General features: G+C 66.5%; 47 protein-coding genes (2 of these 47 only partly in view). 21 read left to right on the forward strand and 26 right to left on the reverse strand.

The window, feature by feature from the left end; all coding sequences use genetic code 11:
• A protein-coding gene (locus ACIP90_RS12135) for a potassium channel family protein (protein ID WP_400579557.1) crosses the window boundary here: on the forward strand, window positions 1-175 show its 3' end. 575 nt of this gene lie to the left of the window's left edge; only the last 175 of its 750 coding nucleotides appear in the window; its start codon lies off the left edge, out of view; it ends in the stop codon at window positions 173-175.
• On the opposite strand, the gene ACIP90_RS12140 is transcribed toward ACIP90_RS12135, so the two are convergent.
• The 4 genes from ACIP90_RS12140 to dut form a co-directional block, all read right to left on the reverse strand.
• Complete coding sequence (locus ACIP90_RS12140) at window positions 136-900, reverse strand: DUF3159 domain-containing protein (protein WP_400579558.1); 765 nt, start codon at window positions 898-900, stop codon at window positions 136-138. The two genes, ACIP90_RS12135 and ACIP90_RS12140, sit on opposite strands and share 40 nt — an antisense overlap.
• Window positions 897-1,247, reverse strand: a complete 351-nt coding sequence (locus ACIP90_RS12145) for a hypothetical protein (RefSeq protein ID WP_400579559.1) — start codon at window positions 1,245-1,247, stop codon at window positions 897-899. Before ACIP90_RS12145 ends, ACIP90_RS12140 begins: the two co-directional genes overlap by 4 nt.
• Window positions 1,240-1,971 (reverse strand): DUF3710 domain-containing protein, encoded by a 732-nt coding sequence (locus ACIP90_RS12150; protein WP_400579560.1) that lies wholly within the window; start codon window positions 1,969-1,971, stop codon window positions 1,240-1,242. The genes ACIP90_RS12145 and ACIP90_RS12150 overlap by 8 nt, the downstream gene beginning before the upstream one ends.
• Before the next feature lie 114 nt (window positions 1,972-2,085).
• The gene (gene dut, locus ACIP90_RS12155; protein ID WP_400579615.1) at window positions 2,086-2,589 is read right to left on the reverse strand and encodes a dUTP diphosphatase; all 504 of its coding nucleotides are present in this window, start codon (window positions 2,587-2,589) and stop codon (window positions 2,086-2,088) included.
• A 179-nt stretch (window positions 2,590-2,768) separates the two neighbouring features.
• Between dut and ACIP90_RS12160 the strand changes: the two genes are divergently transcribed.
• Window positions 2,769-3,275: a DUF3093 domain-containing protein gene (locus tag ACIP90_RS12160; protein ID WP_400579561.1), complete on the forward strand. Its 507-nt coding sequence runs from the start codon at window positions 2,769-2,771 to the stop codon at window positions 3,273-3,275.
• Here ACIP90_RS12160 and ACIP90_RS12165 read toward each other — a convergent pair.
• The gene (locus ACIP90_RS12165; RefSeq protein ID WP_205653185.1) at window positions 3,272-3,571 is read right to left on the reverse strand and encodes a DUF4193 domain-containing protein; all 300 of its coding nucleotides are present in this window, start codon (window positions 3,569-3,571) and stop codon (window positions 3,272-3,274) included. The genes ACIP90_RS12160 and ACIP90_RS12165 overlap by 4 nt on opposite strands.
• Window positions 3,572-3,851: 280 nt before the next feature.
• Here ACIP90_RS12165 and sepH point away from each other — a divergent pair, with 280 nt between their 5' ends.
• Complete coding sequence (sepH, locus tag ACIP90_RS12170; RefSeq protein ID WP_400579562.1) at window positions 3,852-5,348, forward strand: septation protein SepH; 1,497 nt, start codon at window positions 3,852-3,854, stop codon at window positions 5,346-5,348.
• A 29-nt stretch (window positions 5,349-5,377) separates the two neighbouring features.
• Here the strand turns inward: sepH and ACIP90_RS12175 are convergent, their stop codons facing one another.
• Genes ACIP90_RS12175 through ACIP90_RS12190 form a run of 4 tightly spaced genes read right to left on the reverse strand, consistent with a single transcriptional unit; the run spans window position 5,378 to window position 10,855 of the window.
• On the reverse strand, window positions 5,378-6,127 hold the full coding sequence (locus ACIP90_RS12175; protein ID WP_400579563.1) for a thymidine kinase: 750 nt from the start codon (window positions 6,125-6,127) through the stop codon (window positions 5,378-5,380).
• Window positions 6,120-7,376 carry an alkaline phosphatase family protein gene (locus tag ACIP90_RS12180; RefSeq protein ID WP_400579616.1) on the reverse strand — a complete coding sequence of 419 codons (1,257 nt, stop codon included), beginning with the start codon at window positions 7,374-7,376 and terminating at the stop codon, window positions 6,120-6,122. The genes ACIP90_RS12175 and ACIP90_RS12180 overlap by 8 nt, the downstream gene beginning before the upstream one ends.
• A 1-nt stretch (window position 7,377) precedes the next feature.
• Complete coding sequence (locus ACIP90_RS12185; protein ID WP_400579564.1) at window positions 7,378-8,121, reverse strand: DUF5998 family protein; 744 nt, start codon at window positions 8,119-8,121, stop codon at window positions 7,378-7,380.
• A 43-nt stretch (window positions 8,122-8,164) separates the two neighbouring features.
• Window positions 8,165-10,855 (reverse strand): GNAT family N-acetyltransferase, encoded by a 2,691-nt coding sequence (locus tag ACIP90_RS12190; RefSeq protein ID WP_400579565.1) that lies wholly within the window; start codon window positions 10,853-10,855, stop codon window positions 8,165-8,167.
• A gap of 55 nt (window positions 10,856-10,910) precedes the next feature.
• Here ACIP90_RS12190 and ACIP90_RS12195 point away from each other — a divergent pair, with 55 nt between their 5' ends.
• Both ACIP90_RS12195 and ACIP90_RS12200 read left to right on the forward strand, forming a co-directional pair.
• Window positions 10,911-13,433, forward strand: a complete 2,523-nt coding sequence (locus ACIP90_RS12195) for a DNA topoisomerase (ATP-hydrolyzing) subunit A (RefSeq protein ID WP_400579566.1) — start codon at window positions 10,911-10,913, stop codon at window positions 13,431-13,433.
• A 9-nt stretch (window positions 13,434-13,442) separates the two neighbouring features.
• Window positions 13,443-13,961: a DinB family protein gene (locus tag ACIP90_RS12200; RefSeq protein ID WP_400579567.1), complete on the forward strand. Its 519-nt coding sequence runs from the start codon at window positions 13,443-13,445 to the stop codon at window positions 13,959-13,961.
• A 20-nt stretch (window positions 13,962-13,981) separates the two neighbouring features.
• Here ACIP90_RS12200 and ACIP90_RS12205 read toward each other — a convergent pair whose 3' ends face one another.
• The 4 genes from ACIP90_RS12205 to ACIP90_RS12220 are packed head-to-tail and all read right to left on the reverse strand — an operon-like array spanning window position 13,982 to window position 21,237.
• On the reverse strand, window positions 13,982-15,016 hold the full coding sequence (locus ACIP90_RS12205; protein WP_400579568.1) for a GNAT family N-acetyltransferase: 1,035 nt from the start codon (window positions 15,014-15,016) through the stop codon (window positions 13,982-13,984).
• A gap of 9 nt (window positions 15,017-15,025) precedes the next feature.
• Window positions 15,026-18,562 carry a thiol reductant ABC exporter subunit CydD gene (cydD, locus tag ACIP90_RS12210; RefSeq protein ID WP_400579569.1) on the reverse strand — a complete coding sequence of 1,179 codons (3,537 nt, stop codon included), beginning with the start codon at window positions 18,560-18,562 and terminating at the stop codon, window positions 15,026-15,028.
• A gap of 6 nt (window positions 18,563-18,568) precedes the next feature.
• Window positions 18,569-19,618 carry a cytochrome d ubiquinol oxidase subunit II gene (gene cydB, locus ACIP90_RS12215; RefSeq protein ID WP_400579570.1) on the reverse strand — a complete coding sequence of 350 codons (1,050 nt, stop codon included), beginning with the start codon at window positions 19,616-19,618 and terminating at the stop codon, window positions 18,569-18,571.
• 17 nt (window positions 19,619-19,635) lie between these two features.
• Window positions 19,636-21,237 carry a cytochrome ubiquinol oxidase subunit I gene (locus ACIP90_RS12220; RefSeq protein ID WP_400579571.1) on the reverse strand — a complete coding sequence of 534 codons (1,602 nt, stop codon included), beginning with the start codon at window positions 21,235-21,237 and terminating at the stop codon, window positions 19,636-19,638.
• A 273-nt stretch (window positions 21,238-21,510) separates the two neighbouring features.
• Here ACIP90_RS12220 and ACIP90_RS12225 point away from each other — a divergent pair, with 273 nt between their 5' ends.
• On the forward strand, window positions 21,511-21,897 hold the full coding sequence (locus ACIP90_RS12225; RefSeq protein WP_400579572.1) for a BlaI/MecI/CopY family transcriptional regulator: 387 nt from the start codon (window positions 21,511-21,513) through the stop codon (window positions 21,895-21,897).
• A gap of 6 nt (window positions 21,898-21,903) precedes the next feature.
• Window positions 21,904-22,890, forward strand: coding sequence for a M56 family metallopeptidase (locus ACIP90_RS12230; protein ID WP_400579573.1), 987 nt, complete (start codon window positions 21,904-21,906; stop codon window positions 22,888-22,890).
• A gap of 70 nt (window positions 22,891-22,960) precedes the next feature.
• On the opposite strand, the gene ACIP90_RS12235 is transcribed toward ACIP90_RS12230, so the two are convergent.
• Window positions 22,961-25,069 carry a type IIA DNA topoisomerase subunit B gene (locus ACIP90_RS12235; RefSeq protein WP_400579574.1) on the reverse strand — a complete coding sequence of 703 codons (2,109 nt, stop codon included), beginning with the start codon at window positions 25,067-25,069 and terminating at the stop codon, window positions 22,961-22,963.
• A gap of 222 nt (window positions 25,070-25,291) precedes the next feature.
• Between ACIP90_RS12235 and ACIP90_RS12240 the strand changes: the two genes are divergently transcribed.
• Window positions 25,292-25,513: a hypothetical protein gene (locus ACIP90_RS12240; RefSeq protein ID WP_400579575.1), complete on the forward strand. Its 222-nt coding sequence runs from the start codon at window positions 25,292-25,294 to the stop codon at window positions 25,511-25,513.
• Window positions 25,514-25,737: 224 nt separating this feature from the next.
• Here the strand turns inward: ACIP90_RS12240 and ACIP90_RS12245 are convergent, their stop codons facing one another.
• The 4 genes from ACIP90_RS12245 to ACIP90_RS12260 all read right to left on the reverse strand — a co-directional run bounded on the left by ACIP90_RS12245 (window position 25,738) and on the right by ACIP90_RS12260 (window position 31,194).
• Complete coding sequence (locus tag ACIP90_RS12245; protein ID WP_400579576.1) at window positions 25,738-27,057, reverse strand: RNA polymerase sigma factor; 1,320 nt, start codon at window positions 27,055-27,057, stop codon at window positions 25,738-25,740.
• 275 nt (window positions 27,058-27,332) lie between these two features.
• Window positions 27,333-28,727 carry a DUF4192 domain-containing protein gene (locus tag ACIP90_RS12250; protein WP_400579577.1) on the reverse strand — a complete coding sequence of 465 codons (1,395 nt, stop codon included), beginning with the start codon at window positions 28,725-28,727 and terminating at the stop codon, window positions 27,333-27,335.
• 126 nt (window positions 28,728-28,853) lie between these two features.
• The gene (locus tag ACIP90_RS12255; protein ID WP_400579578.1) at window positions 28,854-30,194 is read right to left on the reverse strand and encodes a nitrate/nitrite transporter; all 1,341 of its coding nucleotides are present in this window, start codon (window positions 30,192-30,194) and stop codon (window positions 28,854-28,856) included.
• A gap of 61 nt (window positions 30,195-30,255) precedes the next feature.
• Window positions 30,256-31,194 (reverse strand): proteasome assembly chaperone family protein, encoded by a 939-nt coding sequence (locus tag ACIP90_RS12260; protein ID WP_400579579.1) that lies wholly within the window; start codon window positions 31,192-31,194, stop codon window positions 30,256-30,258.
• 257 nt (window positions 31,195-31,451) lie between these two features.
• Between ACIP90_RS12260 and ACIP90_RS12265 the strand changes: the two genes are divergently transcribed.
• From ACIP90_RS12265 to ACIP90_RS12285, 5 genes are all read left to right on the forward strand, one after another.
• Complete coding sequence (locus ACIP90_RS12265; RefSeq protein ID WP_400579580.1) at window positions 31,452-32,975, forward strand: leucyl aminopeptidase; 1,524 nt, start codon at window positions 31,452-31,454, stop codon at window positions 32,973-32,975.
• Between the two features lie 266 nt (window positions 32,976-33,241).
• A complete protein-coding gene (lpdA, locus tag ACIP90_RS12270; protein WP_400579581.1) occupies window positions 33,242-34,624 on the forward strand; it encodes a dihydrolipoyl dehydrogenase in 1,383 nt (460 codons plus the stop codon).
• A gap of 114 nt (window positions 34,625-34,738) precedes the next feature.
• Window positions 34,739-36,499 (forward strand): 2-oxoglutarate dehydrogenase, E2 component, dihydrolipoamide succinyltransferase, encoded by a 1,761-nt coding sequence (gene sucB / locus ACIP90_RS12275; protein ID WP_400579582.1) that lies wholly within the window; start codon window positions 34,739-34,741, stop codon window positions 36,497-36,499.
• Window positions 36,500-36,654: 155 nt separating this feature from the next.
• Window positions 36,655-37,005 (forward strand): hypothetical protein, encoded by a 351-nt coding sequence (locus tag ACIP90_RS12280; RefSeq protein ID WP_400579583.1) that lies wholly within the window; start codon window positions 36,655-36,657, stop codon window positions 37,003-37,005.
• Window positions 37,006-37,267: 262 nt separating this feature from the next.
• Window positions 37,268-37,699 carry an OsmC family protein gene (locus tag ACIP90_RS12285; protein ID WP_400579584.1) on the forward strand — a complete coding sequence of 144 codons (432 nt, stop codon included), beginning with the start codon at window positions 37,268-37,270 and terminating at the stop codon, window positions 37,697-37,699.
• A gap of 131 nt (window positions 37,700-37,830) precedes the next feature.
• Here the strand turns inward: ACIP90_RS12285 and ACIP90_RS12290 are convergent, their stop codons facing one another.
• Window positions 37,831-41,355, reverse strand: coding sequence for a S41 family peptidase (locus ACIP90_RS12290; RefSeq protein ID WP_400579585.1), 3,525 nt, complete (start codon window positions 41,353-41,355; stop codon window positions 37,831-37,833).
• A gap of 74 nt (window positions 41,356-41,429) precedes the next feature.
• Between ACIP90_RS12290 and ACIP90_RS12295 the strand changes: the two genes are divergently transcribed.
• Window positions 41,430-42,323, forward strand: coding sequence for a TIGR01777 family oxidoreductase (locus ACIP90_RS12295; protein WP_400579586.1), 894 nt, complete (start codon window positions 41,430-41,432; stop codon window positions 42,321-42,323).
• A gap of 83 nt (window positions 42,324-42,406) precedes the next feature.
• Here ACIP90_RS12295 and ACIP90_RS12300 read toward each other — a convergent pair whose 3' ends face one another.
• The gene (locus ACIP90_RS12300) at window positions 42,407-44,158 is read right to left on the reverse strand and encodes a serine/threonine protein kinase (protein WP_400579587.1); all 1,752 of its coding nucleotides are present in this window, start codon (window positions 44,156-44,158) and stop codon (window positions 42,407-42,409) included.
• A 143-nt stretch (window positions 44,159-44,301) separates the two neighbouring features.
• Here ACIP90_RS12300 and lipB point away from each other — a divergent pair, with 143 nt between their 5' ends.
• The 4 genes from lipB (at window position 44,302) to ACIP90_RS12320 (ending at window position 47,326) form a co-directional block, all read left to right on the forward strand.
• Complete coding sequence (gene lipB, locus ACIP90_RS12305) at window positions 44,302-44,970, forward strand: lipoyl(octanoyl) transferase LipB (protein WP_400579588.1); 669 nt, start codon at window positions 44,302-44,304, stop codon at window positions 44,968-44,970.
• Window positions 44,967-45,974, forward strand: coding sequence for a lipoyl synthase (lipA, locus tag ACIP90_RS12310; RefSeq protein WP_400579589.1), 1,008 nt, complete (start codon window positions 44,967-44,969; stop codon window positions 45,972-45,974). Before lipB ends, lipA begins: the two co-directional genes overlap by 4 nt.
• 87 nt (window positions 45,975-46,061) lie before the next feature.
• Window positions 46,062-46,811, forward strand: a complete 750-nt coding sequence (locus tag ACIP90_RS12315) for a DUF4191 domain-containing protein (protein WP_400579590.1) — start codon at window positions 46,062-46,064, stop codon at window positions 46,809-46,811.
• A 128-nt stretch (window positions 46,812-46,939) separates the two neighbouring features.
• Entirely contained in the window at window positions 46,940-47,326 is a 387-nt protein-coding gene (locus ACIP90_RS12320; RefSeq protein WP_400579591.1) for a DUF3817 domain-containing protein, read from the forward strand.
• Window positions 47,327-47,358: 32 nt separating this feature from the next.
• Here ACIP90_RS12320 and ACIP90_RS12325 read toward each other — a convergent pair whose 3' ends face one another.
• On the reverse strand, window positions 47,359-47,796 hold the full coding sequence (locus tag ACIP90_RS12325; RefSeq protein ID WP_400579592.1) for an RDD family protein: 438 nt from the start codon (window positions 47,794-47,796) through the stop codon (window positions 47,359-47,361).
• Between the two features lie 290 nt (window positions 47,797-48,086).
• Between ACIP90_RS12325 and glnA the strand changes: the two genes are divergently transcribed.
• Window positions 48,087-49,511 (forward strand): type I glutamate--ammonia ligase, encoded by a 1,425-nt coding sequence (gene glnA / locus ACIP90_RS12330; protein WP_400579593.1) that lies wholly within the window; start codon window positions 48,087-48,089, stop codon window positions 49,509-49,511.
• Window positions 49,512-49,965: 454 nt separating this feature from the next.
• Here the strand turns inward: glnA and ACIP90_RS12335 are convergent, their stop codons facing one another.
• The 4 genes from ACIP90_RS12335 to ACIP90_RS12350 are packed head-to-tail and all read right to left on the reverse strand — an operon-like array spanning window position 49,966 to window position 55,375.
• The gene (locus ACIP90_RS12335; protein WP_400579594.1) at window positions 49,966-50,487 is read right to left on the reverse strand and encodes a GNAT family N-acetyltransferase; all 522 of its coding nucleotides are present in this window, start codon (window positions 50,485-50,487) and stop codon (window positions 49,966-49,968) included.
• Window positions 50,488-50,524: 37 nt separating this feature from the next.
• Window positions 50,525-50,953, reverse strand: coding sequence for a VOC family protein (locus tag ACIP90_RS12340; protein ID WP_400579595.1), 429 nt, complete (start codon window positions 50,951-50,953; stop codon window positions 50,525-50,527).
• 60 nt (window positions 50,954-51,013) lie between these two features.
• Window positions 51,014-54,025 (reverse strand): bifunctional [glutamine synthetase] adenylyltransferase/[glutamine synthetase]-adenylyl-L-tyrosine phosphorylase, encoded by a 3,012-nt coding sequence (locus tag ACIP90_RS12345; protein ID WP_400579596.1) that lies wholly within the window; start codon window positions 54,023-54,025, stop codon window positions 51,014-51,016.
• Window positions 54,026-54,034: 9 nt separating this feature from the next.
• The gene (locus tag ACIP90_RS12350) at window positions 54,035-55,375 is read right to left on the reverse strand and encodes a glutamine synthetase family protein (protein WP_400579597.1); all 1,341 of its coding nucleotides are present in this window, start codon (window positions 55,373-55,375) and stop codon (window positions 54,035-54,037) included.
• A 286-nt stretch (window positions 55,376-55,661) separates the two neighbouring features.
• Between ACIP90_RS12350 and panB the strand changes: the two genes are divergently transcribed.
• Window positions 55,662-56,570 carry a 3-methyl-2-oxobutanoate hydroxymethyltransferase gene (gene panB, locus ACIP90_RS12355; RefSeq protein WP_400579598.1) on the forward strand — a complete coding sequence of 303 codons (909 nt, stop codon included), beginning with the start codon at window positions 55,662-55,664 and terminating at the stop codon, window positions 56,568-56,570.
• Window positions 56,571-56,589: 19 nt separating this feature from the next.
• Here the strand turns inward: panB and ACIP90_RS12360 are convergent, their stop codons facing one another.
• Window positions 56,590-56,754: an SPOR domain-containing protein gene (locus tag ACIP90_RS12360; protein WP_400579599.1), complete on the reverse strand. Its 165-nt coding sequence runs from the start codon at window positions 56,752-56,754 to the stop codon at window positions 56,590-56,592.
• A gap of 126 nt (window positions 56,755-56,880) precedes the next feature.
• Here ACIP90_RS12360 and map point away from each other — a divergent pair, with 126 nt between their 5' ends.
• Window positions 56,881-57,671, forward strand: partial view of a type I methionyl aminopeptidase gene (gene map, locus ACIP90_RS12365; RefSeq protein ID WP_400579600.1) — the 5' portion only. Its footprint extends 88 nt past the window's final position; 791 of the gene's 879 nt are visible here — the first part of the coding sequence; its start codon is at window positions 56,881-56,883; the stop codon falls past the right edge of the window.

The following is a 57,671-nucleotide window of genomic DNA, read 5'->3' on the forward strand; positions in this document are numbered from 1 at the left end:
CGTCATCGACGGCGGCGACGAGCTGTTCTTCGTCACAACGATTGCTGCCGAGGAGCAATTGCGTGAGCTGCTGTCGCCTGGATCGGGTGAAAGCCAGGAGCAACCGCCCGGACCGGATGAAATCCAGGCTGCGGCTCAGGCCGAATCGCTGGAGGGTGACGGCTTCGAAGGCTGAGCCCCCGGCGCTGCCGCCGGCCGTGTGACCAGCCATGCCAGCCACACGCCCAAGATGTACAGCGGCGCGCCCATGATGAGGCGGGTGGTTGCCAGCGCGGCCAGGCCGTCCGGCCCCATGAGGTACAGGGGTACCTGCACCACCAGGCGAAGGGCGAGCACGCCCACGATAATCCAGGTGCCCAGCTGGTAGGCGCGTACCCGTCCCGGGTGTTGCCGCCAGTCCAGGCCCTCGTTGCGGATGAAGCCGAACAGCAGCCCGGCAATGGGCCAGCGGACGGCGATTGAGGTAACCATCGCCACAATGTAGGCCGCGTTGGTCAGGAACCCGGGAAGGTAGAAGTCCTCCGCCTTGCCTGTGGTGTTGGCGAGCCAGGCGGAAATGCCGACGCCGACCACCCCGGCAAGGGCCTGTGTCAGGGGACGGCGCTGCACGAGGCGCACCACGGTAAACACGGCGGCAGCGGTCAGCGCCGCAATGAGCGACGGCGTCAGGCTAGCCGTGACGGTGAAGGATATGAGGAAGACCAGTCCGGGGAGGATGCTCTCCGCGATCCCCTGGTAGCCGCCGGCGCTCTTGAGGACGTCGATGCGGCCGTCATCGGTGCGGTGCAGCCCTGCCTTGGATGCATAGCCTTCGGCCAGGCCCGCAAGGCCAGGAGCGTCCGGAGCCGGCAGGGGTTCCGGCCTTTCCGCTCCCGGTTCGGGCTTTTCTGGCAATGTCATGGGTTCTCCTGGCGGGACAATATTTCGTAGCGGGGGTTGAACATGGTGGGCAAACCGTCGCGCACGGCCAGCATGCCGTCCAGCCTGACCTCGGTCCCGGGGTCGATGCCGGGTACGCGGCGGCGCCCCAGCCAGACGACCCGAAGACGGCCGCGCTGTGCCGCCGGGGCGGGCGTTGCCCGCGCCGGCCGGTCGTGATCCACAACGGTGGCCGTGAAAGCCGCCACTTCGGTGGCGGGCACGTAGGTCACCGATTCGATGAAGCCATGGCACAGGACACGCCCCCGCTCCGGCAACCGGCTGATGGGTACGGGCCCGCCCTGCATACTGCGGCCGGCATCAACCAATCTGGGTGATCTCCGGACCGCGTTCAGGCTGTTCGAATTCCGGACCTGCTTCCTGCCCTGCGGGAGGCACCGATCCGGCGGCGTCCTTGGGCAGGCGCAGCTGCAGGAGGTCCCGGGGCGGCATGGGGTTGTCGCCGCGGATAACCACGATCTTGCGGAAAAGCTCCTCGAGGCCGACGGCGGCCTCCCGGTTCAGTGCCGCTTCGCCTCCGAACACGCCACGGAGGAACCAGCGTGGACCGTCGATGCCGATGAAGCGGGCTACACGGTACCCCTGGCTGCCGTCGCTGGCGCTCGCCGGCAGTTTAGCCACGAGCTCGGTGCCGAAGTCGCCCTGGATTTCTTCGACCTGGCCGCCTTGGCTGCCCACCGACTGGCCAATCTGTTCACGGATCTCGTCCCAAAGGCCCTCTGACCGCGGGGCGGCGAAAGCCTGCAGCTGCAGGCTGGACCCGTTCAGATCCATGGTTACCGCCACGACCCGCTGGGTCGCCTCCTCCACCTCCAGCCGCAGCTGAAGGCCTTCGCGCGGGGCAATAAGCAAGGCGCCGAGGTCCACATAACCGTCCCGGCTGCTGATCTCGGAGACATCAAAGGGACCGGTGACGCTTCGGTTGGATGCCCCAATGGAAGCGCCGGCCGACTCGGCTGCGTTGTCCTCCCGGACTTCCTCCGGCTCTGAGGCCGCTTCCTTCTTGGCTTTCTTGCCCCGCCCAAAAACCATGGGTTGTCTCCTTAGTTGTGATCTTGTCGCGCCGGCCCGCGGGCGCCGCATCTTGTCTGGCTGGCCGCCCTCGTCCCTACCGGGAGACCGGACCGGGACCCAGGGCCGCCTAACCTAGGGGCGCGGAACCGTGAAGCCGCCCGTTGAGCCGAATCCTCCGGCGCCGCGGACGGAGTCACTCAGTTCCCCTACAGCGATGAACTGGGCGTACTCCACGCGCTGGATGACCATCTGTGCAATTCTATCGCCGCGCCGGAGTTCTATCGCCTGATGACGATCCGTATTCAGCAGCGTCACAGCGATTTCACCGCGGTAACCGGCGTCGACAGTACCGGGGGCGTTCACTACCGTGAGGCCGTGCTTGGTCGCGAGGCCGGACCTGGGGTGGATCAGTGCCACGAACCCGTCCGGAAGGGCGATGGAGACGCCGGTGGGCACGAGCCGCCGCTCACCAGGCTCAAGGACCACGTCCTCGCGGGCGCGCAGGTCAGCGCCGGCGTCGCCGGGGTGGGCGTAGGACGGCGCTTCCAGGCCGTCGTCGAGCATTTTAAGTTGAATCTGCACGGTTGGCGCTCCATACTCGGCCGCGCGCAGCGCTTCCGCCGAAGCGGGCAGCACAGCTTCCGGGGCCGCGTGCTGCAGCGTTGGGGTAATGGCTGTTTGTTCGTCAGTCACAGTTCCTCACTCTATCGCCCGCAGGTTCGGTCGGCCTACCGGCCGTGACTTAGGAAGGACTCCGGGAACAAGCGAGGACCTGCCGGGATGAAAAGCCCCGGCAAAGATGGAAAGCTGGGAGCATGCCCGAATCAAGCGCCTCCGTGCCTGCCCGCCATCAGCCTCCGCAGGATGACACCGTCGTGTTTGCCGAAAAGCTGTGGCCCGGTGTGTGGATCTGGTTGGTTGCTGCCGGCCTGGCGGGCGCAGGCATCCTGGTCTTCGCACCCATCAGTCCTGCCGCCGGTTTCACGGCCGCCGCCGTTCTCTTCGCCATTGAAGCTGCCCTGCTTCTCCTGTCCACGCCGGCAATTTCAGTCACGGGCCGGACTCTCCAAGTGGGCAGGGCGAGCATCGAGCGCGGGCTCATCGGTCACGTTGAGGCGTTCCGCGGCACGGAAGCCACCGCCGAGCGCGGCACCCGCCTCAACGGCCTCGCCTATCTCTGCATCCGCGGCTGGATCGATCCCGTGGTCCGCATCGAGATCAACGATCCCTCGGATCCCACGCCCTATTGGCTGACGTCCACGCGCCGCCCGGAGGAACTGGTGGCCGCGCTCGGCACGGGCAACGCTGCTGGCCGGTCCTAGCCTTCGCAGTCCCGGCAATATAGGCGGCCGTCTTTTTCGCGGGCGATCTGCGAGCGGTGCCGGACCAGGAAGCATGAGGAACACGTGAACTCATCGGCCTGCGCAGGCATGACCCGGACCAGCAGTTCCTCGCCGGAGAGGTCGGCGCCGGGCAGCTCGTATCCCTCGGCAAGATCGGCTTCATCCTCTTCGACCACCGCCGTCGGTTTATCGGCACGGCGCGTCTTGAGCTCCTCAATCGAATCCTCGTTGAGGTCTTCCTCCGACTTCCTCGGCGCATCATAGTCTGTCGCCATGATCTGCTGCTCACACTCCGTCGACTCGCTTGGGTAATTCAACGTACACAACGCCGAACGCCGTCCCTTTGTGCCCGGTTCGGGGCCATTTTTCCCTATGGCGCACCGAAAAGCCATAGCCGTCCCTGGCCAGATTCCGGCATAGTCAGCGCCCGTCCACGATGTCCTTCCATTCCGCCGGAAGTCCCGGAATTTCGCGGCGCGCCCTTCGTCCTAACAGGAAAAGACAGGCTTGGGTGGCAGAGTTTCGATTGATAGTAATGCCAGGGTGGAGGATTGTATGCAGGATCTACGGCTTGTAGGCGTCCACGACGACGGGGAGCATCTCCTGTTGAGCGGCACCGGCGGCGAGATGTTCCAGCTGCCGATCAACGAGGCCTTACGGCTGGCGGCAAGCCGGCCTTCCCTACGGAAACCGGCCGCGACGGTTGCGGCCCTCTCTCCGCGCGACATCCAGGCGAAGATCCGCAGCGGCGCCACTGCGGCCGAGGTCGCCGAAGCCTCCGGCCTGCCTCTGGAAAAAGTTGAACGTTACGAGGGCCCGGTTCTGGCTGAACGGGAATACGTGGCACAGCAGGCCCGGAAGGTAGAGGTGGCGTCGCCCGCCCCCGGCCACGACATATACCGGTCAGCCTTCGGTGACAACCCGGCCACGCTGGGCGACATGGTGGCCCACCGCCTCACCGCACACGGCATCGCGTCCTCCACGCTTGAATGGGACTCCTGGCGTCGCCCTGACGGAACCTGGACAGTTGTGGCAAGGTTCGATACCCAGCCGGGCGGGCATGCCAGCATCGGTGAAGAGCCCCCGGCCATGTGGACATTCAATCCGTCCCGCAAATCTTTGCAGAATGCCAATCGCTGGGCGCAGCAGCTCAGTGAGTTGGAGCCCCTCGATGGACCCGTGCCCGCTCGGAGGCTCTCGGCGGTTTCGGACCGCCCGTTCGATTTTGAAACTGACGCCGAGGCCACGGCCCGCAAGGGCACCCACCAGCAGGGCATCCACCAGCAGGGCGCCGACCACCAGAAGGACGCCGACGGCCTGCTGGACATGCTGCGCTCCCGCAGGGGTCAGCGCCTCGGCCTTGACGAGGACAGCGACGACGCCTTGGCGCTCCTGCTAACCCACGGTGTCCCGGCGGCACACCCCCGGCCGGCGGAGTTTCCTGCCGCTTCCGAGCCGGACCCGGACGAGCCTGGCGACGCAGAAGAGTCCGGGGAACCGGATTCCCCGGCAGCCGAGCCAGGGCCCGCAACGCGACGGCGCGACGGCCGGCCCTCGATGATGTCCCGCCTCAGCCTCGCGCCCCGGCCTCAGGAGCCGCAGCAGGATTCCCTTACCCTTCACGAAGGCGTCAGCACGGACACACGCGAGATCACGATCGTCCCGTCCCCGCTGCGCCCGGTCGGCAACACGGGCCAGGAAACACCGGCAGCATCGGCGGTCCCGGCACGTCCGGCAGAGCCGGCGGTTCCGCCCGCTGTTCCGGCGAAGCCGATGGTTCCGCCCGCCGCCGACAAGCCGGCAGGCCGGCCGGCAGAGGGCCCCGCCCGTCCTGCAGCCGGCAATCCAGGGTTGGACGAACTGCTCGGCAGGGGAACTCCACGCCGCAGGGTGGATACGGGCAGGCTTGAGACGGGCAGGGCAGCAGCCGATCAGGGGCCGGGCGCACGCCAGGAACAGGACCGCGACGAACCTGAGCGCCAGCCGTCGAGGCCCAAGCGGTCCAGCGTTCCGAGCTGGGACGAAATAGTCTTCGGCACCAGGGGCGACTAGGCCACTGTCAGTTCCTGGCGGGGTCGCGGCTAGCTGTTCCCGGCTGTACTTCCGGTACGGCTGCCCGTACCGCGCCACAGGCAGGCGTCAATTTCGAAGGGCAGCAACTGGTCCTGCTGGGCCATGATGTTGGCACCATGGGCGGTGACGCGGCGCATGAAATGCCGCCGGCACAGTGTCTCGTACCCCACCGCCGGCTCCGTTCCGGGGGCGTCCGCGGGAGCACTGGCAGGCGCCGCATCGCCGGCCATTTCGACGTCGCCCACCACTACCTGCGCGCCCTCCATGACCATCACGCCGTCGACCGTCCTGGCATTGTGGGTGGCACGCCGTCCGCACCAGCAGAGCGCCTCCACCTGAAGCACCTGCACCCGGTCTGCGAGTTCAATCAGCCGCTGCGAACCGGGGAAAAGCCGGGTGCGGAAATCTGCCGTGATACCGAACGCGAAGACATCGACTTCAATCTCGTCCACAATCCGCGCGAGTTGTTCCACCTGCCCGGGCGAATAGAACTGGGCCTCGTCGCAGATGAGGTAGTCGACGCGGACGCCCCTCGTGCGGCGCAGTACCACTTCGTCCCAGAAATCGGTGCTGTCCACGACCTCCACGGCGTCAGTCTGCAGTCCGAGCCGGCTTGAGATGCGTGAGCCGCCTGCGCGGTCGTTGCAGCTGAAGCGGACGCCGCCGCGCCCGCGCGCACGGTGGTTGTAGTCCATCTGCAGCGCAAGCGTGGACTTTCCGCAGTCCATAGTGCCCGAGAAGAAGACGAGCTCAGCCACGGGTTCTCCCGCGGCTGGGGGTCTTGCCCGCAGCCTGGAAGCAGAGCAGCGGAACTTCCCGCTCCGCCTTGGTCAGGGAACCGTGCTGCCCCACTACCTCCATGGCGGTGAGGCGCACTCGCCGGGTGTCGTAGAAGGCCACTGCATCGCGGGCCGCGATCATGACGTCGCCGATCCGCTGCTCGACGCCGGGCCGGACCGGACCGAAGAGGCCCGCGCCAATCGCTTCTTCCCGCGTGAAAGCCCAGATACGCTCGCCGAACCGGCTCCGCCAGGCGTCCAAAAGACGCTGCCGGGCGGTCCCGGTACCGCCGGGGCCCGCCTCTTCCTCGAGGTAAAGGTGGAGCATGCGGGGCTCCCCCGCTGTGTGCCTGACGCCGGCCACCAGTGCGGGGTCTTCCGAGTAGTCGATCCGCTGGCCCTCAGCGACGTCCAGCATGCCGTGATCGGCGGTGAGCAGCACGGTGGTGCCCGCGGGAAGGGCGGAGTCAAGCCGCTTCACCGTTGCGTCCAGTTCTTCGAGTTGGTGTTCCCACTCCGGCGACTGTGAACCGTGCCGGTGACCGGCCTTGTCGAGGTCGTTCACGTAGAAGTACATGAGGGACGAGTCGGAAGCGGCCATCGCTTCGGCAGCGGCAGCCGTGCGGGCATGCGATGTGATTCCCGAGATGAAGGTTCCTCCCCGGAGGGCAGCGCGGGTCATGGGAGAATCACCGAATTGGGGAAGACTGACGGTCGTAACGTCAACATGTTCCGCGGCCCGCTCCAGGACCGTGGGGAATGGCTGCCAGTCCTGCGGGTCCACGCCGGCATCCCAGTTGCCCAGCATGTTGACCACTTTGTCCTGGGAGGGGTCAAGGACGTCATACCCCACAAGCCCGTGCTGGCCGGGGGCAAGTCCCGTGCCAAGGCTCGCCAGGGAAGCGGCCGTCGTTGAGGGAAACGCAGAATCGATCCATACCGGGACGTCGCCCTGGCCCCGCTGCATGACACCGCGGAGGAATGGGGTGTGGGCCGACTTCTGCTTAAGCAGGCTGCGCCCGAGGCCGTCGGCGAGGACAACGCAGATCCGTTTGGCCGGCGGCAGGCCGAGCCGGTTCTCGAAGCCGTCAACGCCGAGGCTCGCCGCAGCGCTGCCCAGCACGTCGGCTACGGAGCGGTGCCCATAGGCCGGGGCCGGGGGAAGGACCGGTGCCGCGGAATGCGTTGAAGGGGAAGCGTGGGAAGGCAGGCCGTTTTCCGGCGCCATCTCAGCGCTGGTGTCCGCGGCTGAGGCGGTTCGAGAACACACCCATCCGGGGGCGGGGCTGCGATGCCCTTGCCCCGTGCGGAACCGGCGTGGAAGAACCTGTGTTCACGGCGCGCAGGGCGCGGGCAAAAAGCTTGGCGTCCTGGACCGCCTGCAGGCCATCCGCTTCAGCAGAGATACGCAGCACGATGTCCTCCTGGGCGATCGTTCCGCTGTACCCATGGTCCGCCTCGCACTGTGGGTCACCGCAGCTGGCCGGGCCCATCTCAAGCCGTTGCCCGCCCGACCAGGCGATGGAGAGGGTGACCTCGCGCACGGGATCTGAGGGCTTGTAGTTCTGCGGCTGGGCGTACATGTAGCTCAGCACGACGGACCGGATCTGCGCTACGGGGACGGACTCCGTGGAAATCTGCGCCACGATCTGCTCGCCTGCATCGTCGAGCTGCTGGTCGTCCACGTGGGTGATCACGAGCATGTCGTCCGTCAGTACGAGCACCGTGATGTGCCGCCGGACTTCGGCCCGGTCAAAGTGTGTTTCGAGGTGCACCAGGTGGGCAAGGCAGTCCCGGCCGTCGAGGGCATCGTCCACGACGTCTGCCACGAGCCGCGGGTAGAAGCCTGCCTGCTGCAGGGCCCCGTCCAGGCTTTGGCCCTGGGCGGTGTGGTTGTGTGAGCTGTGGTGGCTGGAAGCCTGGGGGCTGTGGTCCGGTGCTTGAGGCTTCGAGGTGGGAGGCTGGGAGCTCATTTCCCCATTTTCACAGATCGGCTTGGCACATGCTAACCAGCGTTCAGTCGCGCATGGCCCTGCGGGCACTGTCCGTGCGCTGGGCGGCGTTGCCGATCCGGACGTCAGCCGCGAGGATGAACACTCCGTGCGGCGTGGCCAGGACCGGGTTGAACTCCACAAGGGCAATTTCCGGATGGGCGTCCTTCAGCCGGGTCAGCCGCGCCGCCAGGTCTTCGAGTGCGGCAATGTCGACGGCGGGAAGCCCCTGGTAGCCGAACAGCTTGCGGGAGGCGCGGGGACTGCGGATGAAGTCCCGGAGGTCCGCGGCGGACAGCGGCGGAACGCGGTGCGCCCAGTCATCGAGCAGGTTGACGGCGTCGCCCGCCAACCCGAACGAGACCACCGGTCCAAGCAGCGGATCCTCGATGGCGCGGAACACGCAGGCCTGGCCCACCGGCGCCATGGCCTGCACCTCCAGCGAGGACGAGCCGTAGGGTTCGAGTGCACGGCGCATTTGATGGATGTTCAGCCGAAGGGACTCCGGATCCTGGATGTCCAGCCGCACGCCGCCCAGGTCGAGCCGGTGCCGCAGAGTGGGATCCGTGGTCTTCAATGCCACGGGCCAGCCCAGCCGGTCGGCCGCTGCCACCGCTTCATCCGGTGTCACGAAACCTTCGGAGGGCAGCACCTTGATCCCGTAGTGCCCCAGCAGGCGGGCGGCATCCGCCGGGTCCAGCTCCTTCAGCTGTTCGCCCCGGACGTCGTTGAGCAGCAGCTCAAGATCGGCATGCATGGCGTCGGCGTCGCAGCCCTCGGGATCCGCGAAGAGTCCCTGGTCCCGGTCGGCCCACTCGGCGTAGCGCACCACGACGGACAGCGCCGCGACGGCGGCCCCCGGATTTGAGTAGCACGGGACCGGCGCAGCGGGGGCCTCATCCCCCACCATGCCCTCCACGTAGACGGACGGGTCGAGGATGCCGGTGAATGCCGCGACAACGGGTTTCCCCGCCTCGGCCGAGCAGCCGGCGAGCGCGCCCGCGATTTTCTCGACCGTCAGCCCCCTGGCCGGGAGGAAGGCGACCACCGCCGCGTGCACGGCGTCCAGGGCAAGCGTTTCGCGCAGCCGGCGCTGCAGTTCTGGCAGCGCGCGTGACATGCCGGCGTCGAGGTCCAGATCGGCCACGAGTTCCTCGACGCCCAGGCCGTGGGCCGTTGCGCTGTCGGCCACGACCTTCCCCAGTGCCCCTGAGTTGCTGAACACGGCCACGCCGGCGCCCTTGGGCAGCGGCTGGGCGGCGACAATCTGTGCGACGTCCATGAGCTGCTCGATGGTCTCCACCCGGATCACCCCGGCCTGGCGCATCATGGAGTCGAGGGCTCCGGCCGGAGCCTGGGTGGTGCGCACCGCGTGCCCGGGCGGCAGCTGCAGGCCCATGGAATTGGACTTGGCGACGATGACGGGCTTGGTGAGGGCCAGACGGCGGGCCAGCCGCGAGAATTTGCGCGGGTTGCCGATCGACTCCAGGTACAGACCCACGGCGGTGGTATCGGCGTCGTCCTCCCAGAACTGCATCATGTCGTTGCCGGAGACGTCCGCACGGTTGCCGGCGGAGAGGAAGGTGGAGATGCCGACGCGGCGGCGGCTCGACGCCGCGTACAGGGCAACACCGATCGCGGCGGACTGGCTGAAGAGTCCCAGTCCCCCGCGCCGGGCCAGGCTCGGTGCCATGGAGGCGTTCAGCGACACGGCAGGATGGGTGTTCACCATGCCCAGCGATGCCGGTCCAATGACCCGCATGCCGTTGGCCCTCGCCTGGCGGACCAGCGCACGCTGGCGCGCGAGGCCGCGGTCGCCGTCTTCGGCGAAACCAGCCGTTGCCACCACGATTCCCTTGACGCCGGCGGCCGCGCATTCATCCACCACGTTGGGGACTTCGTCATAGGGCACGGCCACAATGGCCAGCTGCACCGGGCCGGGCACCTCCGACAGTTTCCCGAAGGACAGCATCCCGGCCAGCTCCAGCGCTTCCGGGTTGATGGCGTAGACAGGGCCGGTGAAGCCGCCCTCAATGATGTGCTCGAGGAGCTGGTACCCCACGGTGCCCCACTTGCGGCTCGCTCCGATAACCGCAACCGACGACGGCGCAAGCAGGTCCTGCACGCTCCTCGCCTCCGCGCGGTGTTCCCGGGCCTCCATCACGGCACGGGACTTGTCGGTGGGATCGATGTTGAACTCGAGACTGACCACGCCGTCGTCGAAATGCCTTCTGACGTCGTAGCCTGCGTCGGAGAAGACCATCAGCATTTTCCGGTTTTCCGGCAGGACTTCGGCGGTGAAGCGGTGGATGCCGTTTTCCCGGGCAGCGGCCGCCAGGTGTTCCAGCAGGATGGAGCCGATGCCGCGGCCCTGATGCTTGTCGGCGATGTTGAAGGCCACCTCGGCCTCGGCGGGATCGTCGAGCCTGTCATAGCGGCCGATCCCGATGATTTCCCCGCCAATGGTGATCACGAAAGCCACCCGGTTGCGGTAGTCCACCTCGGTGAACCGTTTGAGCTCCCTGCTCGACAGCCGTGCCTTGAACGAGAAGAACCGCATGTAGATTGAGTTCTGCGACTGTCCGGTATGGAAAGCCTGCACGGCGTCCGCATCCGATGGATGAATGGGCCGCAGGTGTGCCGTTCCGCCGTCCCGCAGGACGACATCGGCTTCCCAATATTCCGGATAAATGCCGTCCGCGGGCTGTTCCACCATAGGCTTAGCCTAGCTAAGACTTCCGAAGTGCACCCCCAAAGGATCCACCAGCCCCATGGCCCGCCGCCAGAATTCCACCCCGTCAGGGGAAATCGTCCAGGACTATACCGAAAACATCGTCGACATAGACGTCACTTCCGAGATGGAAGGCTCCTTCCTGGAGTACGCCTATTCGGTCATCTATTCCCGGGCGCTTCCCGACGCCCGCGACGGCCTCAAGCCGGTACAGCGGCGCATCCTGTACATGATGAGCGAGATGGGCCTGCGGCCTGACCGCGGCCACGTCAAGAGCGCCCGTGTGGTGGGCGAGGTCATGGGCAAGCTCCACCCGCACGGCGACACCGCCATTTACGATGCGATGGTCCGCATGGCCCAGGACTTCTCGCTGCGGCTTCCGCTGATCGACGGCCACGGCAACTTTGGATCCCTCGACGACGGTCCGGCGGCACCGCGCTACACCGAGGCCCGCCTCGCGGCGGCCGCTCTCACGCTGACCGACCACCTCGACGAGAACGTGGTGGACTTCGTTCCGAACTACGACAACCAGCTCACGCAGCCCGATGTCCTGCCGGCCGCGTTCCCCAACCTGCTGGTCAACGGCGCCACGGGCATCGCCGTGGGCATGGCCACGAACATGGCACCGCACAACCTCGTGGAGGTGATCTCCGCGGCCCGGCACCTCATCGCCAACCCGGATGCCACCCTGGAGGACATCATGCGGTTCGTGCCCGGCCCGGACCTTCCCACGGGCGGCAGGATCGTTGGGCTGGACGGCATCCGCGACGCGTACGCCACCGGCCGCGGCTCCTTCAAGACACGGGCCAAGGTAGAGGTGGAGCAGCTCTCCGCCCGCCGGACGGGCCTGGTGGTCACCGAACTGCCGTACATGGTGGGGCCGGAGAAGGTGATCGAGAAGATCAAGGACGCGGTCAACGGCAAGAAGCTGACGGGCATCAGCGACATCGTCGACCTCACCGACCGCAAACACGGGCTGCGCCTGGTGATCGAGCTGAAGAACGGCTTCAACCCCAACGCCGTGCTGCAGCAGCTCTACCGCTACTCGCCCATGGAAGACTCCTTCGGCATCAACAACGTCACCCTCGTGGACGGGCAGCCGCAGACCCTGGGCCTGCTGCAGCTGCTCACCGTCTACGTGGACCACCGCCTCAACGTGGTGCGGCGCCGGACGGCCTTCCGGCTGGGCAAGAAGAAGGACCGCCTGCACCTCGTGGAAGGCCTCCTCATCGCCATCGTGGACATCGACGAGGTCATTCAGATCATCCGGTCCTCGGATGAGGCGTCAGCGGCGCGGGAACGGCTGATGTCCATCTACGACCTCTCCGAAATCCAGGCCAACTACATCCTGGAACTGCGCCTCCGCCAACTGACCAAGTACTCCCGGATCGAGCTCGAGAAGGAACAGGACGAGCTCCGCCGCGAGATCGAGGAACTCGAAGCCATCCTGGGATCCGACCAGCTGCTGCGGGATCTGGTCTCCGGCGAGCTGGCTGAAATCGCGGAGAAATACGGCACCCCCCGCCGCACCGTGCTCCTGGAATCCGAGGCGGTCTCCCCCACCGTTGCTGCTGCGGCGGACGGCATCCAGGGCAAGACAGTCAAGGGCAAAGCTGTTCCGCTCGCACTGGAGATCGCGGACGATCCCTGCTGGGCCATCCTCACCGCGTCCGGCCAGATAGCCAGGACCTCCAACCAGGACAGCCTCGCGGAGTCCGGGCCGCGCTCCAAGCACGACGTGTTCCGCTCCGTGGTCAAGACCTCCGCGCGGGGCGAGATCGCGGCCATCACATCGCTGGGACGCATGCTGCGCATCCAGGTGGTGGACATGCCCGTCCTTCCCCCGATGTCCGGACTGCCGAACCTTGCCGGCGGTGTCCCCGCCAAGGACTTCATTACCCTGCTGAAGGGCGAGTCCCTCGTCGCGTTCGTGCCGCTGGATGAAGTGCTCGCCATCGGGACCGCGCAGGGTGTCATCAAGCGCGTGCAGCCCGACTATCCGCTGAACCGGGAGGACTGGGAAGTCATTGCGCTCAAGGACAAGGACACGGTGGTGGGCGTGGCTCCCGCGGGAAGCGACGACACAGACCTGGTCTTCCTGACGCGCCAGGCGCAGCTGCTGCGGTTCAGCGCGGCCAGCGTCCGTCCGCAGGGACGGACCGCCGGCGGCATGGCGGGCATTAAACTCGCGTCCGGCGACCAGGTGATCTTCTTCGGTTCCGTTGCCCCCGGTGACGAGGCCGCCGTCGTCGTGACTATTTCCGGGACCGACGGCGCCCTGCCGGGTACCGCGCCGGGGGCCGCCAAGGTCACCGCGTTTGCCGAATATCCGGCCAAGGGCCGGGCCACGGGCGGGGTGCGTGCGCACCGCTTCCTCAAGGGTGAAGACACGCTGCTGCAGGCCTGGGCGGGCCACGGCCCGGCGAAGGCGTCGTCCCTGGCCGGCGTTGCCCGTTCCCTGCCCCAGGAGCACGGCCGCCGGGACGGTTCCGGCATTCCGCTGTCCCAGGCCGTAGAGGCCATCGGACCCAGCATGGCGTGGGCTGAGGCTGCAGAGAGCTAGGCTACTGGCATGCCTATCATTCCGGATGAGAAAGACTGGACCTGGGTCCTGTCCCGCCCGTGCAGCGAATGCGGTTTCGATGCTTCGACGGTCACTCCGTCCACCGTGCCCGGCAGCGTGGAGAACATGCTCCCGCGCTGGCGGGCAGTGCTGCGCCGCCCGGCCGTCGCAGAGCGCCCCAACGACAGCACCTGGTCGGCGCTCGAATATGCCTGCCACGTCCGGGACGTCTTCAACCTCTTCGACCGGCGGCTGAACCTGATGCTCACCGATGACCACGCACAGTTCGAGAACTGGGACCAGGACCGCACGGCGGTGGAGAACGATTACGCCGGTTCCGACCCCGCCGTGGTGAGCGCCGAACTGACGGCCGAGGGGCAGCAGGTGGCAGCATCCTTTGCCGGGGTCAAGGAATCCCAGTGGGGCAGAACCGGACTCCGCAGCAACGGTTCGGAATTCACGGTGCTGACCCTTGCGCAGTATTTCCTGCACGACGTGGTCCACCATCTTGCCGACGTGGACGGTTAGCCGACGGTTAGCTGCGCTTTTCAGGCAGTGGGGGTTAGCGGCTTATCCCAGGCCAGGCTCCTGTTGACGGGTGTGTAGCCCATCTTGGTATAGAGCGCCAGCGCGCCCGTGGGATTTTCGGAGTCGACGTCCAGCGATGCGACGTCGAATCCTTCCGAAGCGAAGCGCCGCATGGCATCGGCGAGCAGCGCGCTGGCGATGCCGCGCCCGCGGAACTCACGCCGCACCCCAAGCAGGTTCGTGTAGCCTTCGCTGAATCCCCGGGTCACCGCGCTTTCCGCGTCATGAGCGGCCAATTGGTATCCCGCCACTATCCCGGTGCCGCGTTCGAGCACAACGGCGCTGAGGTCGGGCCGGGCCTGCGGGTCGTTCACGACGTATCCCCATGATTCCTCGTCCTTGGGTTCACTGCCCCAGTGGTCCCGGAAGGCCTCGTTGTGTGCGAGCCGCACGGCCTCGCTGAGTTCAGGTCCCATGGTCACCAGTTCAAGCCCCGGATCCAGCACGACGTCCGGCAGCGGCCCTGCCAGTGGCCGGTGCATCTCGTTGAAGTAGCGCACCACCTCGTAGCCGTGCCTGGCGAAGAGCGCCGCCTGGTGCCCGTGCTGCTGTTCGTTGTGGATCCGCAGCCGCGGCGCGGCCGTAACTCGTTCAGTAGCCTGGCCGCCGGCCTGGGCGTCCTCCGCGAAACGCTGCCGGGTCCGCGCTTCCAGCCACTCCAGCAGGGCGGAGCCGACGCCGCGGCGTTGCCACTGCGGGTCGACGCAGCCGAAGCCGTACGCCTTCTCGCTGTCGCTGTTCTTCGTGAGTCGTGCATACGCCCGGGCGACGCCGTCCGGGTCGAACCCCAGCACGGTATTGCGCTCCGGCGGGTTCTTCCGGGACTCCATGATCTGTTCCAGCTCCGGCTCGTGTTCAAACCACACCGGCTTCTCGACCGCTGCCGTCCGGGCTATGAGTGCGGCCCACGCCGGGACATCCCAGTTCCCCGCGCTCCTCCAGCGCAGCAGCGGAAAGTCAACGGTGCAGCCGGCGGCAACCTCGGATGGCGTCATGGGAACAGGCTAACCGGAGGCCAGCGACGGCGCCATCTCCTCTGCTCCCCGGGATTCACCGCCCTGCCGGAGGGACAGGAGGTCGTCCAGGGGGCTGATGTCTGCGGGGTTGTGGGTCACCAGCACTACCGTCCGGGAAAGGAGCCCCGCCCGGAGGTCGGCCATCAGCGCACGGCCGGATTCGGCGTCGAGGTGGGCAGTAGGCTCATCCAGCAGGATCACCTCGGCCTGGGTCATGAGCGTGCGTGCCACGGCAAGCCGCTGCCTTTCGCCGCCGCTGAGGAACGCGCCGCCGGGTCCGATCCGAGTGTCCAGCCCGTCATCCAGCCGCTCCAGCAGGGGCGTCAGGCCCACCGCCGCGAGCGCCTGCCGCATCTCCCGTTCGGAGTCGGCGTCCGCCGACGACTGCCGTTCCCGGCGCCCCAGCAGCAGGTTGCCCCTGATGGTGGAGTCGAAGAGGTGGGCCTCCTGCGGGCACCAGGCCGCAGTGCCGGTCACCGCAATTGTGCCTTCACGGGCCGGCAGGAAGCCCAGCATCACCGCGAGCAGGGTGGACTTGCCGGCGCCCGAGGGGCCGGTGACAGCCAGCCAGCGGCCCGGCTCCGCCACTGCTGAGAGGCCGCTGAAAACAGCTGCACCCCCGGGCCACCCGGCGGCGAGCCCCTTCATCTCGACACCCGGACGCCCGTTCTCCCGCGGGTCCGGCCTGGCCGGTGCGCCAGATGCCGGCACAGCCGTGTCCGGCACGTCAGAGGCCGGTTCGGTGAGCACCCCGGACTCTCCGATGCGGCGGAGCACCGAGCGCAGCGCGGGGTACTGGCGGACCGCCGTCGTCATGCCTGCAAAGGGTTCAACGAGTGCCAACTGCATAAGGACCACGACGGCGGCCGTCGGGGCGGCGACTGCACCCGCCAGAACGTCCGGCGCCACCAGCACGGCGCAGGCCAGTGCCCCGGCGCTGCAGGCGGCGACGGTTATCGCCTGCCCGAGTCCCTCCGCCCACGCGGAGCGCTGGGAGGCACGGGTCGCCGCGCGGTCGTCAGCACGGATACGGTCCAGGACGGGCGACGCCACGCCGTTGGCGTGCAGCTCCGCCCGCGCATCGAGGGCAGCCGCGATGCGGCGCAGGACGCCGGACCGCAGGGACTGTTCAGTGCCGGCAGACATCCGGTCGGCAACCAGCGCAGCGGCGGGTGCCACGGCCAGGCTGACAACCGCGGCGGCCGCGACAGCCGGCAGCGCGCCGGGCACGAGCCATGCCGAGGTTCCAATGGCTGCTGCGGCTACTGCCACAGCCGTCACCGGGGGAAGGACAACTCTCGGCAGCAGGTCGCGGACCGTATCGACGTCGTCGATCACGACTCCCAGGACGTTCCCGCCCTGCAGCAGCCGCCGGAGGGACAGGGCACGCCGGCTCAGTGACTCCCACAGCCGCCCGCGCAGCAACGTCAGTGATGCGAAGACGGCGTCATGAAGCACCAGCCGCTCGCAGTAGCGCAGGACGGCCCGGCCTATTCCGAAGAACCTCACACCCACGATGGCCGTGAGCAGGTACAGGATGGGCGGCTGTTCGCTGGCCCTCAGGATGAGCCAGCCGGAGAGTCCGGACAGGGCAACGGCGAAGAGGGACGCGAGGGTTCCCACGAGTCCGGCGCCCGCAAACCTGCCGAGCACCGGTGCGAGCAGCCTTCCCAGCAGCCCGGCCGTGTGCGCCGTCCCGCGGGACTCCGCTGACCCACTGGAGCCCGCAGTCTGGCCGGAGCCCGCAGTCTGGCTGTAACCCGCAGTCTCGCTGGAACCCGCAGCTGCTGCGGCAGCATTCGGCAGCGCCGTGGGGACGGCTCGGGCCAGGTGCGGGGCCCGGTAAGCTGCGGCAACGGCGGGGCGGGCAGCTACGGCGGGAGCGGCGTCGGCGATCTCGGAGTGGTTCGCTGCGGCAGGAAGGGAAACGACGTGATCTGCAAGGTCCCGGGTTTGCCGGTCGTGGGCCACGAGAATCACCGTCGCCCTGCCCCGGAGGTCCAGGATCGCAGCCTGAACGATTTCGGCGGAGGCCTGGTCCAGGTGCGCTGTGGGTTCGTCCAGCAGCAGCACGGTGGCTCCCGCCGCAATGCGGGCGAGTCCGCGTGCCAGTGCGACGCGGCGCAGCTCCCCGGGGCTCAGTTCTGCCGGGTGCTTACCTGCCAGGTGGGCTGCGCCCGCCGCTGCGAGGCACTGCTGCACTCTGGCGTCGAGCTGGTGCCCGTCCTTCAGCGGGTCAGCCGCAAGATACAGCAGGATCTCCTCCCGGACTGTGTCCGCCACCATGACCGGGTGCTGGGGTACCCAGGCCACGGCCGCCGGGGCGAAGCCGCCGAGCGTCCCGGCAACATCGGTGCCTCCCCCGGAGCCGATGGTGCCCGCGAGGACAGCCAGCACGGTGCTCTTGCCGGCACCGCTGGGCCCGTCCAGCGCAGTGATCCGCCCGGCAGGCGCGGTAAAGCTGAGGGGCCCGACGGCGGCGCCTTGCCTCCCCGCGTAGCTGACGGTGAGTCCGCAGACAGTAAGGTCACTGGCACTGAGACCGCTGACGGTGAGGTCGTGGATCGCCGGCCGCGGCTCAAGCCGCCGCTGCTCTGGTGAGTCCAGCACCGCCGTCGTCTCGGCGAGGGCTGCCCGGCCGTCGTCGCTGGCGTGGTGCGCCGTTCCCAGTTCCCGGAGCGGCAGGTAGCAGTCCGGCGCCAGGATCAGGGCGAGGAGTCCGGCCTGCAGCGCCATGTCCCCATGCACCAGCCGCACGCCGATGAAGACTGCCACCACGGCCACCGAAATGGTCGCTATCAGTTCAAGGGCCAGGGCAGAGAGGAACGCAGTCCGGAGGGTCCCCATGGTCTTGGACCGGTACTCGTCGGAAATATCCTCCAGCGCGCGGCGCTGGGCAGAGGCGCGGCCCAGCCCCACCAGCACCGGAAGCCCCTTGGCAAGTTCCAGCATGTGCCCTGAGAGCCGGGACAGGGCCGCCTGCGCGTCCGATACCTTGTCTTCCGTGTAGCGGCCGATCAACACCATGAACAGCGGCACGAGCGGCACCGTCAGCACGATGACCACGGCGCTGACCCAGTCGGCAAACAGGATCCGGGCGCCCAGCAGCAGCGGAATGGCGGCGCAATTGACCAAGGCGGGCAGGAACTGCGTGTAGTAGCTGTCCAGGGCGTCGAGGCCGCGCGTCGCAAGCACGGCGAGGCCGCCGTCGGCAGGGCCCGAAGACCGGACACCGTTGCGCAGTGCCTGTTCCAGCAGCTGCGAGCGCAGCTCCTCCTTCACGCCCAGGGCTGCCCGGCGGGAGGCGGCGCCCTGCGCCCAGACGGTGGCTGAGCGCAGGACCACACCGGCCATGCCCCAGACCAGCTGGTCCGCCCACGCAGGGTCCTGCACCATCAGGCCGGCGAGAACCGACGCGAGGGCCTGGCCCATGAGCACCAGCGAGAGCGCTTTGAGGGCGGCGAGCACGCCAATGCCGTACAGTGCGGCGCGCGTTGACGGGCCTCCGGGGAACTGCGGCTTCACGGGGCCTCAGTCGTTCCGGGTGAGCGCTTTGGCGGCGATCGCCGGCAGGAAGCTGTGGGCCTCGGGAATGTGGGCGGCGCTGACACGGCGCCGGAAGACCCAGTAGGTCCAGGCCTGGTAGGCGATGACGAGCGGCAGTCCGACGCAGGCCACGATGCTCATCAGCCCGAGCGTGTAGTCCGAGGACGAAGCGTTGGAGACCGTGAGGCTGAATGCAGGATCAATCGTGGAGGGAAGCACCACCGGGAAGACGGCGCCGAAGATCGAGGCGGCGCCGCCTAGCAGGAACACACCGGTTGCCAGGAAGGCGCGGCCTTCATGGGCCTTCCGGGCCAGGAACCACGCGGCGACCGCGGCCACGACGGCCAGCACGAGGGCGGCCATCGTCCACAGTTCCCCGCTAAGGAGCTGCACGCTGAGGGCCCAGCCGGCCATGGGGAGAAGCAGCACGGGAAGCAGCCGCACGAACCAGCGCCGGGCACGGTGACGGACCTCGCCGTCGGTCTTCAGGGCGAGGAAGGCCAGGGCGTGCAGCAGGGCAAACCCCGCCACGGCAAAGCCGCCGAGCAGCGCGTAGCCGCTGAACCATGAGAAGGGGCCGCCGTCGCGGTCACCATTGGCATTCAGCGGAAGGCCGGTGGTGCTGAGGGCCAGGGTGGCGCCCACGCCGAAGGCTGCGAGGAAGGAGCCGACGGCGATGGCCCAGTCCCAGGTGTCCCGCCAACGGTCGGTGTCCACTTTCCCCCGGTATTCGAAGGCGACAGCCCGGAAGATCAATGCCACTAGGACCAGGAGCAGCGGCAGGTACAGGGCTGAGAAGAGGGACGCGTACCAGAGCGGAAAGGCGGCGAAGGTGGCACCTGCCGCCGTCAGCAGCCAGACCTCGTTTCCGTCCCAGACCGGCCCGATGGTGTTCAGCAGGACGCGGCGTTCCGTGTTGTCGCGTGCGAAGAGCTTCATCAGCATGCCGACGCCGAGGTCGAAGCCTTCCAGGAAGAGGTAACCCGTCCAAAGAACGGCGATGGCGATGAACCAGACGGTGGGCAGCAGTTCCATGTTCCGTTTCCTCGGTTCTAGTAGGCGAAGGCCAGGACGTCATCGGCGGCTCCGGGTTTGCCGGGACCGCCCGGCCCGGGGGTGGCGTCCTCGTTCTCGTCGACGGGGGCGCTCACCAGTTCCGGCATGGCGGAAACCACGCCTCCCCGGACGTACTTGACGAGGAGTTTCACCTCCACCACGAGCAGCACCGCATAGATGGCGGTGAGGACGATCAGCGATGTCAGGATCTCGCCGGCGGAGACGCCCGGGGACACTGCCGCCGCGGTGAACATGAAGACCTGGTCGATGCCGTTGAGGTCGGGATTGGGTGCCACGACGAACGGCTGCCGGCCCATTTCCGTGAAGATCCAGCCCGCGGCGTTCGCTCCGAAGGGTGCCAGTATGCCAAACACCGCCAGCCGCATGAGCCAGCGCGACTCCGGCACGGTGCCCCTGCGGGTGAGCCACAGGGCCAGCAGTGCAGCCAGGGCGGCAACTCCGCCGAAGCCGATCATCATGCGGAATCCCCAGTAAGTGACCTCCATGACGGGCACGTACTCGATCTCCTGCCCTGCGCGATCCCCGTAGATGGGGTTGTCCGGCAGATGCGTGCCGTAGTCGGCCCTGTACTGGTCCAGCAGGCTGTTGACGCCCTTGACTTCCGTGGTGAAGTCGCCCTTGGCGAGGTAGGACAGGATGCCCGGGACCTCGATCAGTGCCACGATGTCATCGCAGTTGCGGGCCCCGAGGTTGCCGACGCTGAGGACCGAGAAGCCCGTTCCGTCGTGGCAGGCGGCTTCGGCGGCAGCCATCTTCATGGGCTGCTGCTCGAACATCAGCTTTCCCTGCAGGTCCCCGGTCAGGGCGGTCCCGGCGAAGGAGATCATGGCCACCACCGCCCCGATCCGCAGCGAGCGGATCCATACGGTGTGGTCCGTGCGGTCCCTGCCCGGGATGTCGGCCGAACCGGCGATGACCTTGCCATCCGCGTCCACCGTGTCGATGCCGTCCCTGCGGCGCCGCCAGAGGTGGTACCAGGCAATGCCGAGCAGGAACCCGCCGGCGACGGCCAGTGCGCCGAAGAGCGTGTGGGGAACGGCGACGAGGGCGGTGTTGTTGGTGAAGACAGCCCAGGCGTCCGTCATGACAGGGCGGCCATCGATCATTTCGACGCCCACGGGGTGCTGCATCCAGCTGTTGGCGACAATGATGAAGTACGCGGAGAAGAACGAACCGATCACGGCAATCCAAAGGCATGCCAAGTGCACGCCCTTCTTAAGCTGCTTCCAGCCGAAGATCCACAGGCCCAGGAAGGTGGATTCGACAAAGAACGCGAGCAGGGCCTCGAGGGCCAGCGGCGCCCCGAAAACGTCACCCACGAAGCGGCTGTATTCGCTCCATGCCATGCCGAACTGGAATTCCTGCACAATGCCCGTGGCCACGCCCATGATGAAGTTGATGAGGAACAGCTTTCCCCAGAACTTGGTCATCCGCAGGTAGGCCGGGTTGCCGGTACGGTGCCAGATGGTCTGAATCACCGCCACGACGAGGCCCAGCCCGATCGTCAGCGGCACCATCATGAAGTGATAGACCGTGGTGATTCCGAATTGCCAGCGTGCGATTTCCAAGGCTTCCAAGGCTGTCCCTACTGTTGGCTGGGTCTCAAGCTCTCAAGCTCTGTTTTCTACGTCGCGTAGAACATCAACTTCTACCGAGTGTAGAACACCGCTCCGACGCTGTAAACATGGTTGCACCGCCACAGAGGGCCTGCAATGAGGGGCGGCGCGCCGGATGTTCTACCTCATGTAGAAAGAAACGCGCAAACGCGCTAGATTTGGAGTGAGTATCTTGAACCACAGCACGCGGCGGCCGCCCGGCCGCAGGCGGCACGTTGTCAGAAGGATGTACAGATGGCAAGTCTTGGGGAACTTGAACGGGCAGTGATGGACCTGCTCTGGGCTGGCCAGGAAGCTGCAACAGCCAACACGCTGCGCGACATGCTGGCGCAGAGCACAGTGGCCCAGGGCGGTGCAGCAGGCCATGTAGGCAAGGACCTGGCGGTCACGACGGTCCTGACCGTGCTGTCCCGCCTCGAAAAAAAGGGCCTCGTGGAGCGCGAACGCGGCACACGGCCGCACCGGTACCAGGCCGTATCCAGCCGGGAGGACCACACCGCCGAACTCATGCACGAAGTGCTGGGATCGGCTCCGGACCGTGAAGCCGTGCTTGCCCGCTTTATCGGTTCCGTGACGGAGAGTGAAGCCGAGACGCTGCGTAAACTGCTTGGCCACAGCTAGCGGACGATGTTCTGGACCTCATACTTCCTGGCGGTCCTGGCGATAGCACTGGCCTGGCCGGTACCTATCCTCCTTTCCCGTGCCCACTGGCCGGCGCGGGATCCTTTCACAGCCATGTTGCTGTGGCAGGCCATCGGCCTCGCCGGTGGCCTTTCCATGATTGGCGCCATGCTGGTTTACGGGCTGGAGCCTATCGGGGACAACCTGCTCGCGGGCCTCAGGGCACTCGCCGCGATGGTGTTCCAGAATGCCCCCACCACGGCGCTCGGCTTCTGGCACCTTTTTGCGCTGTCGGCAGCGGCCCTGCTGACGGCGCATCTCGTTTTTACCCTGCTGCTGACCTACTACAAGATTGAGCGGCAGCGCAGGCGGCACCGTGAGCTGCTGTCGCTGCTGGCGTCGCCGTCCTCAGACGGCACCGGCACCATGGTGATCAACCACGACTCCCCCGTGGCCTACTGCCTGCCGGGTGGCGCCCGGTCCGTCACGGTACTCTCCGACGGGCTCATGGCGGCGCTGGAACCGGCTGAATTGCGTGCCGTGCTCATCCACGAGAACGCCCATCTCAACCAGCGCCACCACCTCCTGCTGTGGGCCTTCGCCGCATGGCGCCAGGCCCTTCCCTGGCTGCCGACGACCCGCCTGGCACAGGAAGCCGTCAACTCACTGATCGAAATGCTCGCCGATGACGTTGCCCTCAGGACGGAGAGCAAGTCAACGCTGATCAAGGCCATAGCGATCGTCGCCAGCGGATCCGCCGTACCGCAGGATGCGGCCGCCATGGGTCGGGGCGAACCCGCCGCGCCGGGCCTGCAGCTGCCCGATGGTGCGGGCGGATCTGGCTCGGCCAGCACGACGGCGTCCCGCGTCAGCCGCCTGCTCTCACCCCGCGAACCGCTTCCGGCCACCCTCCGGGCAGCCGTGGTGGCCGTGTGCGTCCTGCTGCTGGCCATGCCCACCGCGCTGCTGATAGTGCCGGGACTGCTGGGCTGACGTGCCGGCCTGACCACGTGGCGCGCCTCCTGGCGCGCCTCCGCAGCACCTGGACAGTACCCTCCGTAGGTCAGGCGTCGATGCGGTCGCGGTCCAGACTGGCCGCTCCGGCAATGATGAAGTCCTTGCGGGGCGCCACGTCCGAGCCCATGAGCAGATCGAAGGTGGCTTCGGCCTGCTGGGCGTTTTCGATGTTCACCTTGCGGAGCATCCGGTGCCTCGGATCCATGGTGGTTTCGGCGAGCTGCTCGGCGTCCATCTCCCCCAGGCCCTTGTATCGCTGGATCGGTTCCTTGTAGCGCTTGCCTTCCTTGGCCAGCCGGGACAGGAGGGCGTGGAGCTCCGCCTCTGAATACGTGTAGATCATCTCGTTGGCCTTTTGGCCCGGGTTGATCACTTCCACGCGGTGCAGCGGGGGTACGGCCGCGAAGACCCTGCCTTCCTCGACCATGGGGCGCATGTAACGGAAGAACAGCGTCAGAAGCAGCGTGCGGATGTGGGCGCCGTCGACGTCGGCGTCCGTCATCAGGATCACTTTCCCGTAGCGTGCAGCCTCGATCGCGAAGCTGCGTCCCGAACCGGCACCGACCACCTGGATCAGCGCGGCGCACTCGGCGTTGGAGAGCATGTCCCCCACCGAAGCCTTCTGGACATTCAGTATCTTGCCCCGGATAGGCAGCAGCGCCTGGAAGTCGGAGGACCGTGCCAGCTTCGCGGTGCCGAGGGCGGAGTCACCCTCGACGATGAACAGCTCGGAGCGGTCAACATCGTCCGTCCGGCAGTCCGCGAGCTTCGTGGGCATCGAGGAGGTCTCGAGCGCGGTTTTGCGGCGCTGTGTTTCCTTGTGCACGCGGGCGGAGATGCGGGACTTCATCTCGCTGACGATCTTCTCCAGGAGCAGGGCCGACTGCGCCTTGTCGTTGCGGTTCGAGGAGTTGAGCTTGGCGGTGATCTCGCGCTCCACGACCCGCGCTACGATGGCTTTGACTGCGGATGTGCCCAGAATTTCCTTCGTCTGGCCTTCAAACTGCGGTTCGGCCAGGCGGACGGTCAGCACGGCTGTGAGGCCCGCGAAGATGTCGTCCTTTTCGATCTTGTCGTTGCCGGCCTTGAGTTTCCTGGCGTTGGTTTCCACTGCCTTGCGGAAGGTCTTGACGAGGGCCTGCTCAAGGCCGGCCTGGTGCGTGCCGCCCTTCGGGGTCGAGATGATGTTCACGAAGCTGCGGACGGTGGTTTCGTAGCCGATCCCCCAGCGCAGAGCGACGTCCACTTCGCAGTCACGCTCCACTTCGGCGAGCTTGCTGTGGCCCCTTTCGTCCAGCACGGGGACCGTTTCCTTGAACTTCCCGGCGCCGTGGAGGCGCCAGACGTCAGTGACTCCCGCGTCGATGGCGAGGAACTCCACGAACTCGGAGATCCCGCCGTCGTGGTGGAAGACTTCCTCGTGCGGGCCGTTTTCTCCCGGGGTGCCGGGGAGCTTGCGTTCGTCGCGGACGGTCAGTTTCAGGCCGGGAACCAGGAAAGAGGTCTGGCGGGCCCGCGCAGCAAGTTCCTCGTAGGAAAATTTGGCGTCTGGTGTGAAGATTTGCCGGTCGGCCCAGTAGCGGATGCGCGTACCGGTGACTCCGCGCTTGGCCTTGCCCACAATGTCGAGCACGGAATCCTCAACGAAGGGCGTGAACGGGGCCGACGGATCCGGGCGCGTGCCGGTGTCCTTGAACCTGCCCGGCTCGCCCCTGCGGAACGACATCTTGTAGGTCTTGCCGCCGCGGTCCACTTCGGCGTCCAGCCGGGCGGACAGGGCGTTCACCACAGAGGCACCGACACCGTGCAGCCCGCCTGATGCGGTGTAGGAGCCACCGCCGAACTTACCGCCGGCGTGCAGCTTCGTGAAGACGACCTCCACACCAGTGAGGCCGGTCTTGGGTTCCACATCAATGGGAATGCCGCGGCCGTCGTCGTGGATCTCCACGGAGTTGTCCGCGTGAAGGATGATCCTGATGTCGTGGCCGTAGCCCGCCAAGGCCTCGTCGACGGAGTTGTCGATGATTTCCCACAGGCAATGCATGAGTCCACGGGAATCCGTGGAGCCGATGTACATGCCCGGACGCTTCCGGACAGCCTCAAGGCCCTCCAGCACCGATAGGTGGCGGGCGGTGTACTCAGAACTCGGTGCCACGGGTGGTGAACTCCTTCAACGGGGCCCTGCAGGGCATTAAATGGCTTCCTATAGCCTAGTCCCGCGGCCGCCGATCACCTGACTGCCACTCCAGAGACGGCCCCCGGCAACGGCTGCCGTTACTCAGACGTGATACGCGGACAGCGAAAGTGACCCATCCTTGCCATAGTTTGGCCGCGAATGCTGGTTATATAGATGTAAAGATCTACTAAGGAGGCCGACATGACCACAGCAGTTGCCGACCGCACACTGAACGCAGCTGACCGGTGCGACCGTTGCGGTGCGCAGGCATACGTCCGGGTTGTACTCGAGTCCTCCGGAGGCGAGCTGCTCTTCTGCGCTCACCATTCACGTGCCGTCGAAGCGACCCTCAAGCCGCTGAGCTCGGAATGGCACGATGAGACGGGCCGGCTCCACGAGAGGGAACCGGTGCCGGCCGACTAGACCACACAGCTGAAAAGCGCGAGCATGAAAGCCAGGGTTCCGGCAAGGGACCCTGGCTTTTTGCTGCCCTGACGCGACTGCCGGAACTACGGGACTGCCGGAACACGCGACTGTCAGGGCACACAACAGGGACACAAGCAGCAACAGCAAGGGGCTGTCGCCGGTTCAACCGGCGGCAGCCCCTTGCTGTTGCGTTCTCAATCCGGGAACACCCGGTAGACGTCCTAGTCCAGGTAGTCCCGCAGGACCTGGGACCGCGACGGGTGCCGCAGCTTGGACATCGTCTTGGATTCAATCTGGCGGATGCGCTCACGCGTGACACCGTAGACCTTGCCGATTTCGTCTAAAGTCTTCGGCTGGCCGTCCGTGAGGCCGAAACGCATCGCGACCACGCCGGCTTCACGCTCGGAGAGCGTATCGAGCACGGAGTGAAGCTGTTCCTGCAGCAGCGTGAAGCTCACGGCGTCGGCGGGGACCACGGCTTCGGAGTCCTCAATGAGGTCACCGAACTCGGAGTCGCCGTCCTCGCCAAGCGGCGTGTGCAGAGAGATCGGTTCGCGGCCGTACTTCTGGACTTCAACGACCTTTTCCGGGGTCATGTCCAGCTCCAGGGCCAGCTCCTCGGGCGTGGGTTCACGGCCGAGGTCCTGCAGCATCTGGCGCTGCACACGGGCGAGCTTGTTGATGACTTCGACCATGTGCACCGGGATACGGATGGTGCGGGCCTGGTCAGCCATGGCACGGGTGATGGCCTGGCGGATCCACCAGGTGGCGTAGGTCGAGAACTTAAAGCCCTTGGTGTAGTCGAACTTCTCAACTGCACGGATGAGGCCGAGGTTGCCTTCCTGGATCAGGTCCAGGAACAGCATGCCGCGACCGGTGTAGCGCTTGGCCAGGGACACCACGAGGCGGAGGTTCGCCTCGAGAAGGTGGTTCTTGGCGCGCTTGCCGTCGTGGATGATGAATTCAAGCTCGCGCTTGTACTTCGGGTCCATCGAGCCGTCATCGGCGGCGATCTTCTCTTCGGCGAAGAGGCCGGCCTCGATCCGGAGGGCGAGGTCAACCTCCTGTTCCGCGTTGAGGAGCGCGACCTTGCCGATCTGCTTCAGGTAGTCCTTGACGGGGTCGGCGGTGGCGCCGGCCGACATGACCTGCTGGACAGGGGCGTCGTCGTCATCGGCATCGGAGTAGACGAATCCGGACCCGGTGGGTGCGGCAGCCTTTCCGGCCTCGTCGGGTTCGTCGGTGAGCTCGGCAGGATCAGGCGACACGTCATCGAGATCCTCTTCGACATCCACTTCGACGTCGTCATCCGAGGTCGAGCGGCTTCCGGCGGCTTCGGCTGCAGCCTTGGCGCCGGGCTTGGGGCCACGCTTCTTCGGCTCGGGCTTCGCGGCGGCCGACGTGCTGTCGCCGCCGGCGACTGCGGCAGCCTTGTTCGCGGCGCGGGTGGCTGCACGCTTGGCGTTGGTTGCCGCCTTCTTGTCCTCGGCCAATTCATCGGCCTGGGCGGCGGGTTCCTTCTTCGCGGAAGACGGGGTCACAGAAAACCTTTCTAGCGGCGGTCTGTGGAATCACCATACGGGCAACACCACTATGACCCTGTCAAGTCCGTGATTGACATCAGGTGCAACCTCGACCGACAGAGCCATTAAGTAGAACTGCCGGGGCGGCTGCAATGTTCCCGTCTCCGGGCGCCACTGCAAGCACTGATTCACGGACCCAACCGGGTCTCGGCAACCATTGTCTCATGATTTTCCGCGCCAGGGGCCGCCGCGGCCGTAATACGCGGCTGTCCTGCCCGGCCGCTCGCACGGTTCTATGCGGCGTCCGTGCCGAATTTCTGCCAGGCTGCCTCCCTGCGTCCGGCCCAGCCGCAGATGGTTCCCCGCCTGACCACTTCGGAAAGCAGTTCCGCCAGCCTGTACCCGGGGGCTGCCTCCAACGCCCGGGTCAGCGAGGCGTGGGCGTAGGAGCCTCTCCCCCGGCACCATTCAATCCAGGCTTTGGCCGTCCAGGCAGCCGCCTGCGCTTCCCCCGGGCCGCAGGACGCCAGATGCAGCATCGCGTCTTCAAGGGACTTCATGCTGTTCCAGTCCGGCACCAGCGGAGTCAGGCCGAGGAGGACCTCTCCGTAGCCGGGGACCTCGCCATCGTCGTGGGCCTCGCTATCGTCGTGGGCCTCGCTATCGTCATGGACCCCGCTATCGGCCGGGACCTCGCTGCGGCCAGGGATTTCCCCGTGGCTGCCAGGGGCAGTGGATGAATCAGGCTCCCCCGCTGCGGTGGGCTGGAGGAAACCGCGGGGCTCTGTCTTTGCGGGCATTTTCCTTGCTTGAACCGTTCTGGCAGGCACTTCCAGGCCTGACGGGCTTCTTGCCGGTGGCCCCGGCAGGGCCGAGAAGATGCCGAACTCCTCAGCACCGGCCACCGCGGCTGGCCGGCCTGCGGCGGCCATGACCAGGACAGCATCGCGCCACGGCGGAACGCACAGGGTGGCGCGCAGGAAACCGGCAACATCGTGGTCCAGCCGGGTGCCCGCTTCAGCGGTCAGTATCACTTCCCAGGCGTCCAGCACGCTTTCGAATTGGGCCCGGCTTGCCCTTCTGTCACCGAGTGTTTCCGTCCAGCGTTGCTCTGCCGCCAGCACCGCCGGATTCTCCTCCGGCTCCGGACTTCCGGCGGAGCTGGCCCCGGGCGGCGCACCCACACTGCTTCCGAGGTACACCATTTCTGCGTTGAGGCGGCTGTCCCGGATCTCGGCAAGGGGCCGCCCGGGCAACGGGCAGCAGCCGGTGTCCGAGCAGTACACGTTCCGCCAGTAGTCGGCGCCGACGTACCACGCATCCCGCACCGGCATCCCGGCCAGCCCGAGGGCGGATTCAAGGTCAGCAAGCAGCGCCCTGCCGCCGGGAGGACCAGAGGCGTCCGCCCAGCCAGCATCCGTGAAGAACATCAGAAGGGTGCCGTCGGCGTGGTCATCCGCGAGGAGGTACTCGGCCACGGTACGGGCGAAGTCCTCGCGTCCGCACCTGGACGGCGCCCCGTCCGGTATGTCGACCTCCGGCAAATCGACCCGGAGGGTGGCTCCGAGCCGTTTGCCTTGCATGGTCATTGCCACAAGGCTGCGGGTGGGCCAATACCCCAGCGTGTGGGGAACATAACCGAGAATGTCCTCGGGGCCGCTGATGATCAGGTGCTCGGGTGCGCTCATGCCTCCAGCTTTCGCCCCTCCCGCCCCCGACGGCAGCCGCAACCTGGGCTATGTGGAAGACCGTTGGGTGTGGAGGACAGGTCAGGCACACGCCAGCCGCCCGGGAGGGCTCCGGCCTGCACGAAGTCAGCCCCGGGAAGCGGACTTCCGCCGGGCGATGCGTGCCCTGCGCTGTTCTGCCATCGCCTGCAGCAGAGGCTGAATCACCACACCCTGGGCGGCCATCTGCCGGCGGACCTTGCGGCGGACTACCAGCATGGCGACGGATCCGACTCCCAGAATCAGGAAGTGCACGCACAGGGCGATGCGGAATGGCTCGAGGCCGTACAGAACTCCGTTGGAGAACCCGGTGGAATACAGGATGTCGAGGACGGCGCCGATCAGGTAGATGGCCATGAGGGCTGCGAAGAAACCGCCGACGTTGACAATGCCCGTGGCGGTGCCGATCCGGTGCGCCGGGTTGAAGGTTCGGGCGAAATCGAAGCCGATCATGGAACCCGGACCTCCGATGGCCAGCACCACCACGAGCACGGCAAGCAGCCACAGCGGCGAGCGGCCCGGGTAGAGGAGCACCGCCGCCCAGGCGACTGCCGTGGCGGCTACAAGCAGGAGAACCATGGTTGAGCGCCGGAGGGGATGCCGTGAAACAAACCGCCCGATCAGGGGTCCTGCACCGATGGCACCGGCCACATAGAGGGACATGAGCGAAGCCACGGTCCCGGAGTCCAGGCCCTGCGCCGAAATGAGGAAGGGGTATCCCCAGGTCATCGCGAACACGGTGCCGCTGAACTGGATGGTGAAGTGGCTCCACATGCCGAGCCTGGTGCCGGGCTGCTTCCAGGCCCGCGAGAGCGATACACCGGTGGCGCGCAGGCCTTTGACCGATTCCTGGCGGGGAGTGCCGGGCGGCACGTCCTGGAGCAGCAGGACCACGAGGACGACGGCGACGCCGGACAGTCCTGCAAGGGACAGGAAGGCTGGGCTCCAGCCGGCGGTGTGGAGGACGAAGGCGAACGGCACCACGCTCAGGAGCTGGCCCAGCTGCCCGGACATTCCCGTGAGCTGGGTGAGCAGCGGCACGCGGGCAGGCGCAAACCAGAGCGGGATGAGCCGGATGACGGAGATGAACGTCATGGCGTCGCCCGCGCCTACCAATACGCGGCCGACCACACCGGCCGGGACACTCTCGGCGAACGCGAGCTGGAGCTGGCCCAGGCCCATGAGCAGGGCGCCACAGGCGATCATGGCCCGGGAGCCGAACCTGTCCACCAGCACTCCCACCGGGATCTGAAGCCCCGCATAGACGAGCAGCTGCAGCACGGTGAAAAAAGAAATCGCCGAGGCACTCGCGTGGAACCGTTCGGTCGCCTCCAGCCCGACCACACCAAACGACGTACGCTGGGTCACCGCCACCAGGTACGAGAAAATGCCAATGGACCAAACGAGCCAGGCGCGGGGGGCAGTCACCATCTCATTATGCCCGGCGCCCACACAAATCCGATTTAATTCGGGGATTTAGTGACGGAGCTTATGGCGTGGGATTTTCCCGGGCCAGATAGGCCTCCACTGCGGCTCCGAGCGTATCGGCGTCTGGCAGTTCGTCGTTCTCGTCGGCCAGCAGGGACCGGCGAACGGTGCCCTCCGCCTTTTCGTCGTAGCGTGCCTCCAGCTTGGCGACCACCTGCTGGACGTCAGCCGAGGCTTCGACCTGTTCTGCGATCTGCCGTCCGACGTCGCGGCCCGACTCCCGCAGCCTGTCGGTGGGGAGCATGAGGGATGTGGCGGCGCCGAGGTATTCCAGGCCCGCGACAGCCGCCGGCGGGTACTCGGCTTCGGCGAGATAGTGGGGAACGTGGATGACGTAGCCGGCCACGTTCCGTCCGGCATCAACAAGGCGGAGCTCCAGCACGTGGCCCACGGCGGCGGGTACTTCCACCGTCGGCTTCCAGGCCGAGATGCCCTCGATCAGCTCGGGGCGGTTGCCATGCACCGTCACTCCCACCGGGCGCGTATGCGGCACCGGCATGGGGATGGAGTGGATCCACGTCACCAGGTTGACGTCCAGTGTCTCCACAATCTGCACCACGGCACGCGCGAAGCGTTCCCACTGCAAATCAGGCTCGAATCCGGCCAGGAACAGGAACGGCCTGCCCAGGCCGTCGACGAGCCGGTAGAGGGCGAGGCTGGGTGCCTGGTAGTCCTCAAGGTGGTCCTCGACGAAGGACACATGCGGCCGCCGGGTCCTGTAGTCGATGAGCTGGTCGGCATCAAACACGGCGACGCGTTCGGAATCGAGGTTGTCGAGGAGCTCGTCCGTGATCTGCCTGACCACGTGGCCGGCGTCGGCAAAGCCGGTGAAGCCCATCACCAGATTCAGCCCCCGCAGTTCAGGGCTGTGGAACAGCTCAATGTTCTTGGCGTAGAGCGCGTCGGGGTCCAGCAGCGAGCCGGAAATCCGTTCAAACACGGCGAGTTCCTTTCTTGGTCGGAGGGGTTATTCTCCATAACGCTGCGGCTGTCCGGGTCATTCCTTGGGCCTCTGTGGCGCGGCTCTCAGTCAATCCGGCTGGGCGGCCGCTGAGAGACTACGATCGGAACTGGCCTTTGATTTGGGCCACCGTGCCGGCGGCCTCCCGTGTGGACGGCTCCGGGGCACCCCTGGAAGGGCGCCTTTGCATTGCACTTCCTGCACGAATCGTCACAGAGAATTGAGGACTGATCCTCGTGGTCAAGAATAGCGAAATCAACCTTAGCGCCATTGCGCGCGACCTCAAGAAGGCCGCCAGCGACGCCGTCGTCATCGGCGTGGGACAGGGGGCCGACGGCCCCGTCCTGCTTGAGAATCCGCTGACGGCCAAGTCGGCCGAAGCACTGGCCGAATCGTTGAAGGTTCTTGGCATCACCGGGGCGGCTGACCAGACTGTCCGCCTCCCGGGTCTTCCCGAGGCAGGCAACGGCGTCGTCGTGCTGGCAGGCGTAGGCAAGATCAGCGCAGGCCAGCGGCTGACCCATGAGGCGCTGCGCCGTGCAGCCGGTTCCGCAGTCCGCCAGTTGGCGGGACTCACCACGGTCACACTGGCCTTCCCGACGGCGGATGTCGCCGACGTCGCGGCCGTCGCCGAGGGCGCGGCGCTGGGCGCCTATTCTTTCACCGAGTACCGCTCGTCCAAGGACGGGCTGAAGGATCCCGTCCGCAATGCGGTGATCTTCACGGACCTGGCCGGCGACAAGGCCCTTGAACCCGCCCTGAAACGCGCCGCGCTCCTTGGGAAGGCCGTCAACGCGACCCGCTCGCTGGTGAACCAGCCGCCCAGCCACCTCTATCCGGAATCGTTCGCCGACGCCGCCAAGGAACTGGCCAAGGGACTGCCCGTCAAGGTGACCGTGTGGGACGAGAAGCGCCTCGAGAAGGAAGGCTTCGGAGGCATCATGGGCGTCGGCAAAGGCTCCTCGCGCCAGCCCCGCCTGGTCAAGGTCGAATATGCTCCGGCGAAGGCCACCCGGAAAATCGCCCTCGTCGGTAAGGGCATCACGTTCGACACCGGCGGCATTTCCATCAAGCCCGCCCTCGGCATGGGTGACATGAAGAGCGATATGGCGGGTGCCGCCGTCGTACTTAATACAGTGCTGACCCTCGCCGGCCTGGGCCTGCCCGTGAAGGCGACCGCCTGGCTGTGCATTGCGGAGAACATGCCCTCGGGCGCGGCCTCCCGTCCGGCGGACGTCCTCACGATGTTCGGGGGCAAGACTGTCGAGGTCCTTAACACTGACGCCGAAGGCCGGCTGGTCATGGCCGACGGCATTGTCGCGGCGAGCCAGGAATACCCGGACGCGATCATCGACGTCGCGACGCTGACGGGGGCGCAGCTGATCGCGCTCGGAAACCGCACGGCAGGTGTCATGGGCGCAGACAGTGTCACCGGTCCCCTGAAGGTGGCGGCCGACCGCGCGGGGGAGCTCATCTGGCCCATGCCGCTGCCGGAAGAGCTGCGGCCCAGCCTGGACTCCCAGGTGGCCGACCTCGCCAACATCGGCGAACGCCATGGCGGCATGATGACGGCCGCCGTGTTCCTGCGCGAATTCGTGGGCAAGGGCAAGGACGGCCAGCCGATCCCCTGGGCGCACATCGACATCGCCGGCCCCTCCTTCAACAACGGCGCACCCTACGGCTACACACCCAAACAGGGCACGGGCTGCACCGTCCGCACGCTCGTGGCGTACGCCGAGGACCTCCTCACCGGAGCCTGACCGGTTCTGCCCCGGGGCGTGTCTCCGGCGGTGTGCCGGGGTGTGGCGGCCGGCATGATCCGTCCGCCACACCCCCGCGTGACACTCGACACAAGCGCTCCACAAATGTCCCGGCAAGGTGGAGCATGGATAAGTGGTTCGCTAAGGTGAACCACGGTAGTCACAAATGAAAGGGAACAGGCCTGCTGGCATAATCACGGCAGAGCAAGTTCCAAGACCAGATGATGCGTACTCTCGTGTCATCGTTCACGCGAGGGAGCGTCTAAGTGGCCGATCAGGCAACTGCGCAAGAATTCGACATCCTGGTACTCGGTGGCGGCAGCGGCGGATACGCCACCGCCCTCCGGGCCGTTCAGCTTGGCTTCACCGTGGGCCTCGTGGAGAAGGCCAAACTCGGTGGAACCTGCCTGCACAACGGCTGTATCCCCACCAAAGCACTGCTGCACTCGGCCGAGCTGGCTGATCACGCCCGCGACTCCGCCAAGTACGGTGTGAACGTCACCCTTGACAGCATCGACATCACGGCCGTCAACGCCTACAAGGACGGAATCGTCGCCGGCAAGTTCAAGGGACTGCAGGGCCTCATCAAGTCCAAGGGCATCACCGTCATCGAGGGTGAGGGCAAGCTTCAGGGCACCGACACCGTCGTCGTGAACGGCACCGCCTACAAGGGCAAGAACATCGTCCTCGCCACGGGCTCCTACTCCCGCTCCCTCCCGGGCCTGGAAATCGGTGGACGCGTCATCACGTCCGACGAAGCCCTGACCATGGACTACATCCCCAAGAGCGTCATCGTCCTGGGCGGCGGCGTCATCGGCGTGGAGTTCGCCTCCGTGTGGAACTCCTTCGGCGTGGACGTCACCATCGTTGAAGGCCTGCCCTCGCTGGTCCCCAACGAGGACACCACCATCGTGAAGAACCTCGAACGCGCCTTCAAGAAGCGCGGCATCAAGTTCTCCACCGGCACCTTCTTCCAGGGCGTCGAGCAGGACGACAACGGCGTCAAGGTCACACTGGTTGACGGCAAGACCTTCGAAGCGGAACTGCTGCTCGTGGCCGTCGGCCGCGGCCCGGTAACAGCCAACCTCGGCTACGAAGAGGCCGGTATCACCATCGACCGCGGCTTCGTCATCACCAACGAGCGCCTGCACACCGGCGTCGGCAACATCTACGCCGTCGGCGACATCGTCCCCGGTGTCCAGCTGGCCCACCGCGGCTACCAGCAGGGCATCTTCGTCGCCGAGGAAATCGCGGGCCTAAAGCCCGTCATCGTCGAAGACGTCAACATCCCCAAGGTCACCTACTGCGAGCCGGAGATCGCCACGGTCGGCTACACCGAAAAGGGCGCCAAGGCCAAGTTCGGCGATGACCAGGTCGAGATCCAGGAATACAACCTCGCCGGCAACGGCAAGAGCTCCATCCTGGGCACGGGCGGCCTCGTCAAGCTGGTCCGCCAGAAGGACGGCCCCGTCGTCGGCGTCCACATGATCGGATCCCGCATGGGCGAGCAGATCGGCGAAGCCCAGCTGATCGTGAACTGGGAAGCCTACCCCGAGGATGTGGCCCAGCTGCTGCACGCCCACCCCACCCAGAACGAGGCGCTGGGCGAAGCCCACCTCGCCCTCGCGGGCAAAGCCCTCCACGGCTAAGCAGCTCCGCAAATACCCCAGTGCTTAGTGCACCCGGCATGATCCGCAGGGTGCACTAAGCTCGAACACGCCAGCAATCATCCGCACAAAATCAATAAGGAGAACGGGGACGACATGTCTGAATCCGTTAACTTGCCCGCCCTCGGTGAGAGCGTCACCGAAGGAACTGTCACCCGCTGGCTCAAGCAGGTAGGTGACCGGGTAGAGGTGGACGAGCCGCTGCTCGAAGTCTCCACCGACAAAGTAGACACTGAAATCCCCTCTCCGATCGCCGGCGTCATCGAGGAAATCCTCGTTGCCGAAGACGAGACCGCAGAAGTTGGTGCTCCCCTGGTCCGCATCGGTGACGGAGCCAGCGGCGGATCCGCTCCCGCTGATGCCGCCCCCGCCGAAGAGGCGCCGGCTGCAGAAACCGCCGAGGCCCCCGTCCAGGAAGCACCGGCGCAGGCTCCCGCTGAAGAAGCCCCCGCCCAGGAAGCCCCCGCCGCAGAAGCCCCTGCCTCCTCCGGCGAGTCCCACGAAGTGACGCTCCCCGCGCTGGGTGAAAGCGTCACCGAGGGCACCGTGACGCGCTGGCTCAAGGCTGTTGGCGACTCCGTCGAAGTCGACGAGCCGCTGCTCGAGGTTTCCACCGACAAGGTCGACACCGAAATCCCGTCCCCTGTTGCCGGTACCCTCCAGGAAATCCGCGTCAACGAAGACGAAACCGCTGAGGTCGGCTCCATTCTCGCCGTGATCGGCTCCGGCGCTGCCGCTCCTGCCGCCGCTCCCGCCGCAGCACCTGAGAAGCCCGCAGAGGCCCCCGCCGCGGAAAAGCCGGCCGAAGCACCGGCACCGGCTGCACCGGAGCAGGCAGCTCCCGCGCAGGCTGCACCGGCACAGGCAGCTCCGGCTCCCGCCGCCCAGGCCGCGCCCGCCGAAGCACCCGCCGAGGCACCCGCCGCGGGTGGCGAATCCGGATACGTCACTCCCTTGGTCCGCAAGCTGGCCAACCAGCACGGTGTGGACATTTCCGCCCTGTCCGGCACCGGCGTCGGCGGCCGTATCCGCAAGCAGGACGTCCTGGCCGCCGCTGAGGCCAAGCCTGTCCCGGAAGCACCGGCCGCCCCCGCCGCTTCCGCCCCTACAGCAGCTTCCGCCGCGTCGTCGTCGCTGCGCGGCACCACGCAGAAGGCTCCGCGCATCCGCCAAGTCATTGCCCGCCGCATGCGCGAGTCACTGGATATCTCCACCCAGCTGACCCAGGTGCACGAAGTGGACATGACGAAGGTGGCCAAGCTCCGCCTCCAGGCCAAGAACTCGTTCCAGGCCCAGAACGGCACCAAGCTCACGTTCCTGCCGTTCATCGCCAAGGCCGTGGCCGAGGCCCTGAAGCAGCACCCCAAGCTCAACGCTGCGTACGACGAAGACAAGCAGGAAATCACGTACCACAACGCCGAACACCTGGCGATTGCCGTCGACACTGACAAGGGCCTGCTCGTCCCCGTCATTTCCGACGCCGGCACGCTGAACCTTGCCGGCCTGGCCGGCAAGATCGCGGACGTCGCAGACCGCACCCGCAACGGCAAGATCGGTCCGGACGAACTGTCCGGCGGAACGTTCAGCATCACCAACATCGGGTCTGTGGGCGCCCTGTTCGACACCCCGATCATCAACCAGCCGCAGGTCGGCATCCTGGGCACCGGCGCCATCGTGAAGCGCCCCGTGGTTGTACAGGACGCAAACGGCGATGACTCCATCGCCATCCGCTCCATGATGTACCTGTCGCTGACGTACGACCACCGCCTCGTGGACGGCGCGGACGCCGGACGCTTCCTGCAGACGCTGAAGGCACGCCTCGAAGAGGGCGCGTTCGAAGCGGACCTGGGACTCTAGCCTCCGCACGCTGCATAAGGCGGCGGCCAGTCCGGTACCGGTGGGAAACCGCCGCACCCGGAGTGGCCGCCGCTTTTTTCGTGCCCTGCGTTTCGCGCGCCGACCCACCGCAGGCATTACTACGGAGCGTAGAAGGAGCTGGCTACACTGGTGCCATGAACATCGTCTACAACATCATGGTCTTCCTGCACATCGTCGGCGCCGCCATGATCGTCGGCATCTGGATCGGCAACATGAAGAAGCCAACGGTCCACCCCCGGCAGTTCGACGGCGCCGCGCTTCAGCTGCTCACGGGCATCGCCATGATGGGCCTGATCCCCGCCCTGGATATGGACGCCAACTACTTCAAGCTGGGCATCAAGTTCGCCATCGGCCTGGCCGTCGGCGTGCTGGCCTTCATCGGCCGGCGCAAGTACAAGAAGGACGAGCCCGTCTCAGCCGGCCTCGCGCACGCCGTCGGCGGCCTGGCCCTCCTGAACATCGGGATCGCCACTCTCTGGCAGTAGCCGCTCTCCTGTAAGGGACTCTCCCGCAAGGGACATTCCCCCAAGGGAAAGACGAGGGCGACGCACCGACCGCTGGAACCCAAGCGGAGGGTGCGTCGTCGTCGTCGTTTCCGGCGCAAGGCGGGACGCTTTCGCCGGACCTCCGGTCATAATCCTCTGACAGCGGACAATCCGTGCAAGGGGGCCGGCTAGTCCCTAGGATTGTGCAGGAAGGACCGGGCGTCAGCCGGATCCTGAATTGAACCCAAGCTTAGGAGTGGACATGGCAGCAACACGCACCGCACACACTGTATGGAACGGCGACCTGATGACGGGTGCCGGCAACACGACGCTCGACAGCTCCGGCCTGGGTACCTACGAGGTCACCTGGAAGGCCCGCACCGAAGCCGCTGAAGGCAAAACCAGCCCGGAAGAGCTGATCGCCGCCGCCCACTCCGCCTGCTTCTCCATGGCGTTCAGCCACGCGCTCGCCCAGGCTGGCCACACGCCGGAAGAGGTGCACACCAAGGCGGATGTCACCTTCGTGCCCGGCACGGGCATTACCGGCAGCCACCTGACCCTGAACGCCAAGGTTCCCGGCATCTCGGAAGATGAGTTCCAGAAGATCGCTGCGGAAGCCAAGGTAGGCTGTCCGGTCTCCGGCGCCCTCGCCAGCATCGACATCACCCTCGACGCCACGCTCGCCGCTTCCTGATTGCCGGCCTCCGCTGCTGCGGGCAGCGGAGTGCCGCACAAGCAAAGGCCCTGCGCCCGTTCTGGAGAATCCAGTTCGGGCCCAGGGCCTTTACTTATGGCGTCAGCCGGCAGCTGCCATCGGCGGCCGTGTCAGCCGTCGGCGTTCTGGCGGGCAGGCAACCGCCCGGGCCGCAGCCGGCGGTAACCCTCGCGTGCCGGCGGACGGTCCGTGGGGATCTCCTGGACCATTTCCTTCAGCGCTCCGATGCCGTACTCCAGTTGCGGATCCCGGCCGGCAGCGTAGGCATGCGGCGGGAACGTCACCTCGATGTCCGGGGCAACTCCATAGTTCTCGACGTTCCAGCCCACCCCGCCGCCAAACCAGGTGGCGTAGCGCGGCTGGGTGACGCCGGTGCCGTCCGCGAGGGTGAAGCGGCTGTCGATCCCCACCACTCCGCCCCATGTCCGGGTCCCGATCACGGGGCCGATGCCCCTCAGCTTCGACACCTGCGTGATGATGTCACCGTCGGACCCCGCGAACTCGTCGGTGAGGATTATGACCGGGCCGCGCGGTGCGTGGTGCGGATAGGTCCGGGGCTTCTCGCCGCGCGGCATGCTCCAGCCCGTCACCTTGCGGCCGATCAGCTCAGCCACCAGCTGGGAGGTGTGCCCGCCGCGGTTCCGGCGCACGTCAACGATCAGCCCGTCCAGCGCTGTTTCGGTGTCCAGGTCACGGTGCAGCTGGGCCCAGCCGTTGGCCATCATGTCGGGGACGTGCAGGTAGCCGAAGTTTCCTTCGGACGCCTCCCGCACGGTCCGGCGGTTCGCGGCCACCCAGTCCTGGTAGCGAAGGCGCTCCTCGTCCTTGATGGGGACCACAGCAATACGTCGCTGCTCGCCGGCCGCCGGGCCGTGGCCGGCACCGTTGCGGAGCGTCAGTTCCACCGTCCGCCCGGCCGCGCCGACCAATTGCATGGCCGGAGTCAGGCTATCGGTGAGCTGGACGCCGTCGACGGCAAGCAGGACGTCGCCGGCCTTGGCAGCGGCGCCAGGGCGGGACAGCGGCGAGGTCGCCAGCGGATCCGACGATTCGCCGGCGAGGATGCGGACAATTTCCCAGCCCTCGCCGGTAAATGCAAGGTCCGCGCCGAGTCGGCCCTGTCCGTTGCCGCCGTCCTCTGTGGCGGCTGCCGGCCGGACGTATGCATGGGACGTGCCGAGCTCGCCATGGAGTTCCCAGAGCAGGTCCACGAGGTCGTCGTGGGAGCCGAGCCTGTCGACCAAAGGCCGGTAGCGCTTGTGGATGGACTCCCAGTCCTGGCCTGCCATGTCCTCGGTCCAGAAGAAGTCGCGCTGCAGCCGCCATGCCTCATCAAAGGCCTGTCCCCACACCCTCAGCGGTTCCATCAGCACTCGGACACGGGCAAGGTCCACCTTGACCACCTGGCCGGATTCCTCGTCGGCCTTCGCGTCGGACGGGACAACCCGGATCTGCTTGTCGTGGATAACCACCACCTTCTTGCCGTCGGCGGAGACGAGGTAGCTGTCCAGCGCGTCCACAAGGGTGGCGCTCTTGCGCTTGGCCAGATCGAACCGGACCAGGCTGGGCGCCGCGTTCTTGTCCTCCAGGCTGGCTTTGCCGTCACCGGTCACGCCGGCCAGCGGGCTGTCCAGCCACAGCAGCGCACCGTCAACCGCCGTCAGCGAGGAGTAGTTTCCCTGCGGAACGGGGACGCTGACGACGCGGTGCGAGAGACCATCGGCGTCAACGCTGAGCGGCGCCTGCTGCCCGGACTCCCGGGCGTCGCCGTCCTGGTCCGACCCCGGTTCGAAGGAAAGGTCCACGCTCGGGCCGAAGGGCGACGCCGTGTCCGCAGCCAGCGCGACGAGGTAAGGCTTGATCGGGCTGGGGAAGGAGAGGTCAAAGGAATGACCGTCGTAGACCGGATCGAAGCTCCGGTTGGACAGGAAGGCGAGGAACTTGCCGTCCGGCGTGAACGACGGCGAGTGGTCGCGGAAACGGCCGTCCGTCACCGAGATGATCTCGGGCTTATCCGTCCCGGTGCCGACGTGGGCCAGCCGGAGGCGGCTGCGGGAGCCGAACGACGTCACAGGTTCCGACCAGGCCAGCCAGGCAGAGTCCGGCGACCAGCACAGTTCTTCGATGCTGCCTTCGCCGATGCTGGTCAACGCGGAAAACGAACCCACACGCGTATCGGCCACATAGATGTCGCCGAACGCGGTGCCCAGGGCAACCCAGCGGCCATCGGGGCTGGTTTCCATGGCGCTGGCCCGCGAGGGTTTCGGGAAGGCAATCCGGATCGGCGCCTGGGCTGCGGAGCGGGCCTGGGCCTGGCCCTCGGCGAGCGTGCCGGCGTCCGGGCCATCCTGGTCCTCTGCGCCGGCAGCCGGAGCGACGTCCGCCTGCGAATCGTCCGCCACGGCCACATTAATTCGCTGGCCGGCGGGGCCGGCCGCGGGGACGGGGCTGGGCAACGGCAGCGCCGGAGTCCCGGATGACTGCTGTTCCGCGAACTTCCCCCTGACCGGGGCTGCACGGTCAACCCGTGCGCCCTGTACCTCAACCCGGGGGGCGATCTCCTTGATGAACAGCGCTTCGTCCCCATCGTGGTCCGCTACGTAGGCGATGCGGCCCTCCGTCAAGGGACGCGGCAGCCTGGCCCGGACTCCCGGAGTGGCTTCCACCACCCGGGAAGGTCCGTCCTTGTGCTTCAGCCAATGGATGGTTCCGTGCGCCTCGACGGCGCTGGCCGCTCCCGAGGCGTCAGGCCGGACGTCACCGAGGTGCTTGTCGACCTTGAGCAGGGAGGGACGGCGGCCCTGGGAGGCCGATCCCAGCGAAATCTCCAGCCGGACGGCGTCAGAGGAAAGGTCGTGAAGAATCCACAGCTCGCCGGCCGACTCGAAAATGACGCGTTTGCCGTCCGTCGCTGCGTGGCGAACATAGAAGTCTTCATGGTCCGTATGGCGCCGGAGGTCCGTTCCATTGGGCAGGACCGAGTACAGGTTGCCGTAGCCCTCATGGTCGGAGAGGAAGGCAATGCGCCCCTCAACCCACATGGGGTCGGCGAGATTGCCGTCCAGGTCCGGGAGCAGCCGGGCGAACTCACCGTTGCCGTCGGCATCAATCCAGAGCTTGCCGGCCGTCCCGCCGCGGTAGCGCTTCCACCAGGCGGGTTCCCGCGACAGGACGCTGGCCACGACGACAGGCTTCTCGTCTCCGACCTCGGGGCCGAAGGCGACGGACTCCACGGGCCCGAAGGGCAGTTCCTCGGCCCAGCCGCCCTCCGTCGGCAGACTGTAGGCGTGAGTCAACCTGCCCTCCGCCTGGCGGAACGCACTGGTGACCACCACGTCACCGGAAGCTGTGAACCCTTTAACCCTGGTGGTGCTGTGGCCGAAGTAGGTCAGCTGGCGGTACCCGCCGCCGTCGACATCCGCGATGACCACCTCGGGTGCCGTCCCCTGCACCACCGTCCAGACAAGCTTCTTGCCGTCCGGTGTGAACCGCGGGTTGCGGGCCGGGAGCTGCAGGGAAGAAATCCGCCAGGCACGGCCTCCGCCGAGGGGCGCGATCCAGACATCGTCCTCGGCCACAAACGTGACCAGATCGCCGTGAACATGCGGGAATCGGAAGTAGCTCGAAGAGGTCATCGTTCGATCATAGTCAATGTCAACAAGGGCGGCGGGGAGGTGCCCTGCCGTGCCGGGGCGTGGTGAGATGGATCATGCGTATCGTCTTGGCCGGCGCCTCAGGGCTCCTCGGTACCGATCTTTCCGCCCGTCTGGTAGCTGACGGCCACGATGTGACGCGACTGGTCAGGAGGACCCCTGCCTCACCGGCGGAAGTTCGCTGGGACCCGGCTGCCGGCCACATCGACCCCTCCTGCCTTGAAGGGGCCGACGCCGTCATCAACCTGTGCGGGGCAGGCATCGGCGACCGGCCCTTGACGGGCCGGCGGATTGACGAGCTCTTCCGCTCACGGCTCGGGCCGACGCGGACCCTGGCCACGGCAATGCAGCACCTGGACGCGCCGCCGAAAACCTTCATCAGCCAGTCGGGAACAGGCTATTACGGAGACGCGGGGATGACCTCCCTGCACGAGGAGTCGCCCGCCGGTTCCGGCATCCTGGCTCGGATCTGCGCTGAGTGGGAAGCCGCCGCGCATGAGGCACCGGCCGGTGTCCGCGTGGTGACCCCGCGGACGGCGGTGGTGCTCAGCCGGTCTGGCGGAGCCCTGGGCAGGCTGCTGCCGCTGCTGCGTCTGGGCGTCGGCGGCCCGCTTGGCAACGGCAGGCAGTACTGGCCTTGGATCACCCAGCCGGATCTCTCCGCCGCTTTCGGTTTCCTCCTGACGTCTCCACTCTCCGGTCCGGTCATCGTCTCTGCCCCGGAACCCGCTGACGTCAACGCTCTGGTGGGGGAACTGGCCCGGGCCCTGCACAGGCCCGCACTGTTTCGGGTCCCTTCGCCGGTCTTGCGGCTGGTGATGGGCAAGCTGGCCGACGAACTCCTGCTGGCCAGCCAGAAAGTGGAGCCTGCCCGGCTGAAGGAGGCCGGATTCGTGTGGCGGCATCCGACGCTGCGGCAGGCCGCAGAATGGGTTGTCGGCCACGCCTGAGGCGGCGCCTGAAGGCACGCGTGAAGCGGTGCCTGAAGGGACGCCCGGGTCCCGGGAGGAGCCGGCCTGCAGCATCGGTTAGGTCACGGCCCCGGCAGGATCTCTGCGACGAGCCACTTGCCGTCCATGCGGAGCAGGACCAGCCGCAGATCGAGGGGCTGCTGGGGCTGGCCGGTCGCCACCACGTCCCCGGCCGCAGACCGCTCCACATATCCGGACGTTGTGGCGGTCACGGCGACCACCGCCCGTGTCCCTGTGCTTTCCGGCAGGCGTCGGATGCCCGCGAGGCTGGTGGTGAACCCAGCCAGCACCGTCCGGGAGTCCTGCAGCCGGGTACTGAGCCCCCGGTCTGCGGCCGCGGCGGCCGAGCCTGGTGCGTTGACCTCGGCGAGGAGTTCCAGCCTTCCCTCACTCAGGGCTTTGGACCGCAGCCAGGCCAGCCCTTTGACGGCTTCCGCTGGGTTTCCTGCGTGGAGTTGGCTGCGGACGGCATCCGGAATCCTGGCCGGGGCTGCGGCCGGCGCCGGCGCCGGCGTGCTGTCGCGTACGAGGGAAGGCCCGGCGGCGGTGCTGCCGCCCGGAACCGGGTCCGATGGCGGCGGCAACAGCAGCCACGCGCCGGCAATGACGGCCACGGCCAGCAGGCCTGCCCAGGCGGCTTTCCGACGGCGGCGTGCGGCGGCCGCATGCGGCGAGGGGTGCGGCAGCGCGGAGAGCGGCGGATCCTGCCGCGACCGGGCGTGCCGGCCGCGCCTGGCGGGCGGCTGGTCTCCCGGATCACCGGCCACGGATGTTGCCCGAAGCCGGCCACCACGCAGTCCTGTGGCTGTGACCGGGTGCTCCGGGACCGCCATGGCGGGCGCCGATGTACGAAGGCGCCTCCGCCAGGCGCCGAGCCGTTCCCGCATGCGTCCGCGGGCCCGTGGCTCCGGCGTGCGGGTCAGCAGTTCCGGCAAGACGGTCGGATGCACCGAGCGCGAAAGGTCGACCGGTACGGCGGCTGCGCTCCGATAGATGGCCGTGGCCAATTCCGCGGCGTCCGGGCGCCGCCGCCGGTCCTCGCTCAGGCCTGCCTCCAGAGCGGCGGCGAGTTCGGCCGGAACGCCGGGCACCAACAGCGAAAGCGGCGGCCTGTCCGGGGCAGGGAGCGGCGGCGATCCGGTGAGGCAGTACCAGCCCAGCGCGGCGGCCGCGTACACATCGCGGCCGGGCTGCAGGCCCGCCCTGAGCGCATCCACGGGTGAAGGATCGCGAAATCCGTCCGTTCCACGTTCGGAAACGCCGACAGGATCCCCCACCATCCGCGCCAGGCCAAGGTCGGCGAGGAGCGGTTTTCCATGTCCGGAGAAGAGCACGTTTCCGGGCGACACATCCGAATGGGTGAATCCCTGGCCGTGCAGATAAGCCAGTACCTGGGCGACGGGCGTCAGCACAGTCACAGTTTCCCCGACGCTGAGCCTGCCACGGGTGCCGACGAGTTGCCGCAGAGAACCGCCCGGCGCGTAGTCCATGAGGATCCCGACGACGCTGCCCGCGGCCCCGCCGACACTGACGGCGTCGTGCTGCTTAATCAGGTGACCGTGGTCAAGGACGGACATGATCAGGATTTCCCGGCGGATATCCTCTTCCGCGAAATCCGCCCCTTGGCCCTGTGGGCCGGGGCTGCCGGACGCCGCGCCAAAGCACTTCAGCGCCAGCTTGCGGCCGCTCACCTCCTCGGTCACCAGCCACACGACGGCGCTGCCGCCGCTGCCGAGCCGGCGGCACACCCGGTAGCCGGGAACCTGCGGTTCGCCATTCCCGGAATGATCCGTGTCCTGACTCACATCGTCCATGGCTTAATGCCTACCCGAAAAGACCACCTCCTGCAGAAGTTATCCACAGGGGCCGACCCGGGTACTGCCCGGTTCCCCGAAGGCGTGAGAGGTTGGGCACACTACTGACCGGCAGGACGCCGGCCGGGTCTAAGCTGGATGCCATGACTCTTGAGTTCACACAGCTGGGTCTTGCCCCTGATTTCGTGGATTACACGCACGCCTGGGAACTCCAGCGCGACATCCACGAGAATGTCCTGGCCGGCAAGGCCCCCAGCACAGTACTCCTGCTCGAACACTCCGCTGTCTACACCGCCGGCAAACTGACGGAGGACCACGAACGCCCCTTCGACGGCACCCCGGTTATTCCGGTGGACCGCGGCGGCAAGCTGACGTGGCACGGGCCGGGCCAGCTCGTGGGGTATCCCATCATCAAGCTGAAGAACCGGGCCGGGATCCGTGACTACGTGGAGCGGCTCGAGGCCGTCATCATCGCCGTCCTGGCGGACTACGGAATCACTGCCGTCCGGATCAAGGGACGCGCCGGTGTCTGGATCGAAGAAGACGCCAAGGGCCCCGCGCGGAAGATCGCCGCCATCGGCATCCGCGTCCATCAGGGCGTCACCATGCACGGCTTCGCCATCAACTGCAACAACGACCTGGCACCATACGGCCAGATCATCGCCTGCGGCATCACGGATGCCGGCGTGACCACCATCGCCCAGGAGACCGGCCGGGACGTGGCTCCGGCAGATCTCGTTTCGCGGATCATCGAAGAACTGCGCAACAATGAAGACGCCCTAGTTGCAACCCCCGAAGGAGCTCTACTGTGACACTGGCACCAGAAGGCCGGAAAATGCTGCGTATAGAGCAGCGCAATGCGGCCACCCCGGTGGAGCGCAAGCCGGATTGGATCAAAGCCAAGGTCCAGATGGGCCCCGAGTTCGTCCAGCTCAAGAACCTCGTCAAGAAGGAAGGTCTTCACACTGTCTGTGAGGAGGCCGGCTGCCCCAACATCTTCGAGTGCTGGGAGGACAAGGAAGCGACGTTCCTGATCGGCGGCTCCGAGTGCACCCGGCGGTGTGACTTCTGCCAGATCGACACCGGCAAGCCCTCCCCTGTCGACGTGTTCGAGCCCACCAAGGTTGCCCGTTCGGTGCAGGCGATGCAGCTGCGCTACGCGACGGTCACCGGCGTTGCCCGTGACGACCTCGAGGACGAGGGTGTCTGGCTGTATGCGGAAACAGTCCGCAAGATCCACGAACTCAACCCCGGCACCGGCGTCGAGCTCCTCATTCCTGACTTTTCCGGCAAACCCGAACACATCCAGGCGATCTGCGACTCCAAGCCGGAGGTCTTCGCCCACAACGTGGAAACCGTGCCGCGCATCTTCAAGCGCATCCGTCCCGCCTTCCGCTACGAGCGTTCCCTGGACGTCATCACGCAGGGGCGCGACTTGGGCATGGTCACCAAGTCCAACCTGATCCTGGGCATGGGAGAGACCCGGGAAGAGATTTCCGAGGCGCTTCGGGACCTGCACGCGGCCGGTTGTGACCTGATCACCATCACCCAGTACCTGCGCCCGTCCGAGCGGCACCTTCCGGTGGACCGGTGGGTCAAGCCGCAGGAATTCGTGGACCTGCAGCAGGAAGCGGACGAGATCGGCTTCCTCGGTGTCATGAGCGGTCCGCTGGTGCGCTCCTCATACCGCGCCGGCCGGCTGTGGGCCACCGCGATGCGCAAGAAGGGCTGGGAGATCCCTGCCGAACTGGCGCACATCGAAAGCTCGGGAAGCACCCGGCAGGAGGCGAGCTCGCTGCTCGCGGCGCACTCCTAGCACCGTCTGTCTGTCTAAGCCAAAGGGCCGGACGCCGGATCTCCGGGGTCCGGCCCTTTGTCGTGGATCACGTAGAATTAAGGCACTATGGCGAAATCCCCTGATTCCAGCAACAACACCCCGTCGGCTGACGCCCCCAAGCGCGGACTCTTCTCGCGCAAGCCCAAGGCGGCAAAGGTCAAGAAGCCGAGCCGGCTCAAGCAGATCGGCGAAGTCTTCAATATGACCCGCCGCCACGATCCGATGGTTCCGTGGCTCATGCTGCTGGCTTTCCTGGGTGTCGTGGCGGTCAGCCTCATCCTCGGCTTCCTGCTGGAAAACTGGATTACCGCCCTCATCATAGGCATCCCGCTGGGCTTCCTCGCGGCCACATTCATCCTGTCCCGCCGCGCCGAGCGTGCAGCGTTCGCCCAGATCGAGAACCAGCCCGGTGCCTCCGGGGCTGCCCTCAGCACCCTCAAGCGGGGCTGGATCACCGAAGAGCAGCCGGTAGCGGTCAACCCGCGCACCCAGGACGCCGTGTTCCGCGCCATCGGCCGTCCCGGCGTCGTGCTGGTCAGCGAGGGCCCCACGCACCGGGTGAGGCCGCTGCTGGACGCCGAACGCAAGAAACTTGCGCGGATCCTCCCTAACGTGACCATCCACGTGATTGAGAGCGGCAAGGGTGATGGCCAGACGCCCATCAGCCAGGTTGCGAAGAAGATGAACAAGCTGAACAAGGAGCTCACCAAGATCGAGGTGAGCGCTGTTTCCAAGCGCATCTCGTCGCTCGGAACGCGGCTCCCCATCCCCAAGGGCGTCGACCCCTACAAGGCCCGTCCCCAGCGCGGACGCTAAACTTCCTGATCCGCCCCGGCGGCCGGATTCCCTCCGGCTGCCGGGGCGTTTTCATTTGGCCCAACCACGCTTTATACGCCCGCTGAATACGACTTTGCCGAAACACGACTCACGATGCCGGAGAACCTGTGAAATTACCGTCAAAAAACGCCGTCATAAGCATCTTCCGGATGCTCGCCCTCGCCGAGGCGCTGAGCTGGGCAGCACTGCTGACTGGCATGTACTTCAAATGGATCGCCAAGACCACCGAGCTCGGAGTGGAAATCGCCGGGCCCGTTCACGGGGCGCTGTTCATCGCCTACGGCATCACGGCCCTTGCCCTGTGGCGCCTGCAGCGCTGGCCGTTCCTGGTGGCGCTGTTCGCGGGCTTCTCGGCCGTCCTGCCGTTCGCCACGGTGCTGTTTGAACGCTGGGCGGGAAACCGCGGCCACCTGAGCGCAGACGGCGCGACGGCGGGAGGAGAGGCAGAGCGGACCGTCGGGGAGCCGGCGCAGGAAGAAACCGCTGACGTCTGACCTCATCCGCTCTGGCTCTACCCGCTCTGGCTCTACCTGCGGATCAGGACAGTCTTCATGGCCTTGTCGTGAAGACCCCGCTGGTCCGGATCAAAGATCACGGCAGGAATAACCAGGCACAAAAGAAGGGTGCGGACCAAGGCCGCCACAGGCCCGGCAGGCGTACCGCCAAGCCTGACAACATGGATCCCCATGGCGCGGTGGCCAATGCTGTAGCCAAGGGTGCCAATCAGCAGGGCTTGTTCGGCAGCGAACACGGCCAGCGTGGCCCAGGAGTTGCCCGCGAACAGGAAGTTGCTGATCAGCAGGGCCAGGGTCCAGTCGATGATGATCGCCACGATTCTCCGCCCGGCGCGGGCGATGGATCCGGGGCCCGATTCGGGAAGCCCCAGGCGCTCCCCCGGGTACTTCGAAATACCGGACGTGTCCGGTCCGCCCAGCCAGGAGCCAATGTCTCTGCGATCTACCACCGTCCAAGTTTACCGGCTGCCCGGCACGTGCGGACCGATCAGAGTGTGGATGCGGATAGACCACACTGTGGACACCGTATAGCGTTTACATATCAGGGGGTTCTGTAACCTGCCGGAAACAATGCCGACACCGGCGGGAAATCCCTTGTCCCTAGGGTGGTAACAGTTGCCAGCGAGCTGAAGGCGTGGGTACTTTTTTGTGTTTTCGCCCCGTCAGTCTGCGCTGGACCACGATTGCGCTGGACCATATTGGCTTCCAGCCAGTTAATACATATGCGTAAGGAGCATAGATGTTCAAGACTGCGGACGAAGTCCTCAAGTTCATCAAAGACGAAGACATTAAGTTCGTCGATATCCGCTTCACCGACCTGCCTGGCGTGCAGCAGCACTTCAATGTGCCGGCCAAGAGCGTAGATGCCGACTTCTTCGTCAATGGCCAGCTCTTCGACGGATCTTCCATCCGCGGCTTCCAGGGCATTGCAGAGTCGGACATGCAGCTCATCCCGGATGTCACCACTGCCTTCCTGGACACGTTCCGCATGGAGAAGACCCTTGCGCTGAACTTCTCCATCGTGAACCCCCGCACCGGCGACCCTTACCACCGCGACCCCCGTGGCGTAGCCGAGAAGGCCGAGGCCTACCTGGCCTCCACCGGCATCGCCGACACCGCTTTCTTCGCTCCCGAAGCCGAGTTCTTCGTCTTCGACAACGTCCAGTACCAGTCCTCCCCGCAGGGCAGCTTCTACAAGATCGATTCTGAAGAAGCCCACTGGAACTCCGGCCGCGAGGAAGAAGGCGGCAACCTGGGCTACAAGACCCCTGTCAAGGGCGGTTACTTCCCGGTCGCACCCACCGACAAGCAGGCTGACCTGCGTGACGCCATGTGTGTCGCCCTGGATGAAGCCGGCCTTGACGTCGAGCGCAGCCACCACGAGGTCGGCTCCGCGGGCCAGGCTGAGATCAACTACAAGTTCACCACGCTGACCCACGCCGCCGATGACCTGCAGAAGTTCAAGTACGTCATCAAGAACACGGCTGATGCCTGGGGCAAGTCAGTTACGTTCATGCCGAAGCCGGTTTTCGGTGACAACGGCTCTGGCATGCACTGCCACCAGTCGCTGTGGAACGGCGGCGAGCCACTGTTCTACGACGAAAAGGGCTACGCCGGCCTGTCCGACACCGCACGCTGGTACATCGGCGGCCTGCTGAAGCACGCCTCCGCCGTGCTGGCCTTCACCAACCCGACGGTTAACTCCTACCGCCGCCTGGTCAAGGGCTTCGAGGCTCCGGTCAACATGGTCTACTCGCAGGGCAACCGCTCCGCCGGTATCCGCATCCCGATCACGGGTTCCAACCCGAAGGCCAAGCGCATCGAGTTCCGCGCTCCGGACCCCTCCTCCAACCCGTACCTGGCGTTCTCCGCGCAGCTGATGGCCGGCATCGACGGCATCCGCAACCGCATTGAGCCGCCGGCTCCGATCGACAAGGACCTCTACGAGCTCCCGGCCGAGGAAGCCAAGGACATCCCGAAGGCACCGGGCACCCTCGAGGAAGCCCTGGAGGCCCTCCGCGAGGACAACGAGTTCCTGCAGGCCGGTGGCGTGTTCACCCAGGACCTGATCGACACCTGGATCGAGTACAAGTACGAGAACGAGATCCGCCCGCTGTCCCTGCGCCCGAACCCGTACGAGTTCGAGCTCTACTACGGCGTCTAGTTGATCATGCGGCTGGACGGGCTGTAGTCCGCAGCTAGCCCGCAAGAATCAAGCCACAGAAAAGGCCGGTCCCAGGTTTCACCACCTGAGGCCGGCCTTTTTGTTGTCCCGGATCCGACTGTGCCCGCTCGCCACCCATGCCAGCTGCTGCGCCTGCGCGGCCGATCGGCCGCTAATCGATGTGCCGAAGGAATGCGGTGACCCGCTCATGCTCCCCCAAGACGTGGGCGGGCCACCTACCGCCGCTGTAGCTCCCCCATGGGCCGTTTACCGCGGCGGTATACGAACGATAGGTGCGGTAAGTGAACAGCAGGCAAACCCGTCGGCGGGCTAGTCAAGTTGAGTGACTAACCTACCGATGGGTAGCGTTAGGAACGGCAACCTCCGCATGTCCCCCATGTGCGGAGGTTGCTTTCTTAAGTCGGACCTGTCGGGATCGTCCAGCAGTGCTGCCTTACGGCCGGAACGCCGCGTACATGGTGCGCTGCGGACCGGTATCACCGCCCAGGTACTGGCCGCGGTCCTCAAAGCCGGCCTTGCGGTAGGCGGCCACTCCGGATCCGTTTCGTTCGTTAACGGAAAGTACGACGCCTGCCTGCCCGCCGCCGCGTCTCGCCGTGAGTTTCGCAGCGGCCTCCACAGCTGCCGCCGCGGCGGCCGGACCCAGTCCCTTTCCCTGCCAACGCAGGTCAATGAGAAACCCCCGGAGCAGCCACACGGAGTCGTCGTCCGGCCAGCCCGCCAGCCCGGCCGCGCCGGACTGCAGCGTCAGCACGCCCACGGCCTGGCCCCCTTCTTCGATGACATAGGGCATCCTCGACGGTTCTTCAAGGCCGGCCAGCATCATCCGAAGCGGATCGCCGACGAAGTCGTCCTGGCCGGGTCCGCGCTCCATCCGGGCCACCTCACCCAGATGGATGGACCGCGCGTCCTCATCGAGGTCCTTAAGGGAGATCAGCCATACGTGGGGATCCATGTCCGCTCAGTCTGACGTTCTTAGGAATCCGAGCGGCTCAGGGTCCGGCCGTGGCCGCCGATTCTGCCTGCGGGCCCGCCGGGTCCATCCACATGACCTCCCAGAGGTGCCCGTCGAGGTCCTGGAAGCTCTGGCTGTACATGAATCCATAGTCCTGGGCCGGCTGGGACTCCTTGCCGCCGGCCGCGACGGCCTTGTTGTACATCTCGTCCACCACCTCACGGCTGTCGGCGGAGAAGGCCAGGATCACTTCGCTGCCGCCTGTGGCGTCCACGATGTCCTTGGATGTGAAGGTCTTGAAGAAGCCCTCCACCAGGAACATGACGTAGGCATCGTCATTGACGATCATGCAGGTCGCGTTCTCATCGGTGTAGTCCGGGTTGAACTTGAAGCCCAGCGCCGTGAAGAATTCCACGGTTCTGTCGAGGTCTTTGACAGGGAGATTTACGAAGATTTGGGTAGCCATGGGCCCAACCTAACACTCGCCCCAAGACGTGTCAGCCCTCCCGGGCAGGACAAACGCGGCCTAGTGACCGTAGAAAACCTTCTCGAAGACGGCCCGCGCGCGCCGGCTGACCCGCAGGTAGTTTTCCTCGAAGGCCGTGGCCATCCCTTCCTCATAACCGCACCAGCGTGCAACCGCCTCCAGGTCCCGCCTGGAGGAGGGCAGCACGTCAGACGCACGTCCCGTCCAGATCACATTGGCGGAGCGGATACGGCTGGCGAGGCGCCACGCCTCGGCCAGTAACTCGGCGTCTGCCGCCTCCAGGAGACCCAGGCCTGCAGCGGCTTGCAAAGGCTCAAGCGTTGATGTTGTCCGCAGTTCCGGGTGGCGCCCCGCATGCTGCAGCTGAAGCAGCTGCACCAGCCATTCGACGTCGCTGAGCCCGCCCCGGCCGAGCTTGAGGTGCCGGGCCGGATCGGCACCGCGAGGCAGCCGCTCAGCTTCCACCCTGGCCTTGATACGCCTGATCTCCCGTACGTCCGTCTCGGACAGCGACTCCGGGTACCGGATTGGATTGATGAGCCTGAGGAAGTCATCCGCGAGGCGGTCATCGCCCGCAATGGGCCTGGCGCGCAGCAGGGCCTGCGCTTCCCAGACCAGCGACCAGCGCCGGTAATACTCGGCGTACGATTCAAGGGATCTCACCATGGCGCCGTTCTTGCCTTCGGGGCGCAGGTCAGCATCCACTGTGAGCACGCGCTCGGCCATGATGGCGGGCTTCAGGGGCTGGGTGAGGAGGCTGGAGATGTGGTTCACGATCTTCGCCGCCTGCTGCTGGGCCTCATCGTCGGCATAGCCTGGCAGAGCGCGGTGGACGTAGAGGACGTCGGCATCGGAACCGTAGCCGATCTCCCGTCCGCCCTGCCGGCCCATGGCCACGACGAGTACCGAGGTTTTCAGCGGGCCCGCCGCGGATACGATATTCTCCGCAACGCGCAGGGCTCCGAGGATGGCCGCCCTGTCCGTTTCTGCCAGGGCCACACCCACCTGGTCCTGTGCGAGCAGGCCGGCACTGTCAGCGATGGCAACGCGCAGGATTTCCCGCCGCCGGATCAGCCGGATCAGCCGCATGGCGTTTTCCGGCTCAGCATGGCGGGACATCTTGGACGCGATCTCATGCCACTGGGCCTCAAAACTGAGGGGCGTGAGCTCCTTATCGGATCCCAGCCAGGCCACGGACTCCGGTGATACTTCCAGCAGGTCGGCGATCAGCCGCGAGTTGGACAACATGTGGCAGAGCCGCTCTGCCGCCGCTGCGGAGTCCCGCAGCATACCGAGATACCAGTGGGTGGTTCCCAGAGCCTCGCTGATGCGGCGGAAAGCCAGCAGCCCGGCGTCGGGATCCACACCCTCGGCGAGCCAGCCCAAGAGAATCGGCAGGAGCTGCCGCTGCAGGGCGGCTCGCCGGCTCACACCGGCCGTCAGAGCCTCAATGTGGCGCAGCGCCCCCTGCGGATCGCGGTAGCCGAGCGCGGCGAGCCGGCCTTGGGCAGCCTCCGGTGTCAGCCTGGCATCCTCGCTGCTCAGCTTCGCGGCGGTGTTCAGCAGCGGGCGGTAGAAGATCCGGTCGTGCAGCTCCCGAACCGAGCGTTTGGTCTTCTGCCAGGTCGCCATGAGGGCGTCGGGATGCGGCCGGTCCGTGGAGAACGGGCCCAGCACGGCCTTGGCCAGGGCACGCTGCAGCGATTCCTTGACCGGCATCAGGTGTGTCCGCCGGAGCTGGAACAGCTGGATGCGGTGTTCGAGCAGCCGCAGGTACCGGTAGGCATGGTCGAACGCGGCGGCATCAGCGCGGCCGATGTAGCCGCCGGCCGACAACGCTGCAATCGCTGACGTCGTGTCGCGGTGCCGGAGCGACTCGTCGGACTTTCCGTGCACCAGCTGCAGAAGCTGGACCGTGAACTCCACGTCCCTCAGTCCGCCCCTGCCAAGCTTGATCTGGCGCTGTTCCTCGGCGGCCGGAATATGCTCCGTCACACGGCGGCGCATGGCCTGAACTGACTCGACAAACCCGTCCCGGCCCGCGGAAGACCACACCAGGGGCCACACCGCGTCCTCGTACCGGCCGCCCAGGTCGGCGTCTCCGGCTATGGTCCGGGCCTTCAGGAGGGCCTGGAATTCCCAGCTCTCGGCCCACCGGGCGTAGTAGCTGCGGTGTGAATCAAGGGTGCGGACCAGCGGCCCGGATTTGCCCTCCGGGCGAAGGTTGGCGTCCACCTCCCACAGACCGGGCTCGCGGGCGGGAGAGGAAATGGCGCGCGAAATGCCCGATGCCAGCGCCGTGCCGATGCTGCTTGCCCGCGCGTCCTCCAGCTGCCCGTTCTCCACCACGTAGATGACATCGACGTCGGAGATATAGTTCAGTTCGCGGGCACCGCACTTGCCCATGCCGATCACGGCAAGTCCGACGTCGGCAACCTCCTCAGGACTGAACTGCTCCCCTGCCTCCGCCCGGGAGACGGCCAAAGCGGCTTCGATGGCGGCGCCGGCAAGGTCGGCCAGTTCCGCGCCGACAGCCGGCATGAAATCCAGCGGGTCCGCCGCGCAAAGATCCTTCACGGCCAGGTCCACCACGCCGCGCCTGTAGGCGGTGCGCAGCGCCTCGTAAGCTTCGGTGCCTGTTATCCCCGCCACCGGACGCGCGGCTGTCGGATCGGCGTGCACCGATTTCAGGAGGTGCAGGCGCAGCTCGGCCGCGTCCGTGGGCAGGGGTTCCGGGCTTGCGGTCACGTCGAAGGCGTCGAGGTGCTCCGGGTGGCGGATGAGGAACTCGCCGAGCGCTTCACTGGCGCCCAGCACCCGGTACAGCGGCTCGCTCCTGTCCGTGTCCGCCGCCGCCAGCTTCCTCAGGTCCGGGTGTTTCTCGATAAGCCGAACCAGGGACTGCAGCGCTGCGTCCGGGCTCGCGGCGAGCTGGAGGCCTGCGAACAGCACGTCCTGTTCGATGCCGTCGAGCTCGGGGGCGGCAAGGAACCTTTCGCCCTTCTCCAGGTCGCTGAAGCCGGCGGCAATGAGACGGCGGGCCAGACTCACGGCCGTGGCCTAGAGAATGGCAAGGTTGCGCTGCAGCTCATAGGCCGTCACCTGCAGGCGGTAGTCCTGCCATTCGGCCCGCTTATTGCGCAGGAAGTGTTCAAACACCTGCTCGCCCAGGATCTGCGGCATGAGTTCTGAGTCCTCCATGGTGCGGATGGCGTCATGCAGGCTCGCAGGCAGCGGGTCGTGGCCCATAGCCCGGCGCTCCGCTGAACTCAGCGACCAGATGTCGTCCTCGGCAGCGGCGGGCAGCTGGTAGCCCTCCTCGATGCCCTTGAGCCCGGCGCCCAGAAGCACCGCGTACGCGAGGTACGGGTTGGCAGCCGAGTCGATGCCTCGGTATTCGATCCGGGCAGACTGTCCCTTGCCGGGCTTGTAGAGGGGGACCCGGACGAGCGCCGAGCGGTTGTTGTGCCCCCAGCTCAGGTAACTGGGTGCCTCTCCCCCGCCCCAAAGGCGCTTGTAGGAGTTCACAAACTGGTTGGTCACGGCCGTCAATTCCGGGGCGTGCTTCAGGATGCCGGCAATGAACTGGCGCGCCGTCTCGGAGAGCTGGTACTCGGATCCGGCTTCGTAGAAAGCATTGGTGTCGCCCTCAAACAGGGAAAAGTGCGTGTGCATGCCGGAGCCGGGATGTGCCGTGAACGGCTTGGGCATGAACGTGGCATAGGTTCCCTGCTGCAGCGCCACCTCCTTGATGACGGTGCGGAACGTCATGATGTTGTCCGCCGTCTGGAGCGCGTCCGCATACCGGAGGTCGATTTCGTTCTGCCCGGGGCCGGCCTCGTGGTGGCTGAACTCCACGGAGATGCCGACGGACTCTAGCATGGTGACCGCCGTCCGGCGGAAGTCCTGGGCCACGCCGCCCGGCACATGGTCGAAGTAGCCGCCTTCATCCACGGGGATTGGCGAGCCGTCCGGACCGGGCTCCTGGGACTTCAGGAGGTAGAACTCGATCTCGGGGTGGGTGTAGCACGTGAAGCCCATGTCGGCAGCCTTCGCCAGGGTGCGCTTGAGGACATTCCGGGGATCGGCGGCCGAGGGCTCGCCGTCCGGCGTCAGGATGTCGCAGAACATCCTGGAGGTCTGCTCCGTTTCGCCGCGCCAGGGCAGGATCTGGAAGGTGGCGGGGTCCGGCTGGGCGAGCATGTCGGACTCGAACACGCGGGCCAGGCCTTCGATCGAAGAACCGTCGAAGCCCAGGCCTTCTTCGAAGGCGCCTTCCACTTCAGCCGGTGCCAGTGCCACCGATTTGAGTGAGCCCACGACGTCGGTGAACCAGAGACGCACGAACCGTACGTCACGTTCTTCGATCGTGCGCAGGACAAACTCTTGCTGGCGGTCCATGAAGCCTCTTCTCCGGGTCAACGTTCATGCCTCCGCCCCTGGTATTCGCGGGGCCGGCGGCAGCTCACGACTCACTTTACTAAGCATTGCAACCTGATGCTGGCGCAGGTGCGGCGCGAAACACAGCGTTAACATGTGCCGCAGCCGCAAGCGGGCCGAATTCGACCCCAAGGGCACCGGATTTGATGCCAGGGGCAGCACCCAGCCGCTTCCTGTGAGCGGAATCACCCGGCCCTGCAGGGCCCGCGGTAGCTAGGACTGCGGGTCTCGGTTTACGCTCTAGCCTATGGCCTCCACCAGCAGCAGCCCTGACTCAAGCGCGTCCGCAGAAGTACCCGCCCCTTACGGCACCGGTCCTGCGGCGGGGGGACCGCCGTCGTCGGAAGCCCCCCGCAAACCGGCAGCCAAGGTTCGCACGCACCACCTGCATCAGGCAAAAGCCAATGGTGAGCGCTTCGCCATGTTGACGGCGTACGACCAGTACACAGCGGAGATTTTCGACCAGGCCGGCATTGAGGTGCTGCTCGTGGGCGACTCTGCTTCGAACAACGTCTTCGGCAATGAATCCAGCCTCCCGGTCACGGTCGATGAACTGCTGCCCCTGTGCCGGGCCGTGACCCGTACCGCAAAGCGGGCCCTGGTCGTGGCAGACCTGCCGTTCGGCAGTTATGAGGTGTCCCCGCAGCAGGCAGTCGCCACCGGCGTCCGGTTCCTGAAGGAAGGGCTCGCCCACGCCGTCAAAATCGAAGGCGGCGCGTTCTACGCGGAAACCGTGCGGGCCATGGTCCAGGCGGGCATACCGGTGATGGCGCACATCGGCTTCACGCCACAGAGCGAGCACTCGCTGGGCGGTTACCGTGTTCAGGGCCGCGGGGACGATGCCCAGCGGCTCATCGATGACGCCGTGGCGTTGGCGGACGCCGGCGCGTTCAGCGTACTCATGGAAATGGTGCCAGCCGAAACGGCGGCGGCGGTCGATGCGGCGGTTACGGTGCCGACGATCGGCATAGGGGCAGGAAACGTGACTACCGGCCAGGTTCTTGTCTGGCAGGACATGGCCGGGCTGCGCGGAGGAAAAATGGCCAAGTTCGTCAAGCAGTATGCCGACCTGCGCTCCACCCTCAGCGATGCGGCCAAGGCATACGGCGAGGAGGTCCGGTCAGGACACTTCCCCGGACCGGAACACTCGTTCTAGCCGGACGCCGCGGAATGGATCAGTCCTCGTCGTCCCTTTCCCAGGCCTCGTTGCGGGCGTGGACCTTCTCCATCGCGTGCTCGGCCTCTTCCCTTGTCTTGTAGGGGCCGATGAGCTGGGTCCAGTCCGACAACGCGTCCTCTTCCACCTCATGGGTCTTCACGTTGTACCAGTACTCGGGCATCCTGTTCCTCGTTTCCGGTTGACGGCAAGGCCGGCCTGGGCGTGATGCACGTAACGTAAACGGCATCGTGGCCTGTCGGCCGCATTAATTTACATGCCAATCTGCCCTGCCTTATATGATCAATCTATGCCTTCCTTAGCCTCGACCGCACCCACCGGCACGCTGACCCCGGGATCAGTGAGCGCGCCGCGGCAGGTCCCCGCGTCCATCCCGCGGCCCGAGTATGTCGGCAAGGCCGGTCCGGCCAAGTTCACAGGCTCCGAGGTGAAGTCGGCCGAAACCATAGAGAAGATCCGGACCGCCGGAAAGATCGCGGCGCAGGCCATCGTCGAGGTGGGAAAGCATATCGTCCCCGGGGTCACCACCGACGAACTTGACCGCATCGGCCACGAATTCCTGCTGGACCACAAGGCGTACCCCTCCACCCTGGGCTACCGCGGCTTCCCCAAGTCGCTGTGCTCCTCGCTGAATGAAGTGATCTGCCACGGGATTCCTGACAGCACCGTGGTCCAGGACGGCGACATCCTCAACATCGACATCACGGCCTACATCGGCGGAGTGCACGGCGATACGAACTACACGTTCCTCGTCGGAGACGTGGACGAAGAGTCGCGCCTGCTGGTGGAGCGGACCCAGGAAGCCCTGAACCGCGCCATCAAGGCGGTCGCACCGGGACGCCAGATCAACGTGATCGGCCGCGCCATCGAATCCTATGCAAAGCGCTTCGGCTACGGCGTTGTCCGCGATTTCACCGGCCACGGAGTTGGCGAGGCCTTCCACACCGGCCTCATCATCCCCCATTACGACGCCGCCCCTGCCTACAACACAGTCATCGAGGCGGGCATGGTCTTCACCATCGAGCCCATGCTGACCCTGGGGACCATCGAATGGGACATGTGGGCCGACGACTGGACCGT

It is taken from the genome of Arthrobacter sp. NPDC093139 (genome assembly GCF_044754165.1).
GTDB lineage: Bacteria > Actinomycetota > Actinomycetes > Actinomycetales > Micrococcaceae > Arthrobacter.

What these genes read in the sequence shown, in the direction of transcription:
- ACIP90_RS12340 (WP_400579595.1), bottom strand. Translation starts at nt 50,953, where the DNA reads ATGGCTACCCAAATCTTCGTAAATCTCCCTGTCAAAGACCTCGACAGA.
- lipB (WP_400579588.1), top strand. Translation starts at nt 44,302, where the DNA reads ATGACTCTTGAGTTCACACAGCTGGGTCTTGCCCCTGATTTCGTGGAT.
- ACIP90_RS12290 (WP_400579585.1), bottom strand. Translation starts at nt 41,355, where the DNA reads ATGACCTCTTCGAGCTACTTCCGATTCCCGCATGTTCACGGCGATCTG.
- ACIP90_RS12180 (WP_400579616.1), bottom strand. Translation starts at nt 7,376, where the DNA reads ATGGCGCCGGAAAACGGCCTGCCTTCCCACGCTTCCCCTTCAACGCAT.
- ACIP90_RS12250 (WP_400579577.1), bottom strand. Translation starts at nt 28,727, where the DNA reads ATGAGCGCACCCGAGCACCTGATCATCAGCGGCCCCGAGGACATTCTC.
- ACIP90_RS12335 (WP_400579594.1), bottom strand. Translation starts at nt 50,487, where the DNA reads ATGGATCCCCACGTATGGCTGATCTCCCTTAAGGACCTCGATGAGGAC.
- ACIP90_RS12195 (WP_400579566.1), top strand. Translation starts at nt 10,911, where the DNA reads ATGGCCCGCCGCCAGAATTCCACCCCGTCAGGGGAAATCGTCCAGGAC.
- sucB (WP_400579582.1), top strand. Translation starts at nt 34,739, where the DNA reads ATGTCTGAATCCGTTAACTTGCCCGCCCTCGGTGAGAGCGTCACCGAA.
- ACIP90_RS12205 (WP_400579568.1), bottom strand. Translation starts at nt 15,016, where the DNA reads ATGACGCCATCCGAGGTTGCCGCCGGCTGCACCGTTGACTTTCCGCTG.
- ACIP90_RS12165 (WP_205653185.1), bottom strand. Translation starts at nt 3,571, where the DNA reads ATGGCGACAGACTATGATGCGCCGAGGAAGTCGGAGGAAGACCTCAAC.
- ACIP90_RS12160 (WP_400579561.1), top strand. Translation starts at nt 2,769, where the DNA reads ATGCCCGAATCAAGCGCCTCCGTGCCTGCCCGCCATCAGCCTCCGCAG.
- ACIP90_RS12315 (WP_400579590.1), top strand. Translation starts at nt 46,062, where the DNA reads ATGGCGAAATCCCCTGATTCCAGCAACAACACCCCGTCGGCTGACGCC.
- glnA (WP_400579593.1), top strand. Translation starts at nt 48,087, where the DNA reads ATGTTCAAGACTGCGGACGAAGTCCTCAAGTTCATCAAAGACGAAGAC.
- ACIP90_RS12230 (WP_400579573.1), top strand. Translation starts at nt 21,904, where the DNA reads ATGTTCTGGACCTCATACTTCCTGGCGGTCCTGGCGATAGCACTGGCC.
- ACIP90_RS12190 (WP_400579565.1), bottom strand. Translation starts at nt 10,855, where the DNA reads ATGGTGGAACAGCCCGCGGACGGCATTTATCCGGAATATTGGGAAGCC.
- cydB (WP_400579570.1), bottom strand. Translation starts at nt 19,618, where the DNA reads ATGGAACTGCTGCCCACCGTCTGGTTCATCGCCATCGCCGTTCTTTGG.
- ACIP90_RS12295 (WP_400579586.1), top strand. Translation starts at nt 41,430, where the DNA reads ATGCGTATCGTCTTGGCCGGCGCCTCAGGGCTCCTCGGTACCGATCTT.
- ACIP90_RS12240 (WP_400579575.1), top strand. Translation starts at nt 25,292, where the DNA reads ATGACCACAGCAGTTGCCGACCGCACACTGAACGCAGCTGACCGGTGC.
- ACIP90_RS12200 (WP_400579567.1), top strand. Translation starts at nt 13,443, where the DNA reads ATGCCTATCATTCCGGATGAGAAAGACTGGACCTGGGTCCTGTCCCGC.
- panB (WP_400579598.1), top strand. Translation starts at nt 55,662, where the DNA reads ATGGCCTCCACCAGCAGCAGCCCTGACTCAAGCGCGTCCGCAGAAGTA.
- ACIP90_RS12185 (WP_400579564.1), bottom strand. Translation starts at nt 8,121, where the DNA reads ATGAGCTCCCAGCCTCCCACCTCGAAGCCTCAAGCACCGGACCACAGC.
- ACIP90_RS12225 (WP_400579572.1), top strand. Translation starts at nt 21,511, where the DNA reads ATGGCAAGTCTTGGGGAACTTGAACGGGCAGTGATGGACCTGCTCTGG.
- ACIP90_RS12280 (WP_400579583.1), top strand. Translation starts at nt 36,655, where the DNA reads ATGAACATCGTCTACAACATCATGGTCTTCCTGCACATCGTCGGCGCC.
- ACIP90_RS12140 (WP_400579558.1), bottom strand. Translation starts at nt 900, where the DNA reads ATGACATTGCCAGAAAAGCCCGAACCGGGAGCGGAAAGGCCGGAACCC.
- sepH (WP_400579562.1), top strand. Translation starts at nt 3,852, where the DNA reads ATGCAGGATCTACGGCTTGTAGGCGTCCACGACGACGGGGAGCATCTC.
- ACIP90_RS12350 (WP_400579597.1), bottom strand. Translation starts at nt 55,375, where the DNA reads ATGGACCGCCAGCAAGAGTTTGTCCTGCGCACGATCGAAGAACGTGAC.
- ACIP90_RS12360 (WP_400579599.1), bottom strand. Translation starts at nt 56,754, where the DNA reads ATGCCCGAGTACTGGTACAACGTGAAGACCCATGAGGTGGAAGAGGAC.
- ACIP90_RS12285 (WP_400579584.1), top strand. Translation starts at nt 37,268, where the DNA reads ATGGCAGCAACACGCACCGCACACACTGTATGGAACGGCGACCTGATG.
- ACIP90_RS12300 (WP_400579587.1), bottom strand. Translation starts at nt 44,158, where the DNA reads ATGGACGATGTGAGTCAGGACACGGATCATTCCGGGAATGGCGAACCG.
- ACIP90_RS12150 (WP_400579560.1), bottom strand. Translation starts at nt 1,971, where the DNA reads ATGGTTTTTGGGCGGGGCAAGAAAGCCAAGAAGGAAGCGGCCTCAGAG.